Annotated in this window: 54 protein-coding genes; 30 read left to right on the top strand and 24 right to left on the bottom strand. The window is 71.4% G+C overall.

The window, feature by feature from the left end:
• Positions 1–129: 129 nt before the first annotated feature.
• From ACZ4TO_RS00865 to ACZ4TO_RS00855, 3 genes are all read left to right on the top strand, one after another.
• Positions 130–873: a class I SAM-dependent methyltransferase gene (locus ACZ4TO_RS00865; protein ID WP_385037235.1), complete on the top strand. Its 744-nt coding sequence runs from the start codon at positions 130–132 to the stop codon at positions 871–873.
• Positions 874–1,162: 289 nt separating this feature from the next.
• Positions 1,163–1,813: a hypothetical protein gene (locus tag ACZ4TO_RS00860; RefSeq protein ID WP_468023763.1), complete on the top strand. Its 651-nt coding sequence runs from the start codon at positions 1,163–1,165 to the stop codon at positions 1,811–1,813.
• A 228-nt stretch (positions 1,814–2,041) separates the two neighbouring features.
• Positions 2,042–2,767, top strand: coding sequence for a polyamine aminopropyltransferase (locus ACZ4TO_RS00855; RefSeq protein ID WP_468023005.1), 726 nt, complete (start codon positions 2,042–2,044; stop codon positions 2,765–2,767).
• Between the two features lie 39 nt (positions 2,768–2,806).
• Here the strand turns inward: ACZ4TO_RS00855 and ACZ4TO_RS00850 are convergent, their stop codons facing one another.
• Genes ACZ4TO_RS00850 through ACZ4TO_RS00830 form a run of 5 tightly spaced genes read right to left on the bottom strand, consistent with a single transcriptional unit; the run spans position 2,807 to position 8,096 of the window.
• Positions 2,807–3,703, bottom strand: a complete 897-nt coding sequence (locus tag ACZ4TO_RS00850) for an STM4011 family radical SAM protein (RefSeq protein ID WP_468023004.1) — start codon at positions 3,701–3,703, stop codon at positions 2,807–2,809.
• 7 nt (positions 3,704–3,710) lie between these two features.
• Positions 3,711–5,066, bottom strand: a complete 1,356-nt coding sequence (locus ACZ4TO_RS00845) for an STM4012 family radical SAM protein (protein ID WP_468023003.1) — start codon at positions 5,064–5,066, stop codon at positions 3,711–3,713.
• Complete coding sequence (locus ACZ4TO_RS00840) at positions 5,063–5,869, bottom strand: STM4013/SEN3800 family hydrolase (RefSeq protein WP_385038276.1); 807 nt, start codon at positions 5,867–5,869, stop codon at positions 5,063–5,065. The genes ACZ4TO_RS00845 and ACZ4TO_RS00840 overlap by 4 nt, the downstream gene beginning before the upstream one ends.
• 58 nt (positions 5,870–5,927) lie before the next feature.
• Entirely contained in the window at positions 5,928–7,091 is a 1,164-nt protein-coding gene (locus ACZ4TO_RS00835) for an STM4014 family protein (RefSeq protein WP_468023002.1), read from the bottom strand.
• Between the two features lie 36 nt (positions 7,092–7,127).
• Positions 7,128–8,096, bottom strand: a complete 969-nt coding sequence (locus ACZ4TO_RS00830; RefSeq protein ID WP_385037250.1) for an STM4015 family protein — start codon at positions 8,094–8,096, stop codon at positions 7,128–7,130.
• Between the two features lie 334 nt (positions 8,097–8,430).
• On the opposite strand from ACZ4TO_RS00830, the gene ACZ4TO_RS00825 reads away from it, so the two are divergent.
• Positions 8,431–8,757: a hypothetical protein gene (locus tag ACZ4TO_RS00825; protein WP_382784445.1), complete on the top strand. Its 327-nt coding sequence runs from the start codon at positions 8,431–8,433 to the stop codon at positions 8,755–8,757.
• A gap of 40 nt (positions 8,758–8,797) precedes the next feature.
• Positions 8,798–9,826: a DUF6745 domain-containing protein gene (locus ACZ4TO_RS00820; protein WP_385037254.1), complete on the top strand. Its 1,029-nt coding sequence runs from the start codon at positions 8,798–8,800 to the stop codon at positions 9,824–9,826.
• Between the two features lie 34 nt (positions 9,827–9,860).
• Here ACZ4TO_RS00820 and ACZ4TO_RS00815 read toward each other — a convergent pair whose 3' ends face one another.
• Positions 9,861–10,661: a class I SAM-dependent methyltransferase gene (locus ACZ4TO_RS00815; protein ID WP_385037258.1), complete on the bottom strand. Its 801-nt coding sequence runs from the start codon at positions 10,659–10,661 to the stop codon at positions 9,861–9,863.
• Positions 10,662–11,013: 352 nt separating this feature from the next.
• Here ACZ4TO_RS00815 and ACZ4TO_RS00810 point away from each other — a divergent pair, with 352 nt between their 5' ends.
• The gene (locus tag ACZ4TO_RS00810; RefSeq protein ID WP_385037260.1) at positions 11,014–12,312 is read left to right on the top strand and encodes a phosphatase PAP2 family protein; all 1,299 of its coding nucleotides are present in this window, start codon (positions 11,014–11,016) and stop codon (positions 12,310–12,312) included.
• 160 nt (positions 12,313–12,472) lie between these two features.
• Entirely contained in the window at positions 12,473–13,297 is an 825-nt protein-coding gene (locus ACZ4TO_RS00805) for an SDR family oxidoreductase (RefSeq protein ID WP_382784456.1), read from the top strand.
• Positions 13,298–13,442: 145 nt separating this feature from the next.
• On the opposite strand, the gene ACZ4TO_RS00800 is transcribed toward ACZ4TO_RS00805, so the two are convergent.
• Positions 13,443–13,793: a PRC-barrel domain containing protein gene (locus ACZ4TO_RS00800; protein ID WP_385037264.1), complete on the bottom strand. Its 351-nt coding sequence runs from the start codon at positions 13,791–13,793 to the stop codon at positions 13,443–13,445.
• A gap of 171 nt (positions 13,794–13,964) precedes the next feature.
• Between ACZ4TO_RS00800 and ACZ4TO_RS00795 the strand changes: the two genes are divergently transcribed.
• Positions 13,965–15,032, top strand: a complete 1,068-nt coding sequence (locus tag ACZ4TO_RS00795) for a hypothetical protein (RefSeq protein WP_385037267.1) — start codon at positions 13,965–13,967, stop codon at positions 15,030–15,032.
• A 9-nt stretch (positions 15,033–15,041) separates the two neighbouring features.
• On the opposite strand, the gene ACZ4TO_RS00790 is transcribed toward ACZ4TO_RS00795, so the two are convergent.
• The 3 genes from ACZ4TO_RS00790 to ACZ4TO_RS00780 all read right to left on the bottom strand — a co-directional run bounded on the left by ACZ4TO_RS00790 (position 15,042) and on the right by ACZ4TO_RS00780 (position 17,080).
• Positions 15,042–15,758, bottom strand: a complete 717-nt coding sequence (locus ACZ4TO_RS00790) for a tetratricopeptide repeat protein (RefSeq protein WP_467849037.1) — start codon at positions 15,756–15,758, stop codon at positions 15,042–15,044.
• A 184-nt stretch (positions 15,759–15,942) separates the two neighbouring features.
• Positions 15,943–16,413, bottom strand: coding sequence for a hypothetical protein (locus ACZ4TO_RS00785; RefSeq protein ID WP_468023001.1), 471 nt, complete (start codon positions 16,411–16,413; stop codon positions 15,943–15,945).
• Positions 16,414–16,417: 4 nt separating this feature from the next.
• Entirely contained in the window at positions 16,418–17,080 is a 663-nt protein-coding gene (locus ACZ4TO_RS00780) for a DUF4328 domain-containing protein (protein ID WP_468023000.1), read from the bottom strand.
• Positions 17,081–17,293: 213 nt separating this feature from the next.
• On the opposite strand from ACZ4TO_RS00780, the gene ACZ4TO_RS00775 reads away from it, so the two are divergent.
• The 7 genes from ACZ4TO_RS00775 (at position 17,294) to ACZ4TO_RS00745 (ending at position 24,309) form a co-directional block, all read left to right on the top strand.
• Positions 17,294–18,025: a hypothetical protein gene (locus ACZ4TO_RS00775; protein WP_468022999.1), complete on the top strand. Its 732-nt coding sequence runs from the start codon at positions 17,294–17,296 to the stop codon at positions 18,023–18,025.
• A 251-nt stretch (positions 18,026–18,276) separates the two neighbouring features.
• On the top strand, positions 18,277–18,906 hold the full coding sequence (locus ACZ4TO_RS00770) for a class I SAM-dependent methyltransferase (protein ID WP_468022998.1): 630 nt from the start codon (positions 18,277–18,279) through the stop codon (positions 18,904–18,906).
• A 247-nt stretch (positions 18,907–19,153) separates the two neighbouring features.
• Positions 19,154–20,170: a GlxA family transcriptional regulator gene (locus ACZ4TO_RS00765; RefSeq protein ID WP_468022997.1), complete on the top strand. Its 1,017-nt coding sequence runs from the start codon at positions 19,154–19,156 to the stop codon at positions 20,168–20,170.
• Positions 20,167–22,053 (top strand): thiamine pyrophosphate-binding protein, encoded by a 1,887-nt coding sequence (locus tag ACZ4TO_RS00760; RefSeq protein ID WP_468022996.1) that lies wholly within the window; start codon positions 20,167–20,169, stop codon positions 22,051–22,053. The genes ACZ4TO_RS00765 and ACZ4TO_RS00760 overlap by 4 nt, the downstream gene beginning before the upstream one ends.
• Positions 22,025–22,678 carry an SRPBCC family protein gene (locus ACZ4TO_RS00755; protein ID WP_382784507.1) on the top strand — a complete coding sequence of 218 codons (654 nt, stop codon included), beginning with the start codon at positions 22,025–22,027 and terminating at the stop codon, positions 22,676–22,678. Before ACZ4TO_RS00760 ends, ACZ4TO_RS00755 begins: the two co-directional genes overlap by 29 nt.
• Positions 22,675–23,694: a 3-oxoacyl-ACP synthase III family protein gene (locus ACZ4TO_RS00750; protein ID WP_468022995.1), complete on the top strand. Its 1,020-nt coding sequence runs from the start codon at positions 22,675–22,677 to the stop codon at positions 23,692–23,694. Before ACZ4TO_RS00755 ends, ACZ4TO_RS00750 begins: the two co-directional genes overlap by 4 nt.
• 297 nt (positions 23,695–23,991) lie before the next feature.
• The gene (locus tag ACZ4TO_RS00745; RefSeq protein WP_468022994.1) at positions 23,992–24,309 is read left to right on the top strand and encodes a hypothetical protein; all 318 of its coding nucleotides are present in this window, start codon (positions 23,992–23,994) and stop codon (positions 24,307–24,309) included.
• 31 nt (positions 24,310–24,340) lie between these two features.
• Here the strand turns inward: ACZ4TO_RS00745 and ACZ4TO_RS00740 are convergent, their stop codons facing one another.
• A complete protein-coding gene (locus ACZ4TO_RS00740) occupies positions 24,341–25,843 on the bottom strand; it encodes a multicopper oxidase family protein (protein ID WP_468022993.1) in 1,503 nt (500 codons plus the stop codon).
• A 197-nt stretch (positions 25,844–26,040) separates the two neighbouring features.
• Entirely contained in the window at positions 26,041–26,928 is an 888-nt protein-coding gene (locus ACZ4TO_RS00735) for a GNAT family N-acetyltransferase (protein ID WP_468022992.1), read from the bottom strand.
• 111 nt (positions 26,929–27,039) lie between these two features.
• On the opposite strand from ACZ4TO_RS00735, the gene ACZ4TO_RS00730 reads away from it, so the two are divergent.
• The 7 genes from ACZ4TO_RS00730 to ACZ4TO_RS00700 all read left to right on the top strand — a co-directional run bounded on the left by ACZ4TO_RS00730 (position 27,040) and on the right by ACZ4TO_RS00700 (position 35,963).
• On the top strand, positions 27,040–27,582 hold the full coding sequence (locus tag ACZ4TO_RS00730; RefSeq protein WP_468022991.1) for a GNAT family N-acetyltransferase: 543 nt from the start codon (positions 27,040–27,042) through the stop codon (positions 27,580–27,582).
• Positions 27,583–27,741: 159 nt separating this feature from the next.
• Positions 27,742–29,331, top strand: a complete 1,590-nt coding sequence (locus ACZ4TO_RS00725) for an outer membrane protein assembly factor BamB family protein (RefSeq protein ID WP_468022990.1) — start codon at positions 27,742–27,744, stop codon at positions 29,329–29,331.
• Positions 29,332–29,536: 205 nt separating this feature from the next.
• Positions 29,537–31,627 (top strand): glycosyl hydrolase family 28-related protein, encoded by a 2,091-nt coding sequence (locus ACZ4TO_RS00720; protein ID WP_468022989.1) that lies wholly within the window; start codon positions 29,537–29,539, stop codon positions 31,625–31,627.
• Between the two features lie 152 nt (positions 31,628–31,779).
• Positions 31,780–32,091 (top strand): helix-turn-helix domain-containing protein, encoded by a 312-nt coding sequence (locus tag ACZ4TO_RS00715; RefSeq protein ID WP_385037337.1) that lies wholly within the window; start codon positions 31,780–31,782, stop codon positions 32,089–32,091.
• On the top strand, positions 32,088–33,737 hold the full coding sequence (locus ACZ4TO_RS00710) for a helix-turn-helix domain-containing protein (protein ID WP_468022988.1): 1,650 nt from the start codon (positions 32,088–32,090) through the stop codon (positions 33,735–33,737). Before ACZ4TO_RS00715 ends, ACZ4TO_RS00710 begins: the two co-directional genes overlap by 4 nt.
• Before the next feature lie 123 nt (positions 33,738–33,860).
• Complete coding sequence (locus ACZ4TO_RS00705; protein ID WP_468022987.1) at positions 33,861–34,433, top strand: transcriptional regulator; 573 nt, start codon at positions 33,861–33,863, stop codon at positions 34,431–34,433.
• 315 nt (positions 34,434–34,748) lie between these two features.
• On the top strand, positions 34,749–35,963 hold the full coding sequence (locus tag ACZ4TO_RS00700; protein WP_468022986.1) for an MFS transporter: 1,215 nt from the start codon (positions 34,749–34,751) through the stop codon (positions 35,961–35,963).
• Between the two features lie 51 nt (positions 35,964–36,014).
• On the opposite strand, the gene ACZ4TO_RS00695 is transcribed toward ACZ4TO_RS00700, so the two are convergent.
• Together ACZ4TO_RS00695 and ACZ4TO_RS00690 are read right to left on the bottom strand one after the other, a co-directional pair.
• Entirely contained in the window at positions 36,015–37,340 is a 1,326-nt protein-coding gene (locus tag ACZ4TO_RS00695; RefSeq protein ID WP_468022985.1) for a Rieske 2Fe-2S domain-containing protein, read from the bottom strand.
• A 293-nt stretch (positions 37,341–37,633) separates the two neighbouring features.
• Positions 37,634–39,139, bottom strand: a complete 1,506-nt coding sequence (locus tag ACZ4TO_RS00690) for a cryptochrome/photolyase family protein (RefSeq protein ID WP_468022984.1) — start codon at positions 39,137–39,139, stop codon at positions 37,634–37,636.
• A gap of 246 nt (positions 39,140–39,385) precedes the next feature.
• On the opposite strand from ACZ4TO_RS00690, the gene ACZ4TO_RS00685 reads away from it, so the two are divergent.
• Positions 39,386–40,453, top strand: a complete 1,068-nt coding sequence (locus tag ACZ4TO_RS00685; RefSeq protein WP_468022983.1) for a BUD32 family EKC/KEOPS complex subunit — start codon at positions 39,386–39,388, stop codon at positions 40,451–40,453.
• A 227-nt stretch (positions 40,454–40,680) separates the two neighbouring features.
• A complete protein-coding gene (locus ACZ4TO_RS00680; RefSeq protein ID WP_382784540.1) occupies positions 40,681–41,496 on the top strand; it encodes an RNA polymerase sigma factor SigF in 816 nt (271 codons plus the stop codon).
• A gap of 64 nt (positions 41,497–41,560) precedes the next feature.
• On the opposite strand, the gene ACZ4TO_RS00675 is transcribed toward ACZ4TO_RS00680, so the two are convergent.
• The 5 genes from ACZ4TO_RS00675 to ACZ4TO_RS00655 all read right to left on the bottom strand — a co-directional run bounded on the left by ACZ4TO_RS00675 (position 41,561) and on the right by ACZ4TO_RS00655 (position 45,871).
• On the bottom strand, positions 41,561–42,142 hold the full coding sequence (locus ACZ4TO_RS00675; protein WP_382784543.1) for a DUF2231 domain-containing protein: 582 nt from the start codon (positions 42,140–42,142) through the stop codon (positions 41,561–41,563).
• Positions 42,143–42,301: 159 nt separating this feature from the next.
• On the bottom strand, positions 42,302–43,162 hold the full coding sequence (locus ACZ4TO_RS00670; RefSeq protein WP_468023762.1) for a glycoside hydrolase family 19 protein: 861 nt from the start codon (positions 43,160–43,162) through the stop codon (positions 42,302–42,304).
• A 530-nt stretch (positions 43,163–43,692) separates the two neighbouring features.
• Positions 43,693–44,439, bottom strand: coding sequence for a DUF3626 domain-containing protein (locus ACZ4TO_RS00665; RefSeq protein ID WP_468023761.1), 747 nt, complete (start codon positions 44,437–44,439; stop codon positions 43,693–43,695).
• A gap of 249 nt (positions 44,440–44,688) precedes the next feature.
• On the bottom strand, positions 44,689–45,354 hold the full coding sequence (locus ACZ4TO_RS00660) for a DUF4328 domain-containing protein (protein ID WP_468022982.1): 666 nt from the start codon (positions 45,352–45,354) through the stop codon (positions 44,689–44,691).
• Between the two features lie 67 nt (positions 45,355–45,421).
• Positions 45,422–45,871, bottom strand: a complete 450-nt coding sequence (locus ACZ4TO_RS00655; RefSeq protein WP_385037365.1) for a MarR family winged helix-turn-helix transcriptional regulator — start codon at positions 45,869–45,871, stop codon at positions 45,422–45,424.
• A gap of 113 nt (positions 45,872–45,984) precedes the next feature.
• Here ACZ4TO_RS00655 and ACZ4TO_RS00650 point away from each other — a divergent pair, with 113 nt between their 5' ends.
• The 3 genes from ACZ4TO_RS00650 (at position 45,985) to ACZ4TO_RS00640 (ending at position 49,171) form a co-directional block, all read left to right on the top strand.
• Complete coding sequence (locus tag ACZ4TO_RS00650) at positions 45,985–47,499, top strand: MFS transporter (RefSeq protein WP_468022981.1); 1,515 nt, start codon at positions 45,985–45,987, stop codon at positions 47,497–47,499.
• A 180-nt stretch (positions 47,500–47,679) separates the two neighbouring features.
• Entirely contained in the window at positions 47,680–48,471 is a 792-nt protein-coding gene (locus ACZ4TO_RS00645) for a maleylpyruvate isomerase family mycothiol-dependent enzyme (protein ID WP_468022980.1), read from the top strand.
• Between the two features lie 133 nt (positions 48,472–48,604).
• Positions 48,605–49,171 (top strand): AMIN-like domain-containing (lipo)protein, encoded by a 567-nt coding sequence (locus tag ACZ4TO_RS00640; RefSeq protein ID WP_468022979.1) that lies wholly within the window; start codon positions 48,605–48,607, stop codon positions 49,169–49,171.
• Between the two features lie 136 nt (positions 49,172–49,307).
• Here ACZ4TO_RS00640 and ACZ4TO_RS00635 read toward each other — a convergent pair whose 3' ends face one another.
• The 3 genes from ACZ4TO_RS00635 to ACZ4TO_RS00625 all read right to left on the bottom strand — a co-directional run bounded on the left by ACZ4TO_RS00635 (position 49,308) and on the right by ACZ4TO_RS00625 (position 51,742).
• Positions 49,308–50,519, bottom strand: coding sequence for a low temperature requirement protein A (locus ACZ4TO_RS00635; RefSeq protein ID WP_468022978.1), 1,212 nt, complete (start codon positions 50,517–50,519; stop codon positions 49,308–49,310).
• A gap of 142 nt (positions 50,520–50,661) precedes the next feature.
• Complete coding sequence (locus tag ACZ4TO_RS00630; protein WP_468022977.1) at positions 50,662–51,402, bottom strand: VOC family protein; 741 nt, start codon at positions 51,400–51,402, stop codon at positions 50,662–50,664.
• A 10-nt stretch (positions 51,403–51,412) separates the two neighbouring features.
• On the bottom strand, positions 51,413–51,742 hold the full coding sequence (locus ACZ4TO_RS00625) for a DUF6191 domain-containing protein (protein ID WP_382784571.1): 330 nt from the start codon (positions 51,740–51,742) through the stop codon (positions 51,413–51,415).
• A gap of 357 nt (positions 51,743–52,099) precedes the next feature.
• Between ACZ4TO_RS00625 and ACZ4TO_RS00620 the strand changes: the two genes are divergently transcribed.
• Complete coding sequence (locus ACZ4TO_RS00620; protein WP_468022976.1) at positions 52,100–52,423, top strand: hypothetical protein; 324 nt, start codon at positions 52,100–52,102, stop codon at positions 52,421–52,423.
• 181 nt (positions 52,424–52,604) lie between these two features.
• Here ACZ4TO_RS00620 and ACZ4TO_RS00615 read toward each other — a convergent pair whose 3' ends face one another.
• Positions 52,605–52,997, bottom strand: a complete 393-nt coding sequence (locus tag ACZ4TO_RS00615) for a winged helix-turn-helix transcriptional regulator (RefSeq protein ID WP_385037397.1) — start codon at positions 52,995–52,997, stop codon at positions 52,605–52,607.
• Between the two features lie 148 nt (positions 52,998–53,145).
• Here ACZ4TO_RS00615 and ACZ4TO_RS00610 point away from each other — a divergent pair, with 148 nt between their 5' ends.
• Both ACZ4TO_RS00610 and ACZ4TO_RS00605 read left to right on the top strand, forming a co-directional pair.
• Complete coding sequence (locus ACZ4TO_RS00610) at positions 53,146–53,991, top strand: NAD(P)H-binding protein (RefSeq protein ID WP_385037400.1); 846 nt, start codon at positions 53,146–53,148, stop codon at positions 53,989–53,991.
• Positions 53,992–54,031: 40 nt separating this feature from the next.
• Positions 54,032–54,673: an alpha-ketoglutarate-dependent dioxygenase AlkB gene (locus tag ACZ4TO_RS00605; RefSeq protein ID WP_468022975.1), complete on the top strand. Its 642-nt coding sequence runs from the start codon at positions 54,032–54,034 to the stop codon at positions 54,671–54,673.
• Positions 54,674–54,720: 47 nt separating this feature from the next.
• On the opposite strand, the gene ACZ4TO_RS00600 is transcribed toward ACZ4TO_RS00605, so the two are convergent.
• Positions 54,721–55,350, bottom strand: a complete 630-nt coding sequence (locus ACZ4TO_RS00600) for a DUF6197 family protein (RefSeq protein WP_468022974.1) — start codon at positions 55,348–55,350, stop codon at positions 54,721–54,723.
• Between the last annotated feature and the right edge of the window lie 164 nt (positions 55,351–55,514).

Genomic DNA, 55,514 nt, shown 5'->3' with positions numbered 1-55,514 from the left:
TTACGGGACAGGGTCTTCTTCTTGCGCCGGACGCCCTGGTGGAGGCGGCGGCGCCGGCCCCGCTCGGCAAGGTCACCAGTTCCCCGGGAGCGGTCCCCGTGTGGGCGACTTCTTCGCATACTGAGGGGCATGGCCATTTATGACACGCTCGGCGCGACGTACGGCCGGACCCGGCAGCCGGACCCGCGGATCGCCAGACAGGTGCACACCGCGCTCGGAGACGCCAGATCGGTGATCAACATAGGCGCGGGCACCGGTTCCTACGAACCGGAGCAGACGGTGCTCGCCGTCGAGCCCAGCCAGATCATGATCGCCCAGCGACCGCACGGCTCCGCGCCCGCGGTGTGCGCGGTCGCCGAACAGCTTCCGTTGCGCGACGACGCCGCCGACGCCGTCATGGCACTGCTGACCGTCCACCACTGGACCGACCTCGCCGCCGGCATCGCCGAGCTCCGCCGGGTCGCGCGCCGCCGCATCGTCATCCTGACCTGGGACCAGGAGATCTTCCGCGAGAGGTTCTGGCTCGTACGCGAATACCTCCCGCAGGCGGCCGTGTTCGACGACAACCGAGCCGTTCCGATCGCGCGCTTGGAGGCGCTGCTCGGCGGGGCGCGTCTGGAGCACGTTCACGTCCCCCACGACTGCACGGACGGTTTCGGCGCCGCGTTCTGGCGCCGCCCCCACGCCTATCTCGACCCCCAAGTGCGCGCCGGAATCTCCATGTTCGCCCAGACCGGCGAGGACGCCCTGGCTCCGGGCCTGGCAGCCCTCACCGATGATCTCGCGACAGGCCACTGGCACCGGCGCCAGGCCGATCTCCTCGCGCTCGACACCTTCGACGTCGGCTATCGACTCCTGGTGGCGGACGTCTGATCCTCGCGGGGCACCCCGGCCGGGCACCGCGACGAAACGTCACTGCCCGATGCGCCGCCGCCACGGATCCGCTCTACCTCCTGCTCTATCCATCCCACGTGCCCATGGCCCCGCACCCATCCGGGCCACCGGGCGCGCGGACCCGGCGGGCGGGCGGCAGGGTGATGGTGTCGATGCCGGGGAGCAGCGACGAAGTCGCCGTCCGGACCGTCGCGTCGGTGACCGAGCTCGCCGTCCCGGACTTGAGGCTGGCCTTTGAGTGCGTTCATCAGGAGGTTTCGTGCACGACATGCCGCTCCTCAAGAGCGTCGGCGAACTGCTGCGCCGACGACACGGTTCCGCGAGCCGCGAGTCCCGGCCGGCGTTGCCCGACGGGTTCACCCTGGACAGCGCGCAGGTCAGTGCGTTCGCCGCGGGGACGCTCGACGCCGAGGGCGAGGCCGCTCTGGCCGACGACATCGCCCGGATGCTTCCTCACCACTGGGATCTCCCCACCAAGTCGGTGGAGGCGCTGACCCCGGTCGTCGACCACCTCGGGGGCCAGCAGCAGTTGATGGCCTGGCTGGACCGGCACCCCGGGCGCCCGCGGCTGATCGCGCGGATCTACGTCCTTCTCGGCCATCTCGACCAGTACAGCGAGGACCCCGCGGTGCTCGAGGCCGTGCGGCACGCCCGAGCCCAGGACCCCTTCCCCGTCGCTCTGCGCGGCTATCTGACACCGGATACGAACGCCGAAACCCTGGGCAGCCTCGCCTTCAGGGTCGAGGAGCTCCTCGGCGACGACCGCGTGGACGATGCTGTGGCACTCGCTCTGGCGATCGCCGACTGGCTGCACGGCGCGGCGGAGAAGGCCGAGTCTCCTAGTGCCGATGTCCGCGAGATGGGTGAACTCATGGGCCATCTGCACCGGGACATCAGCGAGGCCGCCGCGCGGTCCTGAGGGGGGAGGGCGCACGAAGGGGGTGTCGCCACCCGACTCGATCCGGTGCCGTACCACCGTTTGGCCACCTGTCCGCGGGGTTCCCGTGTCAAGATCCTCCACAGCGTCGGGCCCGAGCCGGACGGTGCGGTGTACCCGTTGCGCCGCAGCGCCACGGTCGGGGCGCCCGGTGCCGGTGGCCGTCCCCCGCCCGCGGGGGTGGGGCGAGGCCGGGGAGAAGGGCATCGGATGAGCGCGCGTTTCGAGGAGATCGACTGGCAGCCGACGGCCATGGGCGACATCAGCCTGCGCCGACGGCGGGACCCGCTCTCGGGCGACGACGTGTACGAGGTGAAGCTCGGCGACGAGTACCTGATGTCCAGTCTCTTCACCACGGGGGAGATCGAGCTGGCCCGGCTCGGTCTGGCGGAACTCTCCGGGGGCCCGCTCGACGTCGTCGTGGGCGGACTCGGACTCGGGTACACGGCCAGGACGGCGCTGGACGATCCGCGCGTGCGCTCGCTCATCGTCGTCGACACCCTGGCCGAAGTGATCGACTGGCACCGGCGCGGCCTCGTGCCTCTCGGCACCGGCCTGGCGTCCGACCCCCGGTGCCGGCTCCTGCGGGGAGACTTCTTCGCGATGACGACCGGCACCCCCCGAGGCCTCGACCCCGACACCCCCGGCCGCCGGTTCCACGCGATCCTTCTGGACGTCGACCACTCGCCGCGCCATGTGCTGCACCCCGACCACGCCGAGCTCTACACACGAGCCGGTCTGACGGCTCTGACCGAATTGCTCCATCCCGGCGGTGTGTTCGCGCTCTGGTCGAACGACCCGCCGGACGACGCCTTCGGCTCCCTGCTCGCGGAGGTTTTCACCGACACCGCGGCCCACGTCGTGGACTTCGACAACCCGCTCCAGGGCGGGACCGCCGCCAACACCGTCTACGTCGCCCGACGCCGCGACGCCTGACGCCACCCGACAGGACGGCCGCCCCCGCGCGCCCGGCACTCAGACCGAGCCGGCCGCTGGGACCACGGGAAGCAGCGCGCGGCCCGCGTCCGGCGGCATCCGCGGGACGCGTTCCAGGACGCCGCCCGCGAAGACGTCGTACAGCGGCAGCGTCTCCAGATGTACGTAGCCGATGTGGCAGTCGCACAGGGCCAGGGGGCAGGGGCGCGGGGCGAGCGCGGCTCGGTACGAGTCGTCGTACAGCCGGCCCAGTTCGGTGCGGACGAAGTGGCACCGGCTCACCCTCCCCTCGCCGTCCACCGAGATGACCGACTCTCCGGTGCGGCAGGGCAGTCCCGCCGACCGGTGCGGATGGCGGCTGAAGGGGAACAGCGGATCGAGCGCGGTCCACTCGGCCGCCTGCTCGTCCGTGTAGGTGTGTCCTTCGGCGGCGTTCACCCACAGATACACATGCTCCGGGAGTTCCGCGCGCAGGCGGCGCGCGGGTTCCCGGTGCTCGGGCAGGCCGACGACGCCGACACTGAACCGGACGCCCAGCTCGCCGAGCTGACGCGTCTTGGCGACGAACCGCTCGTGCGGTGTCTGCCCCGGGTGGTACGTGCACCACAAGGCAACCGTGTCCCGGTCCGCCGCCTCCAGCCAGTCGGTGCGGCAACTGAGGTTCGTCTGGATGGCCACCCGCTTGACGTGGGACTGGTGCGACAGGTCCACGAGGGCGCGGCGGTACCAGGAGCGCACCAGCCCCTCGCCCCACGGGGTGAAGAGCACCGACAGCCGGTCCTCGCGCTGCTCGCCCGCCCACGCGGTGAACCGCTCAAGGGCCGCGCGGTCGGCGCGTAGCTGCGCGGTGCTGTCGCGGCGCTTCGCGAACGGGCAGTACGGACAGTCGTAGTCGCAGGAGGCGAGCGGGCCTCGGTACAGGATCGTCAGGTCCACCGGAGCCTCACTTCGTCTCGTAGGCGGCCATGGCGTCCCGAACGGCCGGGGAGAAGAACTCGGGGCCTATCGCGTCGGAGTGGGCGAGCCCTTCCGCGGAGAGACGGAGCCGGTCCTCGTCCTGGCGCGCGAGCCAACCCCGCGCGGCGAGGGTGCCGATCTCGGACGGGAAGTCCTCGTACGGCTCCGATCCGAAGCGCAGCCGGTAGTCCGCCACGGGCAGGCCCTCCGCCTGGAGGAGCGACTGGAGAAGGTGCCGGCGCCGTGCCTCGTCCTCGTCGACACGGCGGCCGTGCAGCGCGTGCGAGAAGTCCTCGGTGGCGGTGTAGTCGTCGATGATGCCGCGGATCTCCCGCATCGACACGGCGTAGTCGAAGGAGTAGTGCAGCGTGGAGGTGTACGAGCGGGCACCGCAGCCCAGGCCGATCATGCCGTCGGTCTGGCAGGCGTAGTCGTCGGGTCCCTGCGGAGGGGCGTCCGCCCGCCGGAACATGCGCATCGACACCTGCTCGTAGCCGTGGGCCAGCAGGTGGTCGCGACCCTCCCGGTACCGGCGCAGCCGCTGCTCGTCCCACTCCAGGTCGGCCGTCCGCGCGTCGGAGTGCCGGCCGAGGCCGGTGAGCGGCCGGATGTACAGGGGGTAGAGGTAGATCTCCTCGGGCCGCCAGGCCAGGGCCGCGTCCAGCGAGTGGCGCCAACTGGCCGCGGTCTGGCCGTCGATGCCGTAGATCAGGTCGATGTTGAGGACGGGCACGGCCGCCTCGCGGATCCGCGCGAGCGCCGCCTCCACGTCGGCGCGGCGCTGCGGTCGAACGGCCGCCCGGGACTCCTCCTCGACGAAGCTCTGCACCCCGAGGCTGAGCCGGGTGGTGCCCCGCTCGACCAGGACCGCCAGCCGGTCGGCCGTGGCGGTGGCGGGCGAGGCCTCCACGGACAGCGGGATCGCCCGGAGATCGGCGCCCATCTCCTGCTCGGCGATGTCGCACAGCCGCTCCAGTTCGGCGGCCTCCAGGAACGTCGGTGTGCCGCCCCCGAACGCGGCGTTGGCGAACCGAGGGGTCTCCTCGTCGCCCAGCGCCTCGCACATCGCGGCGGCCTGGCGCCGCACCGCGTCCAGATAGCGTCCCGTCAGGTCGCCGGGAGCCCCGATCCGCGTGAACAGATTGCAGAAGCCGCACCGGACCTCGCAGAACGGGATGTGCAGATACAGCGAGAGCGACCGCCGGGACTCGCCGGCCCACAACTCCCTGAGCGCGGGGCGCGGGGTGAGCGGCCGGTAGGCGGTCTTGTGGGGATAGGCGTACGTGTAGCTCTGGTACGGGCGCGGCAGGCCGGCCGGGGCGGCCACGGGGGCGAGCGTCATACGGTCGGCTCCAGGAAGAAGTGGCGGTAGGGCACGGTCCACACGCTGTCGTGGCCGAGACGATGGCCCGTGTAGCCGTCGTCTCCATAAGCGGTGCCGTGGTCGGAGCAGACGATGGCGAAGCAGCGGCGGCGCGAGCTCATCGCGCGGAACAGCCGGCCGACATGGGCGTCGACGTACTCGAGGGCGGCCGCGTGGGTGACCCGGCTGTCGCCGGCCTCACGGGTGGCACCGGGCAGGTGGAACCAGTTCGGCTGGTGGAGCGCCGAGGCGTTCAGGAACAGGAAGAGCCGCTGCTCGGCCGGGAGTTCGGCCACGACCTTCTCGGCCCGCGTCACCTGGTCCTCGAACGAGGTGGGCGACGCCACCCCGAACTCCGGCTCCCAGTGGCTCTCCTGGAAGAGCCCGGGCAGTACGCCGCCGAGGGCGCCCTGCTTGTTGAAGAAGCCCACGCCCCCGACGCACACCGTGCGATAGCCGTGCGCGGCGAGGCCGGACACCAGGTCCGGGGTGTCGAAGACGAACGTGCGGTCCGCCGTCGTCTCGCTGCCCGCGAACCGGGCCGCGAACAGCCGGGGGTGCGGGCCCGGAGCGGCCGGGGTGGGCAGGAAACCCGCGAACATGGCCTGGTGGGAGGCGTACGTGAAGTTCCCCGGCGCGTGCCGTCGCTCCCAGGTGCCACCGGGCAGATGGGCGGTCAGGTTCGGCAGGCGGCCGGCCGCGGCGAGTTCGACGGCCACGTCGTGGCGCAGCGTGTCGAGGGTGAGCAGGAGCAGGTCGTCGCGTCCCACCACCTCGTTCATGTCCGGCGTCCCGTCCGGCGCGGGGGCGGAGGGCGTCATGGCCGGTGTGCGGTCGGGATCAGGCTGAGGCATGTGCTGTCCTGGCGGGAGTGTCGAGCGGAAGCGCGGGTCGTACGGGGAAGTGGTCGGGGGAGCGGGAACGGACCGCCGCGACCTGAGCCGCGTAGGTGTCCAGGCCTTCCGCGCCGCTGCCCGGCAGACCCGTCAGACGGGGGAGCAGGTCTCCGAAGGCGTTGACCTCCCCCACGGCGAACCGGCGCCAGCCCACCGCGGGCAGCAGATCGACGCCCACGCACAGGGTGCCGGGGAAGCAGGCGGCGGCCCGTTCGCTGACGGAGAGGGCCTCCGCCCACCGGTCGCCGGCCAGGGCGCGCACGGCCGCGAGATCGCCGCGGGCGCCGCCCAGATGCAGATTGGTCAGGGGAGAGCGGCTCGTGCGGACCACGGCGTGGGTCGCGCGGCCGGCCACGACCACGATCCGCAGGTCGGCCGACCTGCCGCCGAGCGACGCCTTCGGCAGCCAGCGCTCGATGTGCAGTCCGTCGGGCGCCAGCGCGTCCACGATCGCCGCGATCCGCGCCTCTTCGGCGTAGCGGCGGATCCGCAGCGAGTTGTGGAGATCGCCGTCAGCCGTGCGCTCGACCGAGGTGGTGGCCCGGATCCGGCCGCCCGCGGTCGTCTCCACGGCCAGCACACCCGACGCCGACGAGCCGTGCGCGAGCTTGACGAACACCCGCCTCAACGAGGCCTCCGCCATGAGGTCCCGGACGGCGGTCCAGTCCTCCACGGTCCGACGAGCCCCCGAGGTCGGGGACTGAGGCACCGGAACACCCGCCGCGTCGAGCCGGGCGTGGCACAGCCTCTTGTCGAAGAGCACGGCCAGATCCGCCGGGTCGTCGAGCCGACGGCCCCCGCGCAGCGAGGCCACACCCTCCAGGAATCCCGCGTACCAGCGCGCGGAACCCTCCACCCTGGTCGGCTCGTCCACGCCGCGCAACAACCGGTCCACCTCGGCGTTCTCGCCGGGGGAGTCCAGCCGGACGACCTCGTCGTCCGCGAAGTCGTGCCCGCCGTCGCGCAGGACGTCCCGCCACTCGACCACGCGAAAAGAGCCGTGGCCCGCCTTCCCGGCCGCCGCCCTGAACAGGTCGACCCGGCGGTTCTCCCCGTTCGCGACCACCGCCCACCTCACCGGCGCGCCCCACCGCCCCAACCCGCCCATCCCGCCTCCTCGTTCTCGCTGCCGGACCGGTCGGCGCTACTCGCCCACCGCGACGAAACGCCAGACCGTGCCGTCCTCCTCCTCGTCGGACTCCGCGTCGTCCTGGTCGGCGCGCACCTCGACACCGGCCGGCTCCAGCGTCTCCAGCAGGCGCGTCCGCACCGCCGCGCTGAGGTAGTTGTGGTGGAGGTCGAGCACCTTGAGGTGGGTCAGCGGCTGGCCCGAGAGCAGGGCCGTCGCGCCGTCGTCGGTGAGGACACCCATGGAGACGTCCAGGTGCTCCAGGCGTGCGACGACCGGCGCCGAGGCCAGCGCCGTGCAGATGGCGTCCTGGATCTCGCTGTTGCGCAGGGCCAGCCGGACCAGGCCGGGCAGACGGCTGCCCGCGAAGAACGGTTCCAGGTCGGCGACATCGGCGTCACCGCCGTACTCGGAGGTGCCGAGCCACAGGTCCAGCGCGGTCAGCGAGGGCAGGTCGCTGGCGGCGATGCCGCGCACGGCTTCGGCGGGCAGGCCACCGCTCTCGACGGTCAGGGTGCGCAGCCGCTCGTGCTTCACGGCCGGGAAGACCAGGCCGTTGCCACCGCGGACGCCGAACTCGACCAGGGAGGGGAAGGCCTCCAGAAGGGGCGACACGTCACCCTGGACGATCCAGGAGATCTCGCACTCCTCCATCACGATGTCGGCGAGGAACAGCGCCCGCAGCGCGGGCAGCCGGTCGCGCGCGGCCACCAGGGCCTCGATCACCGCGTGCGGAGAGGTGTCGTAGACATCGCTCCACGCTCCGACGATCAGCGCCCGCACCTGCTCCGTGTCCACGGCGGCCAGGAAACGCGCGAACGCGCCCTCCCACTCCTCCTCGCTGTCGTAGGCGTCCACGGCGATGCGCCAGGCGACGCTCTCGGGCGCGGGAAGCGAGGTGGCCCGGGGCGACTTGTCGTCGGCGCCGGGGAAGGTGAAGGCCGGCAGGCCGTGGAATTCCTCGAGATGGCTGTTGATGGTCATGCGCGCCCGCTCCTTCGTGCTGATTCCGCTGGACCGACGGTCGTGGTGCCGAGTCCGGAGCGCGCGGTCCGCACCCAGACAGACGAGTTGTACCAAGCCTCACTGACATCACGGCGAACAGGGTCGGCACCTGTGGACAAGACGCGGAAGAGACGCAGGAGAGCGGTCGGCGGGCGCACCGCCGCGACCTGTCCCGATCGAGTGCCACGTACGGCTCCGCGGGGAATGACGCCTGGTCACCGGGGGTGTGCGGCAGGCCCGGAGGCCGATTGTCAGTGGTCGCCCCTACGGTTTTTCCCAGGGCACACGCCGTGCCGTGCGGGGAGGGAGACCCATGTTCCGCCAAGGAGATGTGCTGATCGTGCCGTTGGACGAGAAGGCGGTGCCGGACCACGCCCTCGACGCGGCGTCCGAGCCCCGCGACGGCCGCGGACGACTCGTGCTGGCCCTCGGTGAGGTCACCGGGCACGCCCACGCCGTGGTCGGTCCGGGCCGGCTCATACGGGACGGCGGGGTGTTCGGCCCGATGCTCCTGCACGTTCCGGACGGGGCGCGGGTCGTGCACGAGGAGCACGCGGCGATCTCGCTGCACAAGGGCTGGTATCGAGTGATCCGTCAGCGTGAGTACGTGCCGGGTTCGGTGCGGATCGTCGCCGACTGACGCGTCCGCCGACGGTCCAGGACATTCGGAGAGGAACGGTGTGATGGAACAGGGCAGTTGGCGTGTCACCGCGACCCGGACGGGGGAGGGCGACCGGGCCGCGGCCGAGGCGGGCGTCCGGCTCGCCTATCGCAAGGCCGGGCTGGACGAGCCCGAGCGCGTCGTCTGGGCGCGGTCACCGCACGAGGCCGTACGCATGCTCATGGGCACGGCGCCCGTCGAGGGCGGGGCGCTGGGGGACACCGGCCCCAGCGTGCGGAGTGCCGTCGTCGCGGGACCCTGGGCGGCGGAGCGGGCGCTGACGCACGAACGGCTGGGACCGGAGGGATGGAGCGGACACTGGCGGGCCACGGGCGCGGCGCTGTGGGAGTCCGCCCGCACACTGGCCGAGCGGGTGCGTGCGGGCATCGTCGAGGACCTCGGCACCGACCGGCACCAGGAGAGCCGGGTGCGGCTGCTGCTCCTGGACGCGACGCTCGGCCAGCACGACGCGGCCTGGCTGTCTGCTTTCGACCCGGACGAGACGAGCGCCCTGGCCGGGGTCGCCGCGGTGGCGCGGGAGGCCGGCTGGTGGTGGCCGTACGAGAAGGTGGCGGTCGTCAGCGAGCGGCCGCTGAGCCTGCACCGCGACGAGGCGGGGCGTCTGGACCGGGGGGACGGTCCGGCGCTGCGTTACGCGGACGGCTTCGAGTTGTACGCCTGGCGTGGGATGCCGGTCCCCGGCACGTTCCTCGACGAGCTCACCGCGCTGACGCCCGAGCGGATACGCGACGAGGAGAACGCCGAGCTGCGCCGGGTGATGCTGGAGTACTACGGCTACGACCGGTACTTGGAGGAGTCGGGGGCGGTTCCCGTGCACCGTGACGAGACGGGTGTGCTGTGGCGGGTCGAGCTGGTCGGGGACGAGGACGTGGTCATGGTCGAGGTCGTGAACTCGACCCCCGAGCCGGACGGTACGCACCGTACGTACTGGCTGCGCGTCCCGCCCACGACCCGTACGGCCCGTGAGGGAGTGGCGTGGACGTTCGGCCTCGCCGCCGAGGCGTACGAGCCGTCCCAGCAGACGTGAGGACGACCGTCGTCCGGGCGGGGGCCCGCGGGGCTCAGGGGCGCCGGCCCCAGGCGAGCATCATGCCGGGGCCGAGTTCCGCGAGCCGGGGTGAGGCCAGGTAGGCCACCGCCTCGTCGATGACGGCGGAGTCGACGCGTCCGGTTTCCTCGAGGGCGGGGCGCATCCGGTTCCAGGTCTCCGACCAGAAGCGGGCCAGCGGGCCGTCCGCGACCAGCGGCGGGCAGATCAGTTCGGCGCCCACGTCCTGGAGTCCTTCCTCTCTCAGGACGTGGGGATACGCCGGGATGTCGGAGGTGTCGGTGCCGATGGTCGTCCGCAGGGCCTGCCACATGGCGTCCATGGTCCGCCGGTAGGCCGACGAGGAGTCGAGTGGATTCGGCACCTCCACGGCATCTCCGAGTACCAGCCAGCCGCCCGGGTTCAGCCATCGGGCGAGACGGGAGACGAGTTGACGGCGTTCAGGCAGGTGCATGAGGACGAACCGGGCGTGGATCAGGTCGAAGCCGCCCAGGTCCAGGTTCTCGTCCCGGAGGTCGGCAGTGACCAATCGCACGCGCGGGCCCGCGAGGGCTTCCAGGGCGCCCGTGTCCCTGTCCAGCGCGACCACCTCGGCGGCTCCCGCCTCCTCCAGCAGCCAGCGGACCACGGTTCCGGTCCCGGCCCCCACCTCCAGACAGCGGCGGCCCGGTCCGGAGCCCAGCGCGCGCAGACGGCCTGTCGTGACAGGGTCGTAGACCAGCGCCGCATCGTCGATGCGCTCGGTTTCCAGGGGGTGTTCGGGCTCGAACAGATCTTCTCCGTACTGGCCGCCGGAGCCGGTGGAGCCGGTCACGGCCGGCTCCACGGCCTCGGTCCCGCGACGGGTCTCGTGTCTGTCCGCGCCATGAAAGCCCCTGAGCGTCGAAGAGCGGTTTACAGGCAGGGTGGCAGCTTCCGGTCGCCTCGGCAGATCGTCGGGCACAGGATCCGCCGACCTTTGCACCTGCTGTGACCCTTGAAACCCACCTGTAACGCTCATAGCATGATCGAACTCACGACGATTGCCCTGATCGTCCGTCCTTCACTAGAAGAACACGCTGTCTAGCGCGAAGGGTGAGCCGGATGACCAACACCTAAACAAATCGGCCGAACAGTTGATATCTATAGCATCCCGAGTAATTTCACGAATAAACAACATAATTGAATTGGATGAGCGGCGTCGGCGACGGGTGATTCTGTGGGCCGTCGCAGGTGTGGTGACCTTCGGCTTCCTCGTCGCGATGGAGATCGTCGCGCGTCACTACGGCATGCCGGGGCCGATGACCAACCAGGCCCGAGAGGTGATATTCACTCCCACCTCGGGCCCCCTGCTGTACGCCGGCCTGGCCTTGATGATGGTCGTCCTCCCGTGGCGGCAACGGTTCATCTCGCTGGGAATCGCCGCCGGTATCGACGTCGTCTTCTTCCTGGTGCGCTGGGTGGTCGACGCCAAGATGATGTTCGGCAACGGCGCATTGTGGGTCATTCTGGGCTACGCGTTCATCGCCGTCACCCGTCGCACGGGCAAGGAACGCGTCCTGCTCCTGAAAGGCGTCGGCCTCGGCCTGCTCCTGGTGGCGGGTCACAAGACGGGCGACACCTGGCTGATGATCACGTCGGAGACGCGTCCGTCCGTGCTCGACGCCTACGTGGCCACGGCCGACCACGCGCTGGGCAACCCGTCCTGGGTGATGGGACGCTTCGTCGAGGCCACCGGCCCGATCGGCTACCACGCCCTGCATCTCGTCTACGGCCAGCTCCCGCTCGCGGCGGCCGTCTTCGCGCTCTACCAACTGCGCAACGTGGCCCGGGACCACCGCTTCCCGGCGCATCACCTGGTGCGCACGTTCCTCGCCATCGGCCTGGTCGGACCCATCGTCTACATGATCTTCCCGGTGGTCGGACCGGTGTTCGCCTACGGCGCCGAAGGCGGGCAGTGGGCGGCGGCCAACCTGTGGCCGCAGACCCCGCTGTCCACCGGCAGCCCGCAGCCCTTTCCCTTCGACGAGATAACCCCGCGCAACTGCATGCCCAGCCTTCACACGGCCTGGGCCACCACGCTCTTCATCCACACCCGCGAGGGCTCCCGGCTCCTGCGCAACGCCGGCACCTTCTGGCTGGTCGGCACGCTCACGGCGACGCTCGGATTCGGGTATCACTACGGCGCGGATCTCATCGCCGGCGTGGTGTTCGCGCTCACGGTCGAGGCGACCATGCGGGCGTTCGCCCGAGGATGGGACCGGGCGGGCGTCATGCTCGTCTCCTACGGCTCCGTGGTCTTCACCGTGCTCGTGGCGTCGTACCGCTATCTGCCGGTGGAGATGGCCCGGTATCCCTGGGTATTCGGACCGGCTCTCCTCCTGGCGATGGCGTCCGTGATCTACGGATATCTGCGGACCACCAGACTGTGGAATCCGCAGACCGCGCCCGTGCCGCAGCCGGAACCGCAACTCGTACAGGTGTGACCGCTCCGGCCCCCACCGGAGCGGCGGCCGGAGCCGGTGGGGACCGCGCCCGGGGCGGGCCGGATTTGCGCTGGAGCGCACTCGAAGGTGTTGGGTGGCAGGAGTGGCGCCGCGGTGACGTGGTGACCGAGCGGAAGACACGTTCCACGAGGAGCACTCCATGACACAGAAGATCTGGTTCATCACCGGCGCCTCCCGCGGCTTCGGGCGGGAGTGGGCGATCGCCGCGCTGGAGCGCGGCGACTCGGTGGCCGCGACGGCCCGCGACCTGTCCACGCTGGGCGATCTTCGAGAGACCTACGGAGAGCGGCTGCTGCCCCTGCAGCTCGACGTCACCGACCGCGACGCCGACTTCGCCGCCGTGCGGCAGGCGCACGAGCGGTTCGGACGGCTCGACGTGGTGGTCAACAACGCCGGCTACGGCCACTTCGGCATGATCGAGGAGATCACCGAAGACGAGGCCCGCGCGCAGTTGGAGACCAATCTCTTCGGGGCCCTGTGGGTCACCCAGGCGGCGCTGCCCTTCCTGCGCGAGCAGGGCAGCGGCCACATCCTGCAGGTCTCCTCCATCGGCGGGATCAGCGCCTTCCCGCTGGTCGGCATCTACCACGCCTCGAAATGGGCGCTCGAGGGGATGAGCCAGGCGCTGGCGCAGGAAGTGGCGCCGTTCGGCATCAAGGTCACCCTGATCGAGCCCGGCGGGTTCGCGACCGACTGGGCCGGTTCCTCGTCGAGCACGTCCGAGCAGCTTCCGGCGTACGCCGAGTTCCACAAGGAAGTACAGGAGCAGCGGCGCAAGCGCGTCGGCACCCCGGGCGATCCGCGCGCGTCCGCCGCGGCCGTGCTGGAGATCGTGGACGCCGAGGAGCCGCCGCTGCGCTGCTTCTTCGGTTCGGCGCCGCTGGGCATCGCGAAGGCGGACTACGAGAACCGCCTGGCGTCCTGGGAGAAGTGGCAGTCGGTGGCCGAGCTGGCCCAGGGCTGAGCGCCGGTGGCGGAGCCGGGTCACGGCTGAAGGCCGACGGGACCTCGCTGCGAGGTGAGCGTCGGCGGTCCGCGAGGGATTCGGTGCCTGGCCCGCCGGCGCGACGGTGGGTCAGGCGGGATGGTGGGTCAGGCACGACGGTGGGTCAGGCGCGATGGCTCAGGTAATAGCCGCCGACCTGTTCGTGGTAGTCGGCATCGCCGACGTGCCTGGCCCGGTCGAACTCGGGGGATTCCCTGATCTGCTCCTGCGTGAGCGCGACGTAGATCTTCCGCTCGTCCCGGTCGACCCGCCGCACCGTGCCCGCGGGCAGCAGCACATGCCTGCCGAAGATCCATACGCCGATGTCGACGACGAGATACGACGAGCCGACGTCGTCCGCGTGCTTGTCGACCTTGCCGATGGCGCCGTCGACGGCCTCGACCTTGAACCCGACCAGATCCGTGCCCGTGACGTGCCCGGCGGCCGGGTCGTAGCCCCAGATGCTGTCAGTCATGAACGGCTCCCTCATCGAGAATCCGCGCTCGTCCGCGGCGGAACCAGGGAGTCGCGCAGGCCTCATCCACGTTAGACGAAGCCCGCGCGCGCTGCCGGATGCCGCCTCCCCCGATGCTCCCGGGGGCCTCCCGGACGTCCCGTGCCGACCGTGGCCGGTACGGTTCGCGCCGTGGACAGGAACGGGTGGGAGCGGCGGCACCGGATCGCCTACGGCTGCGGGGCGTGGGAGCGTGCCGCTCACCAGGCGCGCCTGCTGGTCGCCTGGTACGACGAGCGCGACGGCGGCCTCGGACCAGGGGTGGCCCCACGGTTCTCCGCGGGCCCCGGCGCGCGGGTGAAATGGCCGTGGGGGAACGCCAGGCACAACACGCTCGGGCTGCTGTTCTGGCGGGCGGCCCACGACGCGGGGATTCCGGTCGACCAAGTCCTCCTGTCCGACGCCGTGAGCTACTGCGCCCAGGGAGCGGAGCCGTTGGACGCGGGGCCGGTGCCCGACGCGGCCCTCAAGACGGGGATCGGCGTCGGCAGCGCGGAGTCGGTGGCCGCGATCAGGCACGTACTGCAGGCGCATGCCGAGGCGGACCTCCCGCGGCCGCGTCCCGCCGGGGTGCGGCTGACGCTCGGCTACCGCGTCCGGGAGTTGCGCGCGACGCCGGACTGGGATCTCGGTGACTGGCCCGCCGCCCTCGCGGAGGCTCGCCGGGCGATGGGGCAGGCGGACGACCTGCGGGAGCGGGGGACTTGGCGGCCCACCGACCGGGAACGGTCCGTCGGCGGACGTCTCGGCCAGGACCTGGAACGATCGCTCCGCACACCGGCCGCTTCCGGTCACCCCGCACCGCGTTGGCTGGAGAGGGCATCGCGCCTGGCCGCCACGGGCACCGCACTGTCCGCCGCTGCGGGCGCACTGCTCGGGAACGCGCGGGAGGATACGAGGCCGGACGCTACGAGGCCGGACGCTACGAGGCGGAACGACGCCGGCTCGGACTCTGCGGGGTGGGACGACGCGGCCCCCCTGGTGAAGGTCCTCGGCACCGCGACCGACGCGTGCGCCCGACTGGCAGCGAGCACCGAGGAGATCGGGCGCCTGTGGGAGGCGGAGGAGCCGCCCGAGCCCCCGGACCGGTCCTCCTGGGAGCTGGCCCACATACCGGGCGCGCTCCTGGAGCAGACCGGGGAGACGGAGGACCTGATACGGGCGCTGGCCGCCTTCTTGTGGGTCCTTGCCGTCCACTGACCGGGAACGTCAGTAGAAGTCGCTCCGCCGCTGCGTGGGGTTGACGATGTCACGCCGCTGCTGCGCCAGGCGGGCCGCCCTCAGGGCCCCTATCTCCCGCAGGTGCGCCTGGCTCTGAAGCGTCATCATCGACCCCAGGGCGTGGCGCGCGGTCATCGGGTTGTCCACACAGGACTGGTACATCACCGCGGCGCGTTCGTTGTCCTGATAGAGGGTGCGGTAGATCTCCGCGGCGCGGTACTGGCCGTAGGGGTGGTTGCGCGTGGCGGCCGCGAGGAACTGCTCGAGGGCGTGTTCCGCCGGGGTCCGGCTGACCGGGATCAGTCGTTCCAGGTACAGCTCACCCAGGACGAGCATCGCCTCGGGCTCGCCCAGGTCGGCCGACCTGCCGTACCACCGGGCCGCCTCGTCCAGCGACTCGACGATGCCCGCTTGCGGACAGCCGTGGTGGTACAGCGAGGCGAGGTAGAAGGCCGCGCGCGGAGAACCGCTGCTGTGCCGCAGCCGTGGCACCGCGCTCGCGTACCGCCCCTGTATGTAGTCGATGTGCCCCAGCAGTTCGATCGCGGCGCTGTGGCCGGTGGACGCCGCGGTTTCGAGGAAGTGGACTTCCGCACCCGGGTGCTGCCCGCTGTTCCAGCAGTGCAGGCCGATCCGGTAGTACTCCTCGGCACTGGTCGGCTCGTGGCCGTCCACGGTGAAGTTGGTCCCCTGCCACTGCACCATGTCGCTGCCTTTCGCGTCGTGGCCTCAACAGATGGTAAGGCTCGTCGACCGGCACAAGGGGCGCGTACGCCCAGGGCTCCGCTCCCGATCGGGATCCTGACGTCCTGCGCTGGGCGAGGACCAGTTCACCGGCCGGGCCGCGGGCGGAGGCGCGGACCAGAGGTCGCCGACTCAAGTCTCGTCGTCACACGGACTCTCCATCACCCTGATCCGATGCTCGGACAGCGACCTCCACCGCGGTCGGAGCGGGCTCGTGCTGTGGTTCGCGTGCCGGAGGGACGCGTGCGGCCACGGCGTCGAAGAACCGCCAGCCGTCGACCTGGCCGGCGCGTCCGAAGCGCTCACCGGACGCAAGAGCCTCCTCGATCAACTCCCGTACGGCCGCGGGCCGGTGGAGGTTGAGATAGCCACCGCCCACCCGGCTGACGCCACCCTCGTGAGCCCCCCAGCCCCCGCCGCCCACCACGCGGCCCGGGCCCGAGTCGAAGACGATACGGATCACGCCGGGCGAGCCCTCGCGCGTCAGTACAAGGGCCTCCTGGCAGGAGCGGCCGGTCGCGCCGTCGGTGTCGGGGTCCGGCACATGGCGATGGCCGACCCACCACCGGAACCGCTCGGAGCCGATGACCAAGTGCCGAAGCCGACGACGTCCCATGCCGTCACGTTACCAACGCGCGCCGGTCCGACACGGCGTTCCTCAGCCGCCCGCTGAGCTGCCAGACCACGCATATGGACAGCGCCGCGGCGCACAGGTACAGCCCATCGCTCACCATCACCCTCTCCACCACCCGGCCGGACTGAGCCGCGGTGTCCGCCTTCTTCATGGTGGACAGGGCCCGGTCGCCCGCCGCGCCCGCGGCGAGGAACGACAGCCACCAGACGGCGAGGAGTGGATGGCCGCGCCGACGCAGGGGGCCGGGTTCGGCGGCCGCCCACAGGTCGTTGACGATCATCTTGGGGACGAACAGGTCGGCCACCGGAAGCACCCAGCCGAAGAACAGCCACGCGCGGCGGCGGCGCTGTCCCTCGGGCCAGAGCCGCTCCGCGAGGTCCCGCATCCCGCTCATCCATACCGTGAGGACGACCAGGGCTGCGAGGGTCGTGGCCTGCCACCAGCCCAGCAGGTTCCCGAACCATATGTCGGCGTCGATCAGAGGCAGGGCCTCACTGCCGTCGGGCGTGGGCGGCAGCGGTGGTGCCAGCAGGACCTGGTGTTTGTGCCAGGCGGCCAGGCCGGTCGCGACGGTCAACAGGGCGTGCGCGCCGAGCACGGCGCAGGTCCACAGGGCCAGACCGCCCAGCGATTTCACTGTCCTCTTCACGACGCACCTCCGCGAGCCCCTGTTCGGACTTTCCGCAGGTCGGCGCGCGATCCTAACCCACGCGCGAGCGCGCCGGGCCTCCCATCGACGCCCCCACCAGTGGCCGGACTCGGTGGTGCTGTCGTGCATTCCGGCAACACGTGTGTTCTCAGGGGCGATGGGGAAGGTCTGGGACGAGATGTCAGTCGATGGTTCAACAATCCGGGGGGATTTGTGACGCTCATTCGTCGTGCCGTCGCGGCCGCTGCCGCCGCCTCTGTCGTGATCGTGGTGTCGTCGGCGGACTTCGCGCTGGCCAGGGACGTGCAGCGTTCGTACATAGCCGAGGACGGCACGATCCAGGGATGCGTGAACGCGAAGGGCCGGCTTCGTCTCGTCGATCCGGACTCCGCCTGCCGCGCCGGCGAGGACTCCGTCACCTGGAACCGCACCGGCCCCCAGGGGCCCGCCGGCCCCCAGGGCGATCAGGGCGGCCAGGGGGCCGAGGGCGCTGCCGGGGAGCAAGGGGTCCAGGGAGAGAAGGGTGAGAAGGGAGACCCGGGGACTCAGGGAGAGAAGGGGGACAGTGGGCCTCAAGGGGAAAAGGGGGAGGCCGGGGCCAAGGGGGAGCCCGGCGACAAGGGAGACAAGGGCGACAAGGGGGACGCCGGGGCTCAAGGGCCCGCGGGGGCGGACGGGGTCGCCGGGGCGCACGTGGTCACCGCGACGAAGGCCGTCGCCGAGCTGGACCTGGTCGACGTCGAGGCGCGGTGCCCGGCCGGTGAGATCGCCACCGGTGGCGGCTGGTACATGCCCGGCGGCACCGCCATGTCGAACGGGCCTGCACTGCACTCCAACCCGATCGTCTCCGGAACCACACCCGTCGGCTGGACCGCCGGCTTCCTGAACGGCGGCGGCAACACGTACACCGCCGCCGTGTACGCGATCTGCGCCAAGTCCGGCTGACCCTGGCCTCGGCCGGGAATCGGCGAGGGGCCCCGTGGCGTACCGGAGCCCCTCGCCCTCTCGTCCGCGACGGCGGGGCCCATGGGCCGGCGGACCAGTTCTCGTACGTCCTCGGAACGACATCCGGTACGAGCTGTTCGGCCCGGACCTCCGGCAGCCGGGCCTCGACCGGCGTAGGCGTCCGGGACGCGCGCGGCCATGAGCGTCGCCCGACAACTGCCTTGAGTGGAAAGGCTGTTAGCTTCCTCCCCGTGACGGATCACCAGGATGAGACCAGGATCGCCTACGACGGGGTCGTCGAGCTCTACGCGTCGATGTTCGCCGACCGGATGGAGTCGCGACCGTTCGCGCGGGCCATGCTCGGTGCCTTCGCCGATCTGGTGCGCGAGACGGGAAATCTGCGCACCGCCGACGTCGGATGCGGACCCGGCCATCTGACCTCCATGCTGCACGAATCGGGCCTGGACGCCTCCGGGTTCGACCTTTCCCCGGCCATGGTCGAGCACGCCCGGCGGGCCCATCCGGAGCTGCGGTTCGACGAGGCGCGCATGGAGGCCCTGCCCGTCGAGGACGGCGCGCTCGGCGGGGTGCTGGCCCACTACTCGATGATCCACACCCCGCCCGGGGAGCTGCCCGCGCTCCTCGCCGAGCAGGTGCGTGTCCTGGCGCCAGGGGGCCTGCTCCTGGTCTCGTTCTTCGGCACCGAGGGTTCGGAGCCGATCCGCTTCGACCACAAGGTGACTCCCGCCTATAGCTGGCCTGTTGACCGGTTCGCCGAGCTGCTGACCGGAGCCGGGCTCGTCGTGGTCGCCGAGCTGCGCCACGATCCGGCCTCCGAACGGGGCTTCCTCGACGCCCACTTGCTGGCCCGCCGCCCCTGAACGGGCTTGTGTAACACCCCTTGGGGCGTGTCCTCGGGACCCCGATGCCCCGTCCTCCATGCCGCCTTGTGGGCCGGGCCGGCGTGGCTGTCCGGTGCCTGTGAGTTGCCTCACCCGTCGTCATCGTCGCCCGCATGCGAAGTGCCTGGCCAGCAGCCCGTAACTCCTCTCGGAGCACGGTCTGTTGGCCGGATGCGTCAGTTATCTGTCATTGCAGTCAGTCGGAGATCCGATACAGGCTGTGACCGTGGCAGAGCGACGTGTGGTTGTAGTGGTGTACGCGGGTGCCATGGCGCTGGACATCACCGGACCGATCGAGGTGTTCGACATCGCCAACCGGCTCCTGGACCCGGGGGGCGACCCGTACCGGATCGACCTGGTCTCCGCCGACGCGCCACTGGTGCGCACGAGTTCGGGTGTCAGCTTGGCGGCGATGCCCCTTGAGGCGGGGCAGGGCCCCATCGACACGCTTCTCGTGCCAGGGGGATGGAGTGTGGGCGAGGCGCTGCGCGACCAGGCGCTGATCTCGTGGATCGGCACGGCGGCGGCCCGGTCGCGCAGGGTCGCCTCCGTATGCGGCGGATCCTTTCTGCTCGCCGAGGCGGGCCTGCTGGACGGCAGACGCGCCACCACGCACTGGGCGTACAGCGAGACGATGGCCTGCCGCTATCCGGCGGTGACGGTGGACGCCGAGCCGATCTTCGTCTGGGACGGCCCCTTCGTCACCTCGGCGGGCGTGTCGACCGGGATCGACATGGCGCTCGCCCTGGTCGAGGCCGATCACGGAGCGGCCCTCGCCCTGGAGACGGCACGGTTCCTGGTGCTGTTCCTCAAACGGCACGGCGGGCAGTCCCAGTTCAGCGCGCTGCTGGACGCCCAGTTGGCGGACCATCCGCCGATCCGGACGGCGCAGGAGTGGATCCTGGAGAACCTCCACAACCCGTTACCCGTGGCCGAGATGGCCGAACGCGCCAACATGAGCCCGCGCAACTTCGCCCGGGTCTTCCGGCGCGAAGTGGGCACGACTCCCGGGCAGTACGTCCAGCGCACCCGGATCGCCCGCGCCCGCGAGCTGCTGGAGACGACCGATCTGCCGATCAGTCAGATAGCGGGCCGCTGCGGATTCGGTGCCCCCGAGACCTTCTTCCGGTCCTTCGGACGAACGCTGGGCGTCACCCCGAAGGAGTACCGGCACCGCTTCCAGGTCATCACGTCGTCCGGTCTCGTCGACCGGCCCCACGAGAGGGACGGGAGCCCCGTATGACACCCGTGGCAGACGTGCCCGAGGCCGGGACGGTACGCATGGTCGATCACTTGGCGGGCGAGCTCGCCCGGGCCGGGGTCACCCACATGTTCGGAGTCGGCGGCGCGAACATCGAGGACCTGTACGACGCCGTGCACCGTGGCGGAGTCGTGCGGGGTGTGGTCGCCAAGCACGAGTTCTCCGCCGTCACGATGGCCGACGGTTACGCCCGAACCACCCAACGCCTGGGGGTGGTTGCCGCCACCTCGGGCGGGGGCGCGATGAACCTGGTGCCGGGCCTCGCGGAGGCGTACGCGTCCAGGGTGCCGCTGCTCGCCCTGGTCGGCCAGCCGCCGACGGTCCAGGAGGGCGAGGGCGCCTTCCAGGACACCAGCGGCAAGGGCGGCTCGTTCGACGCGGCCGACGTCTTCAGCCCGATCTCCCGCTTCTGCGCCCGGGTCGAGGACCCGGACTCGATCGGGGAGCTGTTGGCGCGGGCGATGGCGGCGGCGCGGACGGAGCCGCGCGGGCCTGCGGTGCTGCTGCTGCCCAAGGACGTACAACAGGCACGGATCGCTTTGCCGGGCCAGGATGATCCGGCACCGGCACCGGCACCGGCACCGGCACCGGCACCGGCACCGGCACCGGCACCGGCACCGGCACCGGCATCGGAGGAGGCACCGGTACCGGCGGAGGCCACGTCGACAGGCGCCGCACCGGCCGAGGCCGCGCCCCCACCACCCGCGCCCTCGCCGGCCGCTGTCGCCGAGGTGACGGACATCCTTCGCGGCGCGAGCACCGTCCTTGTCATCGCCGGAGAGGGTGTCGCCGCGGCGGACGCCCGTGCGCAACTGTCCCGGCTGGCCCGGCACCTCGGTGCGTGGGTGGCCGTCACCCCGGACGCCAAGGACGTCTTCGACAACCGTGACCCGCGGTTCGCGGGTGTGGCGGGGGTGATGGGCCACGCCAACGTAGAACACTGTCTGCGGCGGGCCGATGTGTGCCTGCTGGTCGGCACCCGGCTGCCCCTCCTGGCACGCGGCGGCCTGGAGCGGGCCCTCGCCACCACCGACGTCGTGTGCCTGGACTCCGAAGCGCCGTTCGTGCCGGGTACCGCGCTGGTCGGGGACCTGCGGGACGCCCTGCGCGCGGTGACCGAAGGGCTCGCGTCGAGCCCGCGCCCCTGCCCCCGGCACCCGGGCCCCCTCCCCGCACCCGCCGCGGGCCTTGACTTCCCGGCCGGCCACGGGCGGATCGTCCCCTTCTCCCAGGCCCTCGCCGCCGTTGAGGCGGCCCTGCCCGAGGACGCGCACGTCTTCGTCGACGCCGGCAACACCGGTGCCAGCGCGGTCCACCTCCTTCCGGCACCGCGCCACGGCCGTTTCGTCGTGGCGCTCGGGATGGGCGGCATGGGCTACACCTTCGGCGCTGGCATCGGTGCCGCGCTCGCCACCGGGCGGCGCACCTACGTACTCGCCGGCGACGGGGCCTTCTTCATGCACGGGGCGGAAGTGCACACCGCCGTGGAGCACTCCGCGCCCGTCACCTTCGTCGTCTTCAACAACAACGCCCACGCCATGTGCGCGCTGCGCGAGGAGTTCCTCCAGGGCGCAGTCCGAGACGACGACGTGTTCGGCGAAACCGACATCGCGGCCGGGATGGCCGCCGCGTTCCCGTCCCTCGACGTCACCGGCGCCGGGAGCGCGGCGCACCTGCGCGAGGCGCTGCTGCGGGGGAACACGGGCGCCGGGCCCGCCTTCGTGGCGCTGGACTGCGACCCGAAGGAGATCCCCCCGTTCCTGCCATTCCAGCCCTTCGCGCGAGCCACCGGCCATGCCGACCGTGCCGAACACGCCGACACCAAGGAGCAAGCAGATGAGCGACGTATCGTCCGCGCCGGCTGACATCCCGGGCCTGATGCGGATCGAGAACCCGGGCAGGGACGAACTGACCGCGCACTGCGTGGACTTGACCCACTCCGTCTACCCCCATCATCAGGTCTACGGGCAGTACTGCACCATCCACGAGTACGTCGACTGTCCGCCCGAACTGACCTACGACTACCTCCGCCAGGGCCACCACCTGGAGGAATGGACCTGCAGCCTGCGGGACTTCGAGCCCTCCGGCACACCCGGACTGTGGGTCGGACGCGACCGGCTGGAGGAGGACACCCGGATCTACTGCAGGATCGCCGCCAACCCCGAGGCCATGACCGTGGATTACCACTGTTCCTGGGACCAGGGCGACAAGCTGTGGATGATCTACCTGATGCGGGTCGTGCCGGCCCGACTCGTCCTCGACAGGCCGGGATCCGTGATCACCTGGACCAACTGCCGTCATCCCTACTACGACACGAACCCGCACCCCGAACTCGCCGCCCGCCCCGACCGGCCCTGGGTGGGCGACTACTGGGACCTCTTCTACGCGGGCCACACCGTGGAGATGAACAACCTCAAGGCGATCCTGGAGCATCGCCACCGGAACGGCCAGCCGGTGAGCGTGGCTCCCGCGAGGGCGGTGGCGTCGTGACCACGGTCAGCCTCACCGACGTCGCCGCCTACCTCCCGGGCGATCCGGTCCCCGCCGAGTACTACACCGAGTACCCGGGCGCGCAGGACAAGCTGCGCGGCCATCCCATGTTCAAGGTCCCGAGCTCACGGCACCACGTCGCCGCGGACGAGACCAACACGGACATGATCGAACGCGCCGTCCAGCCCCTGATCGAACGCCACGGCAGGGGCGAGATCCGGGATGTGGACGTACTCCTGGTGCACAGCCAGCTCCCGGACCTTCCGTTCGTCGGCGCGGGCACCGAAGTGGCGCGCCGGCTGGGGCTGAACCCGGAATGGCTCGTCGACGTGGCCAACGCGGGCTGCGCCTCCTTCGTGTACATGCTGAAGCTGGCCCGGCAGATCCTCACCACCACCGACGCGAGGACCGCGCTGATCTGCAACGCGCAGAGTGTCGCCGGGCAGTGTTTCACCCAGTCCGAGGTGCGTCGGCTCGCGCAGGCCGCGATCCCGGGCGACGGCTGCGGCGTGGGATGGGTGACCACGTCGGCCGGCGCCCCGGTCCTCGACGTGGAGACCCGGCACATCGGCGAGTACGCCGGCGACATGACCCTCGCGGTCGACGACGGACGCAAGTACTGGGAGCCGGGGGAGTCCCAGCTCCGGATCGGGTTCACCGACGCGAGCGTCGCCAAGGTGCTGGCACGCGGCAACCGGCTCGTCCCGGAGGTGATCACGGACCTGTGCCGACGGCTCGGCGTGGCGACCGCCGACATCGACGTCCTGGTCACCAACCAGCCGAACCGCACCTTCCTGCGCAACTGGGCGGAGGCGCTGGAACTGCCCGCCGAGCGGCACCTGAACACCTTCGACCGGTGCGGCAATCTGTTCGGTGCGGCGATCCCGGTCACCCTGGACCACGCGATCGCCTCGGGCCGGGTGAAGGACGGTGACCTCGTGGTGCTGGGCGGATTCGCCCACGCCGGCGACTTCGCCGGAGCCGCCGCCGTGCGCTGGTCCGGCGGGCGCCGGTGACCCGGTGGCGGCCGGCCGCGGCGGGAGGCGTTCATGGCCGGTGGCCGCGGGTGGCGGTGAGCTCGTAGCCGGTGGCCGCGCGGCCGGTGACCTCGTAGCCGGTGTCCGCGCAGGTGGGGGGACTTCGCGGTCGGTGGTCGCGCGGGGTTTCGTGGCAGCGGCGGCCATCGTCCCGTCGTACGAGGTGATCACCCGCCGATGACGCCGTCAGCGTGATGTTCGGCCGTGAACGCAACCGGAGGGGCCCTCGCGGAGATCTCGACAGGTGGTTCACAACCCATCGGTGAGGAGACAGAGATGACCCCCTGGAACAGTGAGACCCTCGGTTCCCGCGCCTTCGTCGACCCCTATGCCGTACAGACCCGTGACACCGCCGTGCCGGCTCAGGCGCGGTCCCGCGACGACGGCGACTTCCTGCTGGCGCCGCCCAACCCCGCCCACCGCCTCGGCTACACCCTCGACCCCCAGGACCAGCGGCGTCTGGCCCTGCACGCGACCCTCACGGCCGCCGGCATCCCTCCGATGCCCGAGGACCGTGCCGTGATCGAGCAGATCAGCTCCCTCCCGGCTGACGTCAACGAAGTCCTGCAGCGCTGGCTGCACCACACCCTGTGACGACAAGGCGAAGCCCGGCGATGTCCGGCTCTCAGGGCTCGACGTAGTGGACGGCCTGCATCATGCCGAGGTCCTCGTGGTGGAGCTGGTGGCAGTGGGCGATGGTGTGCCCGGTGAAGTCCTCGTATCTGACGAGGAAGGTGACCCGGTCGCCGGGTGTGCCGCCGTTCAGGCCGATGGTGTCGTGCCAGACGGGTGGATCGAGCCGTTCGCCGTTGCGGTGGGTCAGCAGGAACTGGTTGGTGTGCAGGTGGAAGGGGTGGCTGTGCGCGGGCACGGTCTCGTCGGTGCGGACGGTCCAGCGTTCGACGGTGCCCAGGGTCAGGGTGTGGTTGGTGTAGCCGGGGTCGAACAGGCCGTAGGCCGGGTCGCGTGTGAGGTCGCCGCCGGGGTGCGCGGCCGGGGTCGCATGGCTGCCCAGGATGCGGAAGGCGTTGGGGAAGGCTCCGGTGAACGCGCCCGCGTCCGTGTGGAACACGATCTCCCGGTCGGCGCCGGGGTCGGTGATGTCCCGCTCGTCGAGGAAGGGGCGGCCCGGCGGCAGCGAGACCGGCAGCGCCATCGGCGGTTCCACGGCTTCTCCGGCGACCACGATCGTCATCAGGGGCTCGGGCACCGCACGGTCGCGCAGCTCGTACCTGCCGGGCGCGCCGCCGCGGACCAGGACGTCGGCGCGGTTGCCCATGGACAGGTCCAGCAGGTCCCGGGCGACGGGTCCGGCGAACGTGACCCCGTCCTGCGCGATCTGGTGCATCGTCAGGGTCCCGCGGTCCCCGGTGACCTGGAGCCGCAGGGCGGTGAACGCGGTCGCGGCGACCAGCCGCCACCGCTGGACCTCGCCGGGGCGCAGGTGGAGCGTGGGGTTGACCGTGCCGTTGACGGTGAAGGTGGAGGGGATGCCGGTCATCCAGCCGCCCGAGGTGAAGGCGGGGACCTCGCCGTCCTTGAACTTGAGTTCGTTGACGCAGACGACGATGTCGGCGGCCGCCTTGATCTGGGGGATCTCGTCGACGTCGCCTTCGACGACGATCACTCCCGCCATGCCTCCGAGGATCTGCTCGGCGGTGGATCCGTGCAGGTGCGGGTGGTACCAGTAGGTTCCGGCCGGGTGGTCGGCCGGGACGTGGACGGTGGTCACATACCGCGGCTCGGGGGCTCCGGCGGCGGCCTCCTCGGCGGTGCGCGGCGCGAACTCGCGCAGCACGTTGTCGGCGTGGCCGGACGGGCGGACGTGCATTCCGTGAGTGTGCAGATTGAAGCTGTTGGCGTGGTGCGGCACGTTGTGACGGCCGCTGTGAGGCGTGTTGGGCGGCAGACCGTTGATGTGCGTCAGCCGTAGGACGTCCCCGCCGCGCACGCGCAGGGTCGGCCCCGGGATCGTCCCGTTGTAGGTCCGCGTGGTCACCGGTCCGTACCCGGGGATGGTGACGTCCGCGAACCGGACGTCGAGGGTCTGCTCCACGACCGACGGCGACGCCGAGCCGGGCACCGGCCGCGAGGAACAGACGGCCGGCTGCGGAAAGGCCGCTGTCACCCCCGTCACTGATGTCGTGCGCGGCCCTGCCGACGCCTCGTCCGTCGCTGCCGCGAGACCGGCGGCGGGGATGGCCTTGAGCACCGATCGACGGCTGATTCCACCATTTCGCCCCATGACCGGCCAATTTAGATCAACTCGACCAGATGCTCGGGCGGCACACACCGCGGTGACTTCTCCGGCCCTGGACGCGGGAGCTATGCCGCGGGGCTCTCCGACGTGTCGCGCTGGAAGTCGTACACGGCCCAGTCGGTGAGTTTGCGGTAACCGAGGCGCTGGTAGAGGGCGTTGCTCGTGGGGTTGGCCAGGTCCGCGAACAGCACCACGTCCTTCGCGCCCGCGGCGAGCGCGGCACGGCTCACCTCGGACGTCACGGCGCCCGCGTATCCGTGGCCTCGCTGGTCGGCCGGCGTGTAGACGATGTCCACCTGGATCTGGCCGCCGATTCGAGGGTTCATGCCCGCGACGGAGACCGGAGTGCCGTCCGGGGTCTCCCAGAGCGTGTACCGCTTGTCGGCGAAGCGGGTGTCGGCCCAGGTGTCGGCGCTGATGGACACCTTTTCCCCGACAGCCCGCGCGAATTCGCCGCACCAGAACATGGCCTGGTCGAGGTCCCGCTCGCCCAGGACGCGGCCGCGGCCCGCCGGCATCGGCTCCGGTGGGGTGAGGGTTCCGAGGCGGTAGAGGCGCAGCCGCGTCTCGCGCGCCATCGGGATCGCGCCGGTGTGCCGCTGCCAGGCTTCGGCGAAAAGGGCCGCCGTATGCTGGTCCGCGCTGACGTGGGGAACCGGGTCCCCCAAGGTGGCGAGGCGGCCGGCGAGCGCGTCCGCCTGCTCGGGCGTGAGCGGCGAAAGGCCGAAACCCCTGGGCGGAAGGCGATAGAACGTGGCGTGCACCTCGCCTCCCCGCTCCAGCACGCCGAACAGGGGCGCTCCGGCACCGAACGCGTCCGCGCCCCGCTTGCGGACTCTCTCGGCCCAGGTGAGCTGCATGATGTGCAGACCGGGCCGTGAGCGCAGGAAGTGTCCGGCGCGGTCGAGAAAGCCGTCGACGTCGTGGGTGAGGTGCCAGTCATCCGGTCGCATGGCTCATGATCCCAGGGCGGTGAGGATGCCCGTCGGCTTTCCGCCAGGAGGAGGCGTTCCGCGTCCCGGTTATCCTGACTCGTTCCGAACAGGCCAGGGAGGTCCCGCACCATGAGCAGCACCACGTCGTCGTTTCCCGAGCGGATCGAGCTCTCGGGGGAGGGGCTCGTCCTTCGTGACTGGATGGAGGCGGACCTGACGGCGATGCCGGAGCTGTTCGACCACCCCGACATCGCGTACTGGACGCCGATCGTCTCCCCCTTCGACGAGGCCGCCGCCCGGGCACGCCTGGACCGGGACCGGGAGATGCGCGCGCAGGGCACGGCCGTCCTGCTCGCCATCACGGTCGACGGCGGGGCGCCGCTCGGCGAGGTGATGCTGCGGCGCGCCCCCGAGGGCATGGAGATCGGCTACGCGGTGGGTCCGGCGCACCGCGGCCAGGGCCTGGCGGTCCGGGCGGTGCGGGTGATGGCCGCGTACGCCTTCGAGCGGCAGGGTGCGGAGCAGGTGATCCTGGAACTGGAGGCCGAGAACGCCGCCAGCGTCGCCGTGGCCACGAAGGCGGGCTTCGAACTCCTCGACGTGCCGCTGATCACCGGCGAGGAGAAGGGCCGCCCCTTCTCCCTCCAGACGTGGGGCCTGAACCGCCCCTGACCGGACCGACGGGCCGCCTCACCGAGCGGCCGCCGGATATTCCGTGGTGCCCGGGGCGACCGGACGGGATCATGAACGACCGCCGTCCCGTATGAGGGGCGGCGGTCGTCCCGTATGAGGGGGGCGGTCGTTCACATCCGTCCCTTGGAGGCTTTCTGCATGACTGTTCCCCCGCTGATCCGACGTGTGCTGGGCGACGGGCCCTTCGCCGAGATGGGACTGCCGGGTCCGGCCGTCCTCGACGACCGTTCGCGCAGGGTCGCCGTGGCCGGTGACGTCGGGGCGCTTCAGTGGAGCGGCGCCGGGACGGCGGACCAACGCTGGACCGGGCACCGGATCGGCGTCTACGACCGTGACACCCTGCGGTGCGAACACCTGGTGCGATCCGCCTACCCCGTTCACTCGCTCGCCTTCCACCCCGCGCTTCCGCTGCTGGCCGTCGGCACGGGCAGCTACGACGGGGGTTACGCGTTCGAAGGGGAACTCCTCCTGCTCCACCTGGAGTCCGGCACCGTGGTGTCCGCGCTCCCGTTCGCGCGGGAGGTGCTGGAGGTCGCCTGGCGCGGCGAGCGGGAACTGTGTCTGGTCCTGGCTCCCCTCCACGACGACGACAACCCGGACGCCCACGAGCAGGGACACACGGTCGTGATCTCCCGCGACGACTGGAGCGCGGTGGGGCGGAGGACCGTCGAACGGGAGGAACTCGTGGCGCCCGCGCGACCGGTCGCGCGGGCGGATCACCGGGCGGAGACGCGCCGCCTCCTGGCGGACCTCGCCGCGGCGGCCGGCCGGGAGTGGTCGCCCCGGCGACGGGTCTGGGCCGTGGAGAGCGGGAAGGACGGCCGTGTGCTGGCCACCCTGGACGGGGTCCTGGCGGAGTCGTGGCTCCCGACGGGCGAACGGGACTGGGCGGTCGAGGACGAGGAGGGCGGCCGCCAGTTGGTGCCCGCTTCCGACGGGGCGTCGGTGTGGACCAACGCCGAACGGCGCCTGGCCTGGAGGGGCGGACGCTGGGGGCGGGACGCGCCCCGGATCGCCCGCGTGGCGGTCGGCACCGGCGAGGTGCTGGAGACGCTGGGCCTGGACGGATCCGGGGTCCTCGTCGCCGGTGGCGGCAGGATGGTCGTGCGCCCGACGGACCGCGGGCGCAAGGGTCCGGAACGGCTGACGCTGCTGGACCTCGACGCTCGGGCGGAGGGCCCGGAGGTCGGCGGCTTCGATCTGATCAACCACGCGTTCCCGGTCAGGCACGCGAGCGGCCCGTACGTCCTGGTGGGCACCCGACCGGACGCGTCGTACAAGGACAAGTGGGTCGTGGCGGTGGGCGCGGACGGGACGGCGCGGCGGCTCTTCCCGCACTCCTGGGACCCTCGGGAGCACCACTTCGGCGGTCCGGCGGCCGAGATCGGGCGGTCCCTGGTGTACGCGGGCGCCGTCCACGACGGGGCCGGACTCCAGCCCGGTGGTGCCTATGTCGTACGACGGTCGCTCGACGGCGCGGTGAGGTGGCAGCACCGTATGGATCATCCGGCCACCGCGCTCGACGTCGACGAGGACACCGTCTACGTCGCCTGCAACTCGGGTGCTCTGACGGCACTGGACGCCGAGGGCGGCACGGTCCGATGGCGCACCGAACTCGAGATCGAGGACACCCCGACCACGGCGCTCTCGCTCGCCGTGACGCCGGACGGGCACCTGCTGATCGGGACCGTGGACGGCCGGATCCTGGAGTGCTCGGTCCGGCGGTGACGGTGTGGGAGACGCATCTCCTGCAAGAAATCGACTTTGACTTGCAGGATCCGTACTGAATCACGGAAAGACATGTTCGACGTCTTGTCCGGGTGTCCCGTCGCGCCCTAATGTCCCGGTACGCAGCGGCACGGCTGATTCCCGCCGTGCCGCCGCGCACCGAGCGGCCCTCGGTGTCCTCCGCCCCGAGAGAAACGAGAAGCCGATGGCGCCGTACACCCACCACGAGGCCGCGGAGCGGGCCGGACGCCCCGCGCGAAGACCGGTCCGGACGATCGCCGCGGTGGCCGCTGCGGCCGCCGGACTCGTGCTCGTGCTCGGTGCCCCCGCCCCGGCGGCCTCCGGGCACGGCGGCGGGGGCGGCCCGGCGGTCGGTGAGGGTGCTCCCGCGGTGACACGCGCCGGGCTCGATCCCGGCCTGGTCGCCGGGCGCGGTGCCGCGGTGGACTTCGCCGAACAGGAGGCGGAGGGCGCGGCGACGAACGGCACCGTCATCGGCCCTGACCGCAGCGCCTACACCCTGCCCTCCGAGGCGTCCGGGCGTACGGCGGTACGCCTGAAGCCGGGCCAGTACGTCGAGTTCACCCTGCCCCGGGCCGCCAACGCCCTCACCGTGCGCTACAGCATCCCCGACGCCCCCGGCGGTGGCGGCATCACCGCGCCCCTCGACGTCTCCGTCGACGGCCGGCACCGCGACACGATGACCCTCACCTCGCGGTACTCCTGGCTCTACAACCAGTACCCGTTCAGCAACGACCCCCAGGCCGACCTGCTGCACCCCGACTGGTGGATCACCGAATGCGGCTGCGTCCCGGCCGCCACCACCCCGACCCCCACCGTCGACAAGCCGTTCCGGCCCAGCCACTTCTACGACGAACAGCGACTCCTGCTCGGCAAGCGGTACGCGGCCGGCGACACCGTCCGCCTCACCGCTCCCCGGAACAGCGGCGCCGCCTGGACCGTGATCGACCTGCTCGACACACAACTCGTCGGCGCGCCGCACGTCGAGAAGCAGGCCGCGAACGTCCTCGCGTTCGGCGCCGACCCCACCGGCCGACGTGACGCGGGCGACGCCTTCGACCGCGCCATCGCCTACGCGAAGAAGCGGCACCTCAAGGTGTACCTGCCGCCGGGTATTTACCAGGTGAACCGCCACATCGTCGTGGACGACGTGACGATCGTCGGCGCCGGGAGCTGGTACACGATCGTCAAGGGCCACCAGGTCACCCTCGACACCCCCGCCCCCGACGGCTCGGTCCACACCGGCGTCGGCTTCTACGGCAGGGACGCGGCGGACGGCGGCAGCCACGACGTCCATCTGGCGGGCTTCGCCGTCGAGGGCGACGTGCGCGAACGCGTCGACACCGACCAGGTCAACGCCGTCGGCGGGGCACTGAGTGACTCCACGATCGACGGCCTCTACCTCCACCACACCAAGGTCGGCATGTGGTTCGACGGCCCGATGACGGGACTGCGGGTCACCCGCACCGTGATCGCCGACCAGATCGCCGACGGGCTCAACTTCCACACCGGCGTCACCGATTCGAGCGTCTCGGACACCTTCGTCCGCAACACCGGCGACGACGGTCTGGCCATGTGGTCGGAGAAGACCGGCGACGCGCGCAACGTCTTCGCCCACAACACCGTGCAGAGCCCGGTCCTCGCCAACGGCATCGCGCTCTACGGCGGCGCCGACAACACCGTCACCGGCAACCTCATCGCCGACCCCGTGAGAGAGGGCAGCGCCATCCAGGTCGGATCCCGGTTCGGGGCCGAGCCCTTCAGCGGCCGACTGCGGATCACGGACAACACCACGGTCCGCTCGGGCCCGTTCGAGCTCAACTGGAAGATCGGCCTCGGCGCCATCTGGATCTACGCCCTGGAACGGGACATCGACGCCGACATCGAGGTCACCGGCGACCACTTCCTCGACAACACCTACAACGCGATCATGCTCGTCTCCGACTTCCCCGTGAAGGACAAGTATGCGATCCGAGGGGTCCGCTTCCAGGACATCCGCGTGGACGGCACCGGCACCTCCGTGCTCAGCGCCCGCTCCGCCGGCTCGGCCTCCTTCGAGAACGTGGACGCCCGCAACGTCGGCGCGGTCGGCGTCAACAACTGCGGATCCTTCAACTTCCCCGCCTCCGGCTCCGAGTTCACGGTGAACGACCTCGGCGGCAACGACGGAGGCGGCACGACCGGCCCGTGGATGGCGTCCTGGGAACTGCCCAACACCATCACCTGCGACGACCGGCCGCCGGTGGTCCAGCCACCGGCCCCGGCGCCCTGGTGAGGGACGCCCGCACCTGACACGCACCGCCTTGGCGGCGGCCGGTCCCCATCGGCCGCCGCCCTCGTGTGTGGCGGCGCGTGCCGATGCGTCTGCCGCGCGGAAGCATGCGCAATACGCATTCCTCATGCGTATCACGCGCTAGACTGTGTCGTATGGGCATGAGTCTCGAGGAGCGGGTGCGGGCCGCACTGGCGGCTCTCCTGCACGCGGCCGGGGAGTCGCAGACCGACCTCGCCGCCGCCCTGGGAGTCAGCCAGGCCCAGGTGAGCCGGCGTCAGTCCGGTGCGGCGTCCTGGAGCCTGGCCGACTGCGAGGCCGTCGCCGCCCACTACGGCATCGACGTTCTGGAACTCCTCGCGGGACCGACCAGGGCCACGGAGGCGCTGCCGGTCGGCCGCCGCCGTGTTCCCCGGCGCCACACAGACGCTCGTACGGCCGTGGCCCGCGAGGGGGGAGTGCGATGAACGGCTTCGACGCGATCGACGCCCTGCTCGCCGGGGCCAAGGAAGAGGTCCCGCTCCCGCCCGCCGGGGAACGGCGCGCGCTGCGGGAGGCGCTCAACCTGTCGCGCCCCCAGCTCGCGAGCGTGCTGGGCGTCGCCGCCTCCACGATCGGGGGCTGGGAGTCGGGACGCGACCCGAGCGGTGAAGTGCGGGAGAAGTACGCGTACTTCATCGAGGGCGCGCGAGCCAGACTGGCCGCGACGACGGCGACCACGGATCCGACGGCACCCGCGGATCCGACAGGACCTGCAACCCGTACAGCACCTACGGATCCGACGGCACCTGCGGCGCCCACTGCTCACACGGGACCCGCGCCCACCGCGGCACCGTTGGAGCAGGACGAGCCGGACGCCCCGAACGCCCCGGACGACTCGGACGAAGAGCCGCAGGACGAGGACGTCGACGTGCTCGCCGCCCCCCGGCCGTGCGTGCTGTGCGGGCAGCCCGCCCGCCACCAGGTCGCGGGCTTCCCCCAGCACCTGGACCCCGCCGAATGCGGCACGCCCGGGCCCACGACCCCTGTCGAGCCCGCGCGGCCTGCCGAGAGCACCAGGCCCGTGGAGCCGTCGAGGCCTGCCGAAAGCACTGAGCCTGTGGAGCCGGCACGGACTCCCGGCGTACGCGTCGTGCCCGTCGGCCGACGGGCGCACGCGGCCTCTGACGCCCCCGACCGGATCGGCGCCGCCGTGGCCGCCGTCCTCGCGGAGCACGCGGGCGATGTCGAGGCGGCCACGGCCGCGCTGGTGAAGCGGGCGATCCCGGACGCGATGGCGTTGCTGGACGAGACCCGCAAGGGCGGCCGGTACGACATCGTGGCGCATCCCTGGCTGCCGGACATCCTGCGCAAGCAGACCGCGCGCGGCGCCGACCAGATCTGGGAGGCCCGCCCGAAGTGGACCCGCCCGGAGCTGCCCACGGGCGCGCACGAGGTGACGGCCCTCGACATCAACGGCGCCTACCTCTCCGCCCTGAAGACCCACCTGCCGATCGGGCAGCTCGAACACTCCACCGGCGACCACCACGACAAGAAGCGTTCGGGCCTGCACCTGATCACCCCGCCCGCCTGGGACCACGAGGCGGTCCTGCCCAACCCGATCGGCAACCGCGACGAACCGGGCCCCCTGTGGGTCACCGAACCCACCCTGCGCCTGCTGCTGCGCCTGTCGGGTCCCAAGTACGGGCTGTGCGACCCGCCCGAGATCCACGAGTCGTGGACGTCCGGCGCCACGGAGGGACTGTTGGAGAAGTTCAGGGTCGTCCTGAGGGACGCCCGGGACCGGGCGATCGCCGAGGGCGACGAGGTGACGCTCGAGTACGTGAAGCAGATGTACTCCAAGTTCGTCTCCACCCTGGGGGAGTCGAACTACAACCGGGAGCTGTACCGCACCGACTGGATGCACCTCATCCGCTCCCAGGCGTTCGTGAACCTGTGGTGGAAGGCCCACCGCGCCTACGACGAGGGCCTCATGGTGGTCCGCGCCATGGGCACCGACGAACTGCACCTCATCGGTGACTGGCGCGCGGTGTTCGCGGAAGGCCGCGGCGTCACCGAGGTGAAGGTCAAGGACGTCTACAGCGTCGGCACCCAGCCACGCGAGAGCACGTAGACCCCGAGAACCTTCCCGCGCCGGGGCAGCCGTTCCGGCGTCCGGGCGTCCGGCCCGAGCCCCCACCGCACGGCCCGCGTCGGCCCGTACAGTGATCCACCCATCCGAGGACCGGAAGACACGATGCCAGAGCGGAACATCGAGTTCGGCAAGTACGGAGCCCGCGGTCTCAAGGGCCACGAAGCGCTCGCGCGCCGGCTGGACGACCTCGCCGGCTACATCGCGACGCCCGTCACGGCCCGCCGCGGTCTGCTCGCCCGACTGCACTACCTCACCCGCACCGAGCACGCCCGCACGGCGGCCCGCGAGGCCGGGCTGACCGTCACGAACCGCACCCTGCGCGCCTGGCTCGACGGGACGCGCTCGCCGTCGAGGAAGAACCTGGAGCGGATCGAGCGGGCGTACCGGACCGTGCGGCGCGAGAACGTCGCCCGCTATCTCACCGCCCGCCTCAACCGGGAGGGCCGCGGTACCCGGGTCGAGATCCACCCGCTCAACCAGTCCCAGGTCGACCGGCCACGCCAGCGCGTCGTGGAGTTCCGCACCCTCAACGTGCGCCGCTGGGACCACATCGTCGCCGCCTGGGCCGCCGGCGACGAGCGGGCGCTCGACGCCGCCTGGGTCGACCAGGTCGTCGACCTCGGCAGCCAGTGGGGCCAGTACGAGTACGTCACCAACATCGGCTTCGCCGCGTGACACCGTGCCTCGGCCGAGCGGCCTTGGCGCCCCCTGCTCGTCCGGCGTCGTGACCGCAGCGGCTATCCTTGCTCACTTGCCCGGGCCGACCGTCGCGGAAGCCAGGGGGAACGGGCCAGGCCCGACGCCGCAAACCGCGGGGCGATCTTGGAATGGATGCCCTCGCGTCGTTGCTGCACTCCCATGGGCTCACCCTCTTCCCGGGGTGCTCCGGGTCACGAGGCCCGGTGCGACGGGACGTGGAAACCGTGGGCGAGCTCACGTCACCCCGCCCACCGGTCCCGGCCCGTTGTCTTCGAAAGGTTCTCCTGCACCATGCCCTTGGCTCTGCTGGCCCTGGCCGTCGTCGCGTTCGGTATCGGCACGACCGAGTTCGCCACGATGGGGCTCCTGCCCCAGATCGCCGACGGAATCGGTGTGTCCGTACCGCACGCCGGCAACGTCGTGTCGGCGTACGCGCTCGGTGTCGTCGTCGGCGCGCCGCTCCTCACGGGCATATGCGCGCGTGTCCCGCACAAGCGGCTGCTCCTCCTGCTGACCGGGCTCTTCGTGATCGGCAACATGGCGTCCGCCGTCGCCCCGACCTTCGGCACGCTCTTCGCCGCACGCTTCCTCGCCGGTCTGCCGCACGGCGCGCTCTTCGGTGTCGGGGCCGTCGTCGCCTCGCGCCTGGTCGCCCCGGACCGGGCGGCACGCGCCGTCTCGAAGATGTTCCTCGGACTGACCATCGCCAACATCGTCGGCGTCCCGGCCGCCACCGCGCTCGGCCAGCACCTGGGCTGGCGGGCCGCCTACGGCGCGGTCGCCGTCATCGGTCTGATAGCCCTCGCCGCACTGGCGGCGTTCGTCCCGCACCAGCCCCGCGAGGGGCAGTCCGGCATCCGGCACGAGCTGCGCGCCATGGGCAACAAGCAGGTCGCCATCGGCCTGGCCACGGCCGTCGTGGGCTTCGGCGGATTCTTCGCCGTCTACAGCTACCTCGTCCCGATGCTCACGCACCTGACCGGGCTCTCCGGCACGTCGACGACCTGGGTGCTCGCGCTCTACGGCGTCGGCATGACCCTGGGCACCCTGATCGCCGGACCGCTCACCGACCGCGCGCTGCGCCCGACGATGTACTGGGGGCTCGTCCTGCTGGCTGCGGCCCTGGTGACGTTCTACTTCGCGGTGCACAGCACCGTGCCCGCGCTGGTGACGATCACCTTCATCGGCGCCATGGGCTCGCTCATCACCACGCCGATCCAGATGCTGCTCATGGCCAAGGCGAAGGACGCCCCGACGATGGCGGCCGCCTCCAACCACTCGGCGTTCAACCTGGCCAACGCGGGCGGAGCCTGGCTCGGCGGCCTGGTCATCTCGGCGGGCTGGGGCTGGGCCTCGCCCAACCTGGTCGGCGCGGCCCTCGCCGTCGCCGGTCTGGGCCTCGCCTTCACCGGCGGTGTCATGGACCGGGGCCGGCGGCGCTCCGAAGTGATCACGCAGGCTTCCCCCGTCGCCGAACGGGAGACGCCGGTCGCCACCGCCGACTGACCGGGGGAGCGGGACATCGGCGTGACGGGCCTCGATGAGCGCCCGGCACGCCTAATCGTTCCGGCCCGCGCCCTCGACGGCCGGACCCGCACCGTCCACGGCCGGCGCGCCGCCCTTCACGGCCGGACCGGCTGCCTGTGTCCCTCCGGCATGGCCCGTGGCCCCGGCGGCCCCCACGGTTGCGGCGGCATGGTGCCCCGGGGCGGCCATCCCGCACGGCGCGCAGCCGGACGCCCGCTCCGGACGCAGCGGCACACCGTTGTCGCGCAGCACGTCCCGGAGGTCGAGGATGAGCGGGAACACCTCGTGGTTGTGGTCCTCGCCCTGTTCGTCCCAGGCACGCTGCTCGGCCTCGACCGCCGTCCGGTCCTGCGCGAAGACCCGCTCGGTGAAACGGCGGATGAGCGGCCAGGCGAGATGCAGCGCCCCGGGCACCGACGGCTTCGCGATCGTGAGCAGGCCGTAGGCGTGATTGATCCGCTGTTCCGCGTCCTCGGGTACGTACGCCGCCCAGAGCGAGAACACCGGCAGCTCGCTGCCCTCGGGGACGTCCCGCAGGGTCTGGTACGGATACTCGGTGCGGATCGTGATGGTGTCGGGCCGGTCCTTCCCCCCGATCCCCTCGGCGGACAGCAGCCCCGCGCCCCGGTCCTTGCGCCCGCCGGCGGGGACGAAGAGATAGCGCGCCTCGACGTGCCGCGGCCCGGCGTCGTACCCCAGCAGTTCCGGCTGGATGCGGCCGAGCACACTGCGGTGCAGGAACTGGTGGTTCATGTCGAGCAGGTTCTCGTGCATGAACGAGTAGTGGCAGCGCACGGTGCGGGAGAACGTCATGGTGCGGTGCGTGGCGGAGTGGTACTCGGGAAGGAACGGGAACGGCGCGTCCTCGGCGAGCGCCGGGTCACCGGGGAACACGAACACCAGCCCGTAGGCCTCGCGCACCGGATACGAGCGCACTCCGCGCGGCGGCCGCTCGCAGCCCTTGGGCAGATAGGGGATCTGTGAGATACGGCCGTCGCCCCGATAGGCCCACGCGTGATAGCAGCAGCGCAGGATGTCACCCTCGACCACGCCCATGCTCAGCGGCACCTGCCGGTGCGCGCACCGGTCCTCCAGCGCGTGCACGGCACCGCTGCGCCCCCGGTACAGCACGATGCGCTCACCGGCGAAGACGGCCGCGAACGTCCGGTTGCGCCGCACCTTGCGCGAGGTGGCCACCGGATACCAGTGGTCGGGGGAGATGCCGACCCGGCGCAGGTCGGCGATCCTTCCGGGCCGGTCCGCCGGGCGGCTGTCCGAGTGGTGCGCCGTCGAGGGCTCAGGGCGGGAGGGGGTGTGAGGGTCCGATGCGGGGCGGTCGGGCCGGGCCTCGGTCATGTGCGGTGCTCCCTTGCATCGGGGCGCGAGGCCGCGTCGTGCGGCGGCGGGGAGACCGCGCGGCAGGTGCGCGGTCCGCGTCCCGCCGCGTCGCCGGCCCCGTCGGGGGAACCCACCCCGCGGCAGTGGGCGGTTCAGCCCCGCCGCTGCGGGGCTCCACCTTCCAACCGTCACCGCGTGCGCCACGGCCGTCAACCGCGGGAGTGCGTTGGTGTTACGACAGCCGGTCCCGTCGGCCGGTCGCGTCAGGGCGTGGGTCCCGGTCCTGACGGGGCTCGGACCGTCCCGTTCCGTCACGGCGGCGCGTCCCCGAGCTCGCGGTCCCGGCTCAGCAGTTCGTCCAGGTCGGCGAGCCGGTCCAGCCCCCGGACCGCCTGTGCCGTGCGGTGGTTGCCGGCCAGCCGTCGGCGGTGACGGTGCAGGAACGCCCAGTATCCGGTGGTGTACGGGCAGGCCGTTTCCCCCGAGCGTTCCGTAGGCCGGTAGGCGCAGCCCTTGCACAGGTCGCTCATACGGTTCACGTAGGAGCCGCCCGAGGTGTACGGCTTCGTGGTCATCCGCCCGCCGTCGGCGTACTGGGACATCCCGACGACGTTGGGCAGCATGACCCAGTCGTAGCCGTCCACGAAGCAGCGGTGGAACCAGTCCGTCACCGCCCTCGGGTCCCAGCCGCGTTGCAGTGCGTAGCTGCCGAGCAGCATCAGCCGGGGGATGTGATGCGTCCAGCCGGTGTCGCGGACCTGTGCCAGCGCCGTGGCCAGACAGTTCGCGTTCACGGCGTCCGCGTCCAGTTCCAGGAACCAGTCCGGAAGGGGCCCCTCGTGCCCGAGGGCGTTGCTGTCCCGGTAGTCGTCGCCGAAGTGCCAGTAGAGCTGCCAGACGTACTCGCGCCATCCGGCGATCTGGCGGACGAACCCCTCCACGCTGTTCAGCGGTGCCCGTCCGGCTCTCCAGGCCCGTTCGGCGCGCTCGACGCATTCGAGCGGGTGCAGCAGGCCGAGGTTCAGCGACGACGACAGCAGGCTGTGGCTCATCACCGGATCGGCCTCCAGCATGGCGTCCTCGTGCGGGCCGAAGCCGGCCAGCCGGTGCTCGGTGAACCGTCGCAGCGCGGCCAGCGCCTCACGCCGCGACGCCGGGAACCGGCGCGGGCCGTCCCGGCCGACGAAGCGCACCGCGCCCTCGCGTTCCCACCGGTCCAGGTCGTGGCGTACCCGCTCGTCGATGTCGTCCTCGCGGGGCCGGTACGGTGCCGGCGCGCCCAGGGTGTGCTCACCCCGGGGCGGGGGTTCACGGTTGTCGTGATCGAGGTTCCAGTGCCCGCCCGCCGGGGCGTCGGCGTCCATGAGCAGATCGTGCTCGCGCCGCACCCAGCGGTAGAAGTCCTCCTGGCGCAGCGGCCTGCTTCCGCGCTCGTCGGCCCAGGCACGGAAGTCCGGCTGTGGCACCAGGAACCCGCGGGCGGGCAGCACGGTGACATGGCCGAGTGACCGGACCAGACGCAGGGCCGCGTGGGAGGTGGGGTGGTGCACCGTCACCGGGTCGTCGCCGACCGCTTCGCGCAGCCCCTCGCGGTAGGTCTCGCTGCGGACGTACCGCACGCGTCCGCCGAGCTCGGCCGCACGGTGCCGCATGGCCGACAGGACGAGATGGGCCTTCGCCCGGTGGAAACGCCGACGGCGGAACACGGAACGGGCCTCGATGACGACCACCGGTGCGTCATGGTCCGGACCGCCCTCGCCGGGAGCGAGGAAGTGGGGTCCGAGCTGGTCCCCGAAGAGCCAGTGGGCTGTGGGCATGAGGATCTCTCCACGGTCGTCGGCGGTGCGGGACGGGTCTCCCGGCAGCACCGGCTTCGTGCGATCACGCCGTCCGGGTCGAGAGCCCCGGCTCAGGCGCTCACGAAGGACGCTACGGGGACGGTGGTCCCGCCGCACGCCGCGGACGTAAGGGCGGTGGCCCTCGTCGCACACCGGACCGGTGGATAGGGTCGACCGCGTCCACAAGATCGCCGAGGCCCCGTCCTGGGCACCGAGGAGTCGTCGATGCACACCCCGGAACCGAGCCACGCCGTACGGCTCGCCACGTACGGGAGGGTGGCCACGCGTCTGTCCCTGCTGAGCGACCGCCGGCTCGGCGAGGTCCTGGCCGACGCCGCCCCGCTGGGGTCCGGCATCGGCGGCAGGTCCGCGGAACTGGACGTCGACGGCACGCGGGTGTTCGTCAAGAAGGTCCCTCTGACGGACACCGAGACGCGGCCGGAGCACGCGCGGTCGACGGCGAACCTCTTCGGGCTGCCGACGTTCTACCAGTACGGGGTCGGCTCGGCCGGGTTCGGTGCCTGGCGCGAACTGGCCGCACACGTCATGACGACCAACTGGGTCCTCGGGGACGCGTACGACGGCTTCCCGCTGATGTACCACTGGCGCGTGCTGCCCGACACGCCCCCCGAAGGGTTCACCGACGCGTTCGGGGGCATCGACGGGGCGGTCGAACACTGGGACGGCTCACACGCCGTACGGGAGCGTCTGGAAGCCATCGGGCGGTCCTCGGCCAGCCTGGTCCTCTTCCTGGAACACATCCCGCGGACCCTCGCCGACTGGCTGCACGACCACCGGACCGCCGCGGCGGAGGGCGGGGACGGGGCGCCGTACCGGTGGGCGGAGGAAGCGCTGGCACGCGGCACCGCCTTCATGGCTGCGCAGGGATTCGTCCATTTCGACGCCCACTTCGCCAACGTCCTGACCGACGGCCGGAGGCTGTACTTCGCGGACTTCGGACTCTCGCTGAGCTCCGGCTTCGAACTGACGGCGGCCGAGGCGGAGTTCCTCTCCGCCCACCGCCTCTACGACCGCTGCCATGTCGCGCGCCATCTGCTGCGCCACCATCTGCCCGCGGGTCCGGACGACGACACGGAGTACGAGGCGTTCCTGCGCGCGTGGATCGCCGGACGGCGTCCCGAAGGCGTACCGCGCGAGATCGCCGGGATCATCGACCGGAACGCCCGGGCCGCGGTGACGATGGGGGACTTCGCCCGGCGTCTGCTCACCGAGAGCAAGCGGACGCCGTTCCCGGTCGCCGTGTTCGAGAAGGCCTGGGGCGACGAGCGGTAGCGCGCGGCCGGCCTCACCGTCACCCTCCCCGACCAGCCGCTCACACAGGGCCACTTTGTCCCTATATGTGTTTATCGGTCCTAGGTTCGGGCAGGTGGAAAGGAGTGCTTCGGATAGTAGGCACGTCCGTGAGAGCGTCGCTTGAACGCGCGGGTGTGTCCGGAAGTCATGTGCCGCTCCCATGGTGTTTCTGTCCAGTCAGCAACCCGTGAGGGAGCTGTCAGCACATGACCTGCACTGCTGCCACGCAACGCCGCCGCCACGACGACGCCCCCGACACCGACGCCGCCTTCTCGCACCTCGCGGGACTTCCCGACGGGCCCGAGCGGCAGGCGCTGCGCGAGGAGATCGTCGAGGCCTGGATGCCGATGGCGGAGCGGATCGCCGGCAAGTACCGCGGCAGGGGCGAATCCGTCGAGGACCTGACCCAGGTCGCGGCCCTGGGTCTGGTGAAGTCCGTGGACCGCTACGACCCGGGTCGGGGCAACGCCTTCGAGAGCTACGCGGTCCCGACCATCGTCGGTGAGATCAAGCGTCACTTCCGCGACCACATGTGGGCCGTGCACGTACCCCGCCGGGTCCAGGAGGCCCGCAACCGGGTCCGCGTCGCCGTGAAGGACCTCGCGCCCGCCAACTCGGACCGGCAGCCCAGCGTCGCCGAGATAGCCGAGTACGCCCAGCTCAGCGAGGACGACGTACGCGTCGGACTGGAAGCCCTGGACAGCTTCGCGACCCTGTCCCTGGACGCCCGGCTCACCGACGACGACGGCTACTCCCTGGCCGACGCGCTGGGGGAGTCCGACACGGGCTTCGAGCTCGTCGTGAACCGTGAAGCCCTCAAGCCCGCCCTGGCCAGGCTGCCCGAGCGCGAGCAGACGATCCTCTACCTGCGGTTCTTCCGCGACATGACGCAGAGCCGTATCGCGGAGCGGCTGGGCGTCTCGCAGATGCACGTCTCACGCCTGCTCAGCAGTTGCTGCGCCGCGCTGCGCGAGGAGATCCTCGCGGAGACGTCCGGGGCCGGGGAATCCTCCGGTCCATGAGCCGCGCTCGCCGGGGTCCCCGGCGAGATGACCTGTCGGCCCGGGTGCTCACGGACCCGCGTCGCTAGTCCGCGGGCCACGCCCCCACCGCCTGGCGGTACGCCACGTGTCCGCCCAGCGCGCCGGTGACGCCGACCGCCACCAGCCCGCCCAGCGACCACAGCCTCGCCTTCGCCGGGCGGTGGCGCAGACGTGCCGACAGCGAGGCGGCGAAGAGCGCCACCGCGGTGACGTTCGCGACGGCGTGGGCCAGCCCGACGCGCGCCTGCTCGGGCGGCAGGTCCGCCCAGTCGACCCATCCCGTGATCGCCGCCGGGGCGATCCCGGCCAGTCCGACGGCCGTCAGCGTCGTCGCGGCGCGCCGCCCCGCCGGCATGACGTCCATGACGGCGGCCGACAGCCAGCAGCCGATCGGGACCTGCACCAGGACCGGATGCACGGGATGGCCCAGCGGCCGGCCGTGCAGCAGATCACGGGCCGCGCCCAGCGGCAGCGAGCGGATTCCCCGCTGCAGCTTCTGGATCACGGGGTCCGCCGCCTCCGACCGCTCGATGCGGGCCAGCCCGGCCAGCCAGCGCGCCGAGACGCCGTCCGACGCCAGGATCGTCCGAGTATCCAGAGAGTTCTCCGGATCGTATGCGTTCATACCGGACGACTACCCGGCGCGAGGGCACTCTCGCACCCGCCGCTCGTGTGGCGTAGGAGTGTTTCCGAGTCGTGCCGCGGCCGGGGACGGGCCCGGCCGGCCGACGGCGCGCCGTGACCGTGGCGCGCCTTCGGCGCCGAGGGCTCGTACCTCGGCCCGTCAGCAGTAGAGGTTCGCTCCCGGCGTGACGCCGAGGATCGACGTGAAGCGCTGGTAGGCGTCGACGCGGCTCTGGACCTGCGCGGGGTTCTTGCCGTCGCACTCCAGCGAGCCGTTGATGCTGCGGATGGTCTGGCCGAAGCCGGCGCTGTTCACCATCGCGTTGTGCGGCGTCATGGTGCCGGGGCCGGACTGCGTGTTCCAGTACCAGAGGCCGGTCTTCCAGGCGACGGCCGCGTCCGTCTGGACGAGGTTCGGGTTGCCCAGCAGGTCGATGCCGAGCGCGTCACCGGCGGCCTTGTAGTTGAAGTTCCAACTGAGCTGGATCGGTCCGCGTCCGTAGTACGCCGACTGGCCGGCCGGGCAGCCGTAGGGCTGGCTCCAGTCGCAGTAGTGCGAGTAGTTGGCGGTGTTCTGCTCCACCACGTAGACCAGACCGCCCGTCTCGTGGTTCACGTTGGCGAGGAACGCCGCCGCCTCCTGCTTCTTGACCGTGTCGCTGCCGCTGTTGGCGAAGCCGGGGAACGAACTCAGGGCGGCCTTGAGGCCGTTGTAGGTGTAGAAGGAATTCCGGCTCGGGAACATCTGGTTGAACTGCGTCTCGCTCACGACGAAGCCGTCCGAGGGGTTGGTCGAGCCGCCGTCACAGGCGTACGGCTCCCAGAACCAGGTGCTGATGGTGGGGTCGTAGCCCGGGTTGTCGTGCTCCGCTATGTAGGCCTTGCCGTCGGTGTACCGGACGATGTTCCCGGTGACGTAGGACCTGCCGGGGACCCAGTCCGGGTAGCTCGCGCAGGACCCGCCGGACGGGTTCGTCGGGCCGCTGTCGCAGGCGTAGGGGTCCCAGTACCAGGTGCTGATGGTCGGGTCGTAGCCCGGGTTGTCGTGTTCGGCGATGTAGGTCTTGCCGTCGGTGTACCGGACGATGCTGCCGGTGGCGTACGACGTGCCCGCGACCCAACTCGGGTAGCTCGCACAGGAAGCGGCGGACGCGCTCGTGGCCGGGAGCAGCACCGGCGCGGTGGTTCCGATCAGGACCGCGGCGAGGAGGGAAGCGGCGCGACGTTGTGACACGGGATCAGTCCTTTGCGGAGCGGGGCCGCTCCGGAGGCGGGGGGAGCCGTGCGCGTACGCCGACGCAACGCCGGTGCAGCGGAGTCCGGGCGACCGTGGTGGGGGGTGTGGAGCCACACTCAACCGCTTTGGTCTGTACCAGTCAAGGTGTAGACCAATCGGAATCCGGGTCTCTGGCGAAAAGATGCCGGTGTCCCGGTCGGCGCCCAACCGCTGTGCGCGTACGGGTAGTTGGGCGGGCGGAGTGGGTGTGATCTCTGGTCGGCGGCGGTTCTCGACCAGGAGGGCCACTCCGACCGAGCCCGTGGCCGACCGGATCAGGAGGCGCCGAGGTTCCCGAACCGGGCGATGCAGTGCCAGACCTTCTTCAGATCCTGCGGCTCGTACCGGCCGGTGCGGGCGGCGTCTCCGACGATCCGGGGAGTGAGCCGCCCGCTGACGGCGATCTCGGCTCCCAGGTCCACGTACTCCCGGCCCCGGTAGTGCGGATGGCGCCGCAGTTCGGCCACGCCGAGCCGGAAGCCGGGATGCCATTCGACGGGACACGGCAGGCGCCGCGCCGCCTCGTGGACCTCGGTGCCGCGATAACTGGGGTCCAGCACCAGGGCTTCCACGTCACGGTCGAATCCGACGGGCCCGTGGATCTGCGCCTCGATGTGGCCGTCCAGGGCGTCCGTGTCCGCCGCCTCGGCGAGTTCGACCAGTGAACACCGGTCGGCGACCCCGAACGAGGAGGGCTCGGCGGAACTGTCCGGATAGCAGAACGTGGTGCGCGCAAGGGTCTCGGGGCTGAGCCTGAAGAACGAGGAACCGAAACGCGGAGCGCCACCCGTCGGGTCGCGGCGGTAGTTCAACGCACCGTAGACGGGACGCAGTTCGGGTGCGGCGTCGTCGTAGGCGCCGGCGAACATCCGACTCTCCCAGCACCACCGGTCCCCGCCCCGGTGAGCGGTCAGTCCACCGTTGCCGGTACCCGTGACGAACTGCGACCTGTAGACGCCGTCGTCGGCCATCTGGACGAGCAGGGGGCGATCGCCCGCGGTTCGATCCGGGTGGAAATGCATCGTCACCCGTAAGTCGGAGGGGAGAGGCGGTCCCGTGGACGAATTCGCGACATGTCGCATCGCCCTGTCCTGAAGTGCAACGGCGTTGTCGGCGGCGACCATGGCGTGAAGTCTGCACGGGCCGCGCTCGCGGTCGCACTCAGTTTTCGTCCGTCGGCGCGCTCCGATCGCCGATCGGCATGTCGTCGGCCCTCGGGAACGGCGCTTCCGCCGGGCTCCTCGCCGACCGGTGCCGGGGAGCAGGCCGGCTCACCCCTGGGGCAGGGACACGGCGGGGACGTCGGCACGGATCGCGTCGGTCTGCAGCGTGGTGATGCGTTCGACGACAAGCCCCAGCAGCACGCCGGCCGCGATCATGAGTGCTTCGGTCGCCACGAGCAGCGCCATCGACTCCGGGGCCACCTGCATCGCCGTCACGAACACGAGCCCGTGGGCGATCCAGGCGCCCCACCACAGATTCACCAACGTGACGTCCCGCTTCTCGTCCCACGACCGGGAGCTCGCGCGCCCGATGTCGAGGACCCTCTCGCGAGGGCCGAAGAGGTTGCTCACCGGGATGAACCAGGCGCCGATCGTCTCGGCGGCGGTCGGGATGGGACTCTGGGGGGACAGCAGTTCGGCGTTGCGCCGGGACCGGGCCAGCCATACGAGGAACAGCACGATCGCGAGCAGCATCAGGTTGACGAACACCCTGGAGACCGAGCCCGACTCCATGGATGCGTCCGAGGGGTGCAGCCTGTGGTTCCTGAGGGCCACCGCCCGGAACACGTCCGCGACCGTGGCCGCCCCTATCGCCGTCTGCGCACAGCGGGCAAGGATCCGGGGGGCCTTGGGTGCGGTACGCGTCCTGTCCGCGTGGCCCGTCCGGGAAGTGCTCGCGCGGGCGCGCGGCTGGTGCCGGGGTGGAGTGATCATAGCGCCGGATCATCGCACGTGCGTGCGATGATCCGGCAGCTCGACGCTGTCCCGGAATCGGGCGTCCTCAGGCTCCGGGGCGAAGTGTGGCCGGCTCCGAGGTGAAGGCGCGTTGCAGGAGGGTGTAGAGCGTGTCGCGCTCGTCCTCGCTGAGTCTGGCCAGCCCCGCGCGCGTGGTGTCCATCTTGGCGCGGATCACGTCGATGACGCGGCGGCCCTCGTCGGTGAGGACGACGTTCTTGACGCGGCGGTCCGTGGGGCTGGGCTCGCGCCGCACCAGATCGCGCTTCTCCAGCCGGTCGACGATCCCCGTCATGTTGGAGGCGTCACAGGTCAGGATCGTGGCGAGGGCCCGCATCGCGGCGGGTCCCCGGCGCAGGACGTTCAGCGTCTTGCCCTGGCTCGCCGTGAGGTTCTCGCTTGCCGCGGCCACCGTGAAGTCGCCGTAGTAGGCCCCGAGCGACACCGACAGGAGCTCCATGAGCTGGTCCGTGTCCACACCGCTGGTTCCTGTCATGTGACTCACCCTACGCCAGGAAGTTTGACCATCTCAAATATTCACGGCTACGGTCAGCTATTGCTTGAAGTTCTCAAGCATCGAGGTTGTTAACTAGTTAGGGCAGACTTTCCGTGTCTCACACACAGCAAGCGGCGTCGCCGAGGTCCTCCGGGCAGACCGGGATCGTCCTGGTGCTCGGGCTCGCCGCCATGGTCGTCTCGATGATGCAGACCCTGGTCGTCCCGATCCTGGGCATGATCCAGAGCGACCTGAAGGCCAGCACGGCGAACGTGAGCTGGGTGACCACCGCGACCCTGCTGTCCGCCGCCGTCTTCACCCCGCTGCTCGGCCGCTTCGGTGACCAGCACGGCAAGAAGCCCACGCTCGTCGGCGTGCTCGTCGTGATGATCGCCGGATCGGTGCTCGCCGCCACCACGACCTCGCTGACCTGGCTGATCGTCGGGCGGGTGATGCAGGGAGCGGCGACCGCCATCTTCCCGCTCGCCCTCTCCGTACTGCGTGAGGAGATCGCTCCCGAGAAGCTGCACGGAGCGATGGCCCTGGTCAGCGGCACGCTCGCGTTCGGCAGCGGCCTCGCCCTCGTCGGCGCCGGCCTCCTCACCCAGGGCTCGCACCCCGACTACCACCGGCCCTTCTGGCTGGCCGTCGTGCTCGCGGTGGTGGCCCTGGTGGGCGTGCTGCTCCTGGTGCCCGCCTCCCGCACGAAGACGGGTGGACGCACCGACTGGCTGGGTGCGCTGACCCTCGGCCTGCTGCTGGTGCTCCTCCTGCTGCCGATCTCGCAGGGACACGAGTGGGGCTGGACGTCCGGCCGGACGCTGGGCACGTTCGCCGGCGCGGTCGTCATGGCGGGCGTGTGGGTGTTCACCGAGAACCGGGTCAAGGAACCGATGGTGGACATGAAGATGTTCGTCCACCGGCCCGTCCTCTTCACCAACCTGGCGGGGCTGCTGCTGGGCTTCGCGATGTTCACCCAGTTCATCGGCGTCTCCTACCTAGTGCAGATGCCCGACGAGCTCGTCGGGTACGGCTTCGGCGCCTCGGTGCTCGCCGCCTCCGTCGTCTACCTGCTGCCGACCACGCTCGTCTCCCTGGTCGGCGCCCAGTTCGGTGGCGTCCTCGTGCGCAGGCTCGGCGCACGCTTCACGCTGGCCGCCGGTGCCTGCTTCGGCGTCCTCGGCTTCGCCTGGCTGACCGCCGCCCACGACACCAGCGCCTCCGTCATCAGCGCGGGCATGCTCATCGGTCTGGCGATCAGCTTCGGCTACGCCTCCATGCCCGCCCTCATCGTCGCCGGCGTCCCGGCCCACCAGACCGGTATCGCCAACGGCATCAACTCCATCTCCCGCTCCGTCGGCAGCGCCGTCGCCAGCGCGGTGATCACCTCGCTGCTCGCCTCGAAGTCCGTGCCGCTGCCGGCCGGCATGCCCGCCCTCCCGCAGGAGAGCCAGTTCACGTTGAGCTTCGCCATCGCCGGAGGAGCGTTCATCCTGGTCGTCGTCGTCGCCCTGCTCGGGCTCAAGGCGGCCCACGCGCCGCGTACTCCCGTGGTGCGCAAGGGCGCCGAACCCGAGACCGCGGAACTCGCTGGGGCCGAGGCCGAGGCCGAGACCGCGTCCGTCTGACCGGGTTCGCCCCCGCTCGACACACCGACTGCACCGGCCTGTTCGGCACCGCCGGACCGGCAGCACCCGTACGAGGCCGCTGGATCCGCAGCACCCGTACGAGGCCGCCGGTCCGGCGCCACCGCCGGACCGGCCGCTCGGCGGAACCGTCCGTACCCTTCGTAGAAAGGCACCCCGACGATGATGTCCTCGGACCGTCACCGAAGCGGAGCGACTCCGCTCGACCACCGTGCGGCGATCGCGGTGGAGACCGCCCGATTCGTCGCGGCGATCGAGAACGCCGATCCGGCCACCCCGGTACCGAGTTGCCCCGGCTGGACGCTGGCGGACCTGGTCCGGCACACCGGCAGCGTCCAGCGCTGGTTCTCGGCCCTCCTGCACGCCCGCGTCCAGGAACCCCCGCGAACTCGCGACGTGGACCTGCGACTTCCGGAGACGTGGGACGGCTACGCGGACTGGCTGGCCGAGAGCGCGACGGTGGCCGCGGAAGCCTTCGCGGCCACCGGCCCGGATCTGCCCATGTGGGCCTGGGGCGTCGACCAGCACGCCCGCTTCTGGGCGCGCCGGATGCTCTTCGAGACCCTCGTGCACCGGGTCGACGCCGAGTCGGCACTCGGCCTGCCGGCCACGATCGACCCCGCGGTGGCGGCCGACGGCATCGACGAGTTCCTCGTCAATCTGCCCTTCGCCGCCTCCTTCGCCCCCGATGTCGCCCACCTGCGCGCTCCCGACCGGACCATCCGCTTCCGGGCGACCGACGGTGACGGCGACTGGCTGGTGCGCCTGCGGCCCGACGGCTTCGGGCTCGACACGACCGGAGCGGCGACCGGACCGGCCGACGCGACCGTCCGGGCAACGGCGGCCGACCTGTTGCTCCTCGTCTACGGCCGCCTCGGCCTCGAAGCCGAGACCGTCGGACACGACGGGGGCGAGGATCTCCTGACCCTCTGGTTCGACAACTCGGCCTTCTGAAGGACCCGTCGGGGCGAACGGTCGGCGGGCCCGGGCGACAGCCCACGTTTCGGGGCGGTCCGTACAACCAAAACCGTGACCGTCATGTCGTACATGGCAGGCCATCCGAGAGCCGCGACCCCAAGGGGGAACCATGCGTACGAGACGATCCATGGCGGTGCTCGCCGCCCTGACGATGGCCGGTGTCGGCGCGGTCGTGGCCGCGCCCGCACCGGCCGGCGCGGCCACGGCGGCGGTCGTGTGTCCGACCGGCTGGGGCAGCCTCCCGAAGACCGCGGCGGACACCGACAACGGGTCGCTGACCGACATCAGGACCGGTCGGCACGACTGCTACGACCGCATGGTCCTCGACGTGCCCACCGCCGGCACCACGGGGATCGGGTACACCGTCCACTACGTCGACGCCTTCATCCAGGACCCGTCCGGCATCCGCATCCCGGTCTCCGGCGGGGCGATCCTCGAGATCCTGGTGTCCTCCCCGTCGTACGACCCCGAGACCAACACCGCGACCTACGGAGGCCGCGGCGGTCAGCCTCTTCCGGGGGTCGACCTGACCGGCTACCGCACCTTCCGGGACGCGAAGTTCGGAGCCAGCTTCGAGGGCGTCACCCAGGTGGGACTCGGCGTGCGGGCCCGGCTGCCGTTCCGGGTGACGCAGCTCTCCGGTCGCCTGGTGATCGACGTCGCGCACACCTGGTGAGGTGGCGTCGTCGGCCGGGTCCGGCCGGTGACATGACGCGAGCGGGGCGCGGGCGCGCGGCGCGCACCGGCGCCGGCGGCCCGCTCGCGTCCGATCCGTTCGCCGCCGTGGGCGAGCCCGGTGCGAACCACGGAACTCACGCGCCCGGTCGGGCCGCCGCCCGGACACCCCTGGCGCGCCGGCTCTCGTAGAACGTCGGCCACAACGTGACCGCCACGAGCAGCCAGACCACGGCCAGGGTCCCGAGCCCGCCGCCGAACCCCGCGATCAGCAGCGGCAGCGCGCAACAGGGCACGACCACCGACAGCATCCAGCGGCGCACGCCGCCGGGCTGCCGCAGCGCGGCGATCCCGGTGAGCAGGAAGTACCCGGCCAGAGACGCGCACAACAGCCAGCGCGTGCTGTCGGGCAGCGTGTCCGGGTGCTCCGCCGCCGCGCCCAGCCCGGCCGCGAGCGCCGCCAGGCAGCCCGACACGAAGCAGTGCAGCGGGAGCGCCGCACGGGCCGGCAGGGAGCGCGCGGTGAGGTACGGAACTCCCGCGTAGCCGTGCCGGAAGGACAGCGACCACAGGGCCACGAGCAGGAAGAACGCGGCGCTTGCGAGGCCGTAGAGCCGTCTGTTCCACGTGGCCTCCGAGGCGGCCTCGATGACCTGGGCGACGCCCTCGCCGAGCACGATGATCACGAACAGGCCGAGCCGTTCGCTCAGGTGGTCGGCGTGCGGCGCGGCCACCGACGCGGGCGGCACGGTGTCGCGGCGCCGGGAACGCCTCTCCTCGCGCTCGTCGTGGCTCTTCCGGTTCTCGATGATGTCGCGGGCGGAGACGGTGAAGGTGACCCACAGGTCGAGGGCGATGCCCAGGGCCCAGAGCCAGTACCGGGTGGGCTCGTTCGCCCACAGGGAGACGATCCACGGGACCACGCCGAGGGACATCTGGGCGGCGGGCCAGTCGACGAGGAGCTCCCGGCGATGCCGCCAGGCACGGTGGGCGAGAACGCGGATCACGACATAGGCGAGCGCCAGCGCTCTGGCCTGACCGTCCTCGCCCTCGTGGACGCCGGGGACGGCGGCGGCCATGACGGCCATGCCGAACATCGCGGCCAGCACCGTGCGCGCGTGCGTGCCCTCGCCCGCCACGTTCCCGTACAGCGTGAAGCAGATCCAGGCGGTCCAGAACGCGAGGAACAGCAGCGCGTACAGCCCGAGATCGGCGACGCCGGGCTCACCGTGCAGCAGATGCGCGATCTGGGCGACTCCGGCCACGGCGACCAGGTCGAAGAACAGCTCCAGCCACGTGGCATGCCGCTCCTCGCCGGAAGCGGGAACCGCGGGCGACACCTCGTTCACACCAGTCCCTGTGCTCTCACCAAGACGTCGGGGGTACCTCGGCCGTACGACCGGACGTTCGCCCTGTGCGAGGGCGCATCAGTACGCGAGGAACGGTCATGATTCCTCGGCGTGGCGTCCTTCGGTGGGGCGCCGCGCCGTGTCAGGGCGGGCTGAGCACGCAGAACTCGTGGCCCTCCGGGTCGACGAGGCACGTCCACGGCGCGTCGCCCTGGCCCACGTCGAGATCGAAGGCGCCGAGGGTCCGCAGCCGGGCCACCTCCGCTTCCTTGTCGTCGCCCGGGTACGGCAGCAGGTCCATGTGGACCCGATCCGGCACGGTCTTCACGCCGGGCGTGCGGAGGAACTCGAGGTACGGGCCGACATCCTGGGCCGACCGCAGCGTCGCGTGATCGTCGGCCACCTCGCGCACGGTCCAGTCCGTCGCCTCGCCCCAGAACCGGGCCATGGCCCGCGGATCCACGCAGTCGACCACCACGGCGGCGATCGGCCCGGTGTCGAGGTAGACCTCCCGGGGCTCCAGCACACAGAACTCGTTGCCCTCGGGATCGGCGAGGACCGTCCACGGCACGTCGCCCTGGCCCACGTCGGCGGGCGTCGCCCCGAGCGTCCTCAGACGGTCGACCAGCTCCGTCTGGTGGGCGGCCGAGGTGGTGGCGAGATCGAGGTGCACACGGTTCTTCGTCGCCCTCTTGGGCTCCGGTACCGGAACGACGTCGATGCCGAGGGCCACCGGGTCCGGCCAGACCGGACCGCCGGGAGGCCCGACATAGGTGGTCACGCCGGGGCTGTACGCACTCCAGCCGAGCGCCTCCGCCCAGAACCGTCCGACGCCCGAGCTGTCGACGGCCTTGACGTTCACGTGAACGGGTCGCAGTGCCATGCCGGCGATCCTAGGGCCGAAGCGGGCCTGCGCCGGGGATGCGGATGACCGCCGTTCCTCCGTCCAGGTCCACCGTCGTCCGGTGCGGCGGTGCGCCGTCCTCCTCGTCGTCGCGGAGCAGCAGGGCCGACTGGCGTTCCTTGAGCTCGGTCTGCTTGCCCGGTGAGAAGCTCGCGTGCAACTGCTCGAATCCGGTCGCCGATATCTGCCCCTGACGTGCGGAATTGCGCCAAGGCAGCAGTCCGGCCCTGCTCGCGCGCAACAGAAGCTGATCGACGAAGGACAGCACGGTCAGCAGGATGACCAGTCCGGGCAGGGTCATGAAGACGAGGAATGCCATGCCCCGAGTATTCCCGCGGCTGCCGGCGGCGTCACCGTCGGGCCGAGGGCCGCGGGGACAGTGTTCATGCGCCTCGCATGGACAAGGCCCTGTCGCGACTCGCAGTCGCACGCCCCAGCCGCGTACGAAGCGGTCCTGGGAGAGTGTCAGGTCCATCATGCCTGCTCGGGGGGCGTTCGCGGTAGGACGGAGCGCACGTCCTTTCGGTCTTGGCAGGGGTGGTGGCCTGCCCGCAGACTCGTCGTCATCCACTCATCGGCATGCGTGCCGGCACCCGTATCGGGCTGTCGGCGCGTTCATCGTGCTGTCCCGTCGTGTGCCGGGGCGGGCCGGGGGTGGTGGAGCGAAGGGGGATTGATGAATCAGGACATGGTGATGCGTGCGCGGGTCATGCTGCTGAGCGCCAACACACGTGTGGTGCGGGGAGTCACGGGACTGTGGATCTACCGGACCCTGACACCGGTCGAGCCGGAGGTGTACGGGTCGAAGCTGGCGTACGTCCTGGTGGAGGCGAGCGCGTCCCCGTCGGTACGGGATCTGCCCGAGCGGCGGATGGCACTGCTGGACGAGGCGGTCGAGGTGGCGACCGCCCTGAGCCCCGCGAACCCCTTCCGCGACAAGGTCCTGAGGAAGGCGCTTGCCGCCAGGCGACGCGAGGTCGAGGGACGTTCGGCGTCATAGCGGAGAGGGCAGGGAGGCCGGACGCTCAAGTGCCTTGAACGGGAGCCTGGTTCGGCCTTCGGCAAGCTCCTGGCTCCGGGGCTTCAGCCGGTCGAGTACGGACCGGCTGAAGCCCCGTCGGTGTATCGGGCCTCGGCGGCCGGCACCCGTCAGCGGCCACGGAGGCCGGCGCCGACGCGCGCTACCGAGGTGAATCGGTGTCGTAGTCCTGCCGGGCCTGTTCGACCTTGTCCAGGTTGGCGGCGGCCCATCCGGCGAGGTGGGCGAAGAGCGGGGCCAGGCTGCGGCCCAGTTCGGTGATGTCGTACTCGACCCGAGGGGGGACTTCCGGGTGATACGTACGGACGACCATCCCGTCGCGCTCCAACTGCCGCAGCCGCTGGGTCAGCACCTTCGGTGTGATGGAGCCGATCCGTCGTTCCAGCTCGACGAAACGCAGCCGGCCATGGGAGTTGAGCGTCCACAGGATCGGTGTCGTCCACCGGCTGAACACGATGTCGACGACCGCGCTGGTCGGACAGGCGAGTTGAGGATCGGCGTCGGCGGCCGCCACCCAGTCGGTTGCACCGGTCATGCGCACCCCTCGGGATAGTCACTTTCCTCTAGGTACCTACTATATCGGCGGTGTTAGCGTCCCCGTGTCGCCCGGAGAACAAGGTTCTCCGCGGCGGTCCCGCCCGCTCGGGCGGGTCAACCATGCTGAATCGACAGGGGAGTTGTTCATGCTTGTAGTGACGGGGGCAACCGGCAACGTGGGACGGTCGCTCGTCCGGATCCTCGCGACCGGTGGCGCACGGGTGACCGCGACGTCCCGGGGAATCTCGGACGCGGATGTGCCGCGGGACGTCGAACACGTACGGGCCGACCTCGCCGATCCCGAGAGCCTTCGGCCCGTGTTCGACGGAGCCGAGGCGCTGTTCCTGCAGAACGGGGGCGCGGGCGCCCATCTGTTGAGCCCGCGGGACATTCTCGACGTCGCCAAGGCCGGCGGTGTCGGGCGAGTGGTCCTGTTGTCCTCCCAGGGAGTCGCGACCCGACCGGGCTCGGCCTCGCACGGGGACGTTGCACGCTCCATCGAGGACGCCGTCCGCGAATCGGGCCTGGACTGGACGATCCTGCGGCCCGGAGGCTTCGACTCCAACGCTTACGCCTGGGCCGATTCGGTCCGCACCGAACGGACCGTCGCCGCGCCGTTCGCGGACATCGGTCTGCCCACGGTCGACCCGGACGACATCGCCGAGGTCGCCGCCACGGCCCTGCGGGAGGACGGTCACGCCGGACGGATCCACGAGCTGACCGGGCCCGCGCTCAACACTCCTCGTCAGCGGGCCGAGGCGATCGCCGACGCGCTCGGCGAACCCGTCCGGTTCGTCGAGCAGACCCGCGACGAGGCCCGCGCGCAGATGCTGCGGTTCATGCCCGAGCCCGTGGTCGAGACGACGCTGGCGATCCTCGGCGAACCCACTCCGGCCGAACAGGGCGTCAGCCCCGACATCGAGCGGGTCCTCGGCCGTGCGCCCCGCACGTTCGCCGACTGGGCCCGGCGCCACGTCGCGGCCTTCCGCTGAGGCAGACCGGGATGTCAGAGGCGCTGGCTACGCTTCGAGCATGACCGAGGGGCCTGGGCAGTTGTCGTTCGACGCGGGGGACGAGGTGGCGTCCGTGGCGGTTCCGGGGCTGCGCTACATCGCCGGCTGGCTCGACCCCGAGGCGTGCCGGGAGCTGCTCGCGCGGATCGAGGCCGGGACGTGGTCGACGGAGCTCAGACGCCGGGTCCAGCACTACGGCCACCGCTACGACTACGGTCGGCGCTCCGTGACGGCGGACCCCCGGTCGGCGGACCCTCGGACGTCGGCGGACGCCCCACCGCTTCCGTCATGGGCCCTGCGGCAGGCGGAGCGGCTGGCCCGGGAAGGGATCATGGAACCGCGGGCCGACCAGGTCATCGTCAACGAGTACGAGCCCGGCCAGGGCATCAGCGCGCACGTCGACTGCGTGCCATGCTTCGGACCGGTCGTCGCCGCGATATCCCTCGGCTCCGGTTGCGTCATGGACTTCACCCACCCCGGAGACGGGACGAAGACCGGTGTCCTTCTCGCTCCCGGAAGCCTGTGCGTGATGACCGGCGCGGCCCGGTACGACTGGCGCCACGGCATCGCCGCCCGTAAGAGCGACCCGGAGGGCGCGGTCAGAGTGCCCCGTGGCCGACGGGTGTCGGTGACCTTCCGTACCGTCCTCGGCCCTGGCTGACGGCGACGGCGACGGCGGTGCCGGACCGCCAGGCGGCGGCCCGCGCTTCAGACACCGCGCGCGTCGGCCAGGATCGCGGCCTGCTCCAGCATGCGGGTGGGCTCGCGGCCGTTGCCCCAGGCGTCGTTGAAGGACGGCACGGACTCCACGTGCGGGCCGAACCGTCTGCGGATCGCCTCCAGCAGCACGTCCATGGCCTGCGTCTCGGCCTGGCGGTCACCGCCCGACTCCCTGCGGATCGCGCCCTGCGCGCACAGGTGGCCGTCCTCGTCGACCAGCGCTCCCGAGCACCAGCCGTCCGTCCGCAGCCGCAGTGAGGCGCGGTGCAGGAGGGCCGCGATGGGAGTGGCCCGCGGGGCCGGGCCCGGGGGAGTGGCGGGGACGGGTGCGACCGGAGCCGGTGGAGCACCGATACGTGACCAGTCGACCGGCGGCGTCTCGATGTGCGCCGTGTTCACCTCGTAGGCGACGGCCGCCAGGGCGAGACGGGCGTCCATCTCGCCGTTGACCGCGGCCAGGCGGGCCTCCAGGTCGCCGCCGGGAGGTCCCTCGGGCTGCGCGGCGGCGGGTGGGGCGGTTCCTCCGGCGGGTCCGGCGGGTCCGGCGGGTCCGGCCGTGGATGGTGCGGCGACGGTCCGTGGGGAGGGCCGCGTGGTGGACTGCGTGGGGGACTGCATGATGGATGGATTCCTGGCACGCCCCGCATTCAGCGCCGCCGAACGGGCGGTACCGGTCGCAAGGGCGGCAGGGCGGCAGGGCGGCAGGGCGGCAGGGCGGCAGGGCGGCAGGGCGGCAGGGCGGCAGGGCGGCAGGGCGGCAGGGCGGCAGGGCGGCAGGGCGG

The sequence above is a fragment of the Streptomyces sp. NPDC028298 genome (assembly GCF_055565895.1).
This window is presented reverse-complemented; position numbering and strand designations above follow the sequence as displayed.

Bases quoted from the DNA above. Each gene is read 5' to 3' on its own strand.
- ACZ4TO_RS00755 (WP_382784507.1), top strand. From the start codon at position 22,025: ATGAGCGACGTATCGTCCGCGCCGGCTGACATCCCGGGCCTGATGCGG.
- ACZ4TO_RS00830 (WP_385037250.1), bottom strand. From the start codon at position 8,096: ATGACCATCAACAGCCATCTCGAGGAATTCCACGGCCTGCCGGCCTTC.
- ACZ4TO_RS00805 (WP_382784456.1), top strand. From the start codon at position 12,473: ATGACACAGAAGATCTGGTTCATCACCGGCGCCTCCCGCGGCTTCGGG.
- ACZ4TO_RS00685 (WP_468022983.1), top strand. From the start codon at position 39,386: ATGCACACCCCGGAACCGAGCCACGCCGTACGGCTCGCCACGTACGGG.
- ACZ4TO_RS00760 (WP_468022996.1), top strand. From the start codon at position 20,167: ATGACACCCGTGGCAGACGTGCCCGAGGCCGGGACGGTACGCATGGTC.
- ACZ4TO_RS00720 (WP_468022989.1), top strand. From the start codon at position 29,537: ATGGCGCCGTACACCCACCACGAGGCCGCGGAGCGGGCCGGACGCCCC.
- ACZ4TO_RS00705 (WP_468022987.1), top strand. From the start codon at position 33,861: ATGCCAGAGCGGAACATCGAGTTCGGCAAGTACGGAGCCCGCGGTCTC.
- ACZ4TO_RS00625 (WP_382784571.1), bottom strand. From the start codon at position 51,742: ATGGCATTCCTCGTCTTCATGACCCTGCCCGGACTGGTCATCCTGCTG.
- ACZ4TO_RS00640 (WP_468022979.1), top strand. From the start codon at position 48,605: ATGCGTACGAGACGATCCATGGCGGTGCTCGCCGCCCTGACGATGGCC.
- ACZ4TO_RS00645 (WP_468022980.1), top strand. From the start codon at position 47,680: ATGATGTCCTCGGACCGTCACCGAAGCGGAGCGACTCCGCTCGACCAC.
- ACZ4TO_RS00700 (WP_468022986.1), top strand. From the start codon at position 34,749: ATGCCCTTGGCTCTGCTGGCCCTGGCCGTCGTCGCGTTCGGTATCGGC.
- ACZ4TO_RS00845 (WP_468023003.1), bottom strand. From the start codon at position 5,066: ATGACGCTCGCCCCCGTGGCCGCCCCGGCCGGCCTGCCGCGCCCGTAC.
- ACZ4TO_RS00785 (WP_468023001.1), bottom strand. From the start codon at position 16,413: ATGGGACGTCGTCGGCTTCGGCACTTGGTCATCGGCTCCGAGCGGTTC.
- ACZ4TO_RS00840 (WP_385038276.1), bottom strand. From the start codon at position 5,869: ATGAACGAGGTGGTGGGACGCGACGACCTGCTCCTGCTCACCCTCGAC.
- ACZ4TO_RS00600 (WP_468022974.1), bottom strand. From the start codon at position 55,350: ATGCAGTCCCCCACGCAGTCCACCACGCGGCCCTCCCCACGGACCGTC.
- ACZ4TO_RS00655 (WP_385037365.1), bottom strand. From the start codon at position 45,871: ATGACAGGAACCAGCGGTGTGGACACGGACCAGCTCATGGAGCTCCTG.
- ACZ4TO_RS00715 (WP_385037337.1), top strand. From the start codon at position 31,780: ATGGGCATGAGTCTCGAGGAGCGGGTGCGGGCCGCACTGGCGGCTCTC.
- ACZ4TO_RS00735 (WP_468022992.1), bottom strand. From the start codon at position 26,928: ATGCGACCGGATGACTGGCACCTCACCCACGACGTCGACGGCTTTCTC.
- ACZ4TO_RS00605 (WP_468022975.1), top strand. From the start codon at position 54,032: ATGACCGAGGGGCCTGGGCAGTTGTCGTTCGACGCGGGGGACGAGGTG.
- ACZ4TO_RS00745 (WP_468022994.1), top strand. From the start codon at position 23,992: ATGACCCCCTGGAACAGTGAGACCCTCGGTTCCCGCGCCTTCGTCGAC.
- ACZ4TO_RS00615 (WP_385037397.1), bottom strand. From the start codon at position 52,997: ATGACCGGTGCAACCGACTGGGTGGCGGCCGCCGACGCCGATCCTCAA.
- ACZ4TO_RS00665 (WP_468023761.1), bottom strand. From the start codon at position 44,439: ATGCATTTCCACCCGGATCGAACCGCGGGCGATCGCCCCCTGCTCGTC.
- ACZ4TO_RS00630 (WP_468022977.1), bottom strand. From the start codon at position 51,402: ATGGCACTGCGACCCGTTCACGTGAACGTCAAGGCCGTCGACAGCTCG.
- ACZ4TO_RS00710 (WP_468022988.1), top strand. From the start codon at position 32,088: ATGAACGGCTTCGACGCGATCGACGCCCTGCTCGCCGGGGCCAAGGAA.
- ACZ4TO_RS00790 (WP_467849037.1), bottom strand. From the start codon at position 15,758: ATGGTGCAGTGGCAGGGGACCAACTTCACCGTGGACGGCCACGAGCCG.
- ACZ4TO_RS00660 (WP_468022982.1), bottom strand. From the start codon at position 45,354: ATGATCACTCCACCCCGGCACCAGCCGCGCGCCCGCGCGAGCACTTCC.
- ACZ4TO_RS00855 (WP_468023005.1), top strand. From the start codon at position 2,042: ATGAGCGCGCGTTTCGAGGAGATCGACTGGCAGCCGACGGCCATGGGC.
- ACZ4TO_RS00695 (WP_468022985.1), bottom strand. From the start codon at position 37,340: ATGACCGAGGCCCGGCCCGACCGCCCCGCATCGGACCCTCACACCCCC.
- ACZ4TO_RS00680 (WP_382784540.1), top strand. From the start codon at position 40,681: ATGACCTGCACTGCTGCCACGCAACGCCGCCGCCACGACGACGCCCCC.
- ACZ4TO_RS00860 (WP_468023763.1), top strand. From the start codon at position 1,163: ATGCCGCTCCTCAAGAGCGTCGGCGAACTGCTGCGCCGACGACACGGT.
- ACZ4TO_RS00675 (WP_382784543.1), bottom strand. From the start codon at position 42,142: ATGAACGCATACGATCCGGAGAACTCTCTGGATACTCGGACGATCCTG.
- ACZ4TO_RS00825 (WP_382784445.1), top strand. From the start codon at position 8,431: ATGTTCCGCCAAGGAGATGTGCTGATCGTGCCGTTGGACGAGAAGGCG.
- ACZ4TO_RS00690 (WP_468022984.1), bottom strand. From the start codon at position 39,139: ATGCCCACAGCCCACTGGCTCTTCGGGGACCAGCTCGGACCCCACTTC.
- ACZ4TO_RS00865 (WP_385037235.1), top strand. From the start codon at position 130: ATGGCCATTTATGACACGCTCGGCGCGACGTACGGCCGGACCCGGCAG.
- ACZ4TO_RS00835 (WP_468023002.1), bottom strand. From the start codon at position 7,091: ATGGGCGGGTTGGGGCGGTGGGGCGCGCCGGTGAGGTGGGCGGTGGTC.
- ACZ4TO_RS00620 (WP_468022976.1), top strand. From the start codon at position 52,100: ATGAATCAGGACATGGTGATGCGTGCGCGGGTCATGCTGCTGAGCGCC.
- ACZ4TO_RS00730 (WP_468022991.1), top strand. From the start codon at position 27,040: ATGAGCAGCACCACGTCGTCGTTTCCCGAGCGGATCGAGCTCTCGGGG.
- ACZ4TO_RS00800 (WP_385037264.1), bottom strand. From the start codon at position 13,793: ATGACTGACAGCATCTGGGGCTACGACCCGGCCGCCGGGCACGTCACG.
- ACZ4TO_RS00610 (WP_385037400.1), top strand. From the start codon at position 53,146: ATGCTTGTAGTGACGGGGGCAACCGGCAACGTGGGACGGTCGCTCGTC.
- ACZ4TO_RS00725 (WP_468022990.1), top strand. From the start codon at position 27,742: ATGACTGTTCCCCCGCTGATCCGACGTGTGCTGGGCGACGGGCCCTTC.